The 47,065-nt window shown below is 51.9% G+C and carries 47 protein-coding genes; 21 read left to right on the forward strand and 26 right to left on the reverse strand.

Annotated elements, in window-relative coordinates:
- Window positions 1-401: 401 nt before the first annotated feature.
- Window positions 402-1,688 (reverse strand): glycosyltransferase family 4 protein, encoded by a 1,287-nt coding sequence (locus GEI7105_RS0107340; RefSeq protein WP_017659822.1) that lies wholly within the window; start codon window positions 1,686-1,688, stop codon window positions 402-404.
- Window positions 1,689-1,716: 28 nt separating this feature from the next.
- Between GEI7105_RS0107340 and GEI7105_RS38315 the strand changes: the two genes are divergently transcribed.
- Both GEI7105_RS38315 and GEI7105_RS0107350 read left to right on the forward strand, forming a co-directional pair.
- Complete coding sequence (locus GEI7105_RS38315; protein ID WP_158413179.1) at window positions 1,717-1,866, forward strand: hypothetical protein; 150 nt, start codon at window positions 1,717-1,719, stop codon at window positions 1,864-1,866.
- 180 nt (window positions 1,867-2,046) lie between these two features.
- Window positions 2,047-2,496: an MgtC/SapB family protein gene (locus GEI7105_RS0107350; protein ID WP_017659824.1), complete on the forward strand. Its 450-nt coding sequence runs from the start codon at window positions 2,047-2,049 to the stop codon at window positions 2,494-2,496.
- Between the two features lie 668 nt (window positions 2,497-3,164).
- Here the strand turns inward: GEI7105_RS0107350 and GEI7105_RS0107355 are convergent.
- Together GEI7105_RS0107355 and GEI7105_RS29540 are read right to left on the reverse strand one after the other, a co-directional pair.
- Window positions 3,165-3,749, reverse strand: coding sequence for a thioredoxin family protein (locus tag GEI7105_RS0107355; protein WP_017659825.1), 585 nt, complete (start codon window positions 3,747-3,749; stop codon window positions 3,165-3,167).
- Window positions 3,750-3,802: 53 nt separating this feature from the next.
- Complete coding sequence (locus GEI7105_RS29540) at window positions 3,803-4,105, reverse strand: hypothetical protein (RefSeq protein WP_017659826.1); 303 nt, start codon at window positions 4,103-4,105, stop codon at window positions 3,803-3,805.
- A 208-nt stretch (window positions 4,106-4,313) separates the two neighbouring features.
- Here GEI7105_RS29540 and GEI7105_RS0107365 point away from each other — a divergent pair, with 208 nt between their 5' ends.
- Window positions 4,314-5,435 (forward strand): ATP-dependent 6-phosphofructokinase, encoded by a 1,122-nt coding sequence (locus GEI7105_RS0107365; RefSeq protein ID WP_017659827.1) that lies wholly within the window; start codon window positions 4,314-4,316, stop codon window positions 5,433-5,435.
- Window positions 5,436-5,588: 153 nt separating this feature from the next.
- Window positions 5,589-7,016: a pyruvate kinase gene (gene pyk, locus GEI7105_RS0107370; protein ID WP_026097492.1), complete on the forward strand. Its 1,428-nt coding sequence runs from the start codon at window positions 5,589-5,591 to the stop codon at window positions 7,014-7,016.
- Between the two features lie 88 nt (window positions 7,017-7,104).
- Here pyk and GEI7105_RS0107375 read toward each other — a convergent pair whose 3' ends face one another.
- The 5 genes from GEI7105_RS0107375 to GEI7105_RS0107405 form a co-directional block, all read right to left on the reverse strand.
- The gene (locus tag GEI7105_RS0107375) at window positions 7,105-9,126 is read right to left on the reverse strand and encodes a pentapeptide repeat-containing protein (protein WP_017659829.1); all 2,022 of its coding nucleotides are present in this window, start codon (window positions 9,124-9,126) and stop codon (window positions 7,105-7,107) included.
- A 529-nt stretch (window positions 9,127-9,655) separates the two neighbouring features.
- Window positions 9,656-10,282, reverse strand: a complete 627-nt coding sequence (locus tag GEI7105_RS0107390) for a macro domain-containing protein (RefSeq protein WP_017659832.1) — start codon at window positions 10,280-10,282, stop codon at window positions 9,656-9,658.
- A gap of 80 nt (window positions 10,283-10,362) precedes the next feature.
- Complete coding sequence (locus GEI7105_RS38320; RefSeq protein ID WP_158413180.1) at window positions 10,363-10,680, reverse strand: hypothetical protein; 318 nt, start codon at window positions 10,678-10,680, stop codon at window positions 10,363-10,365.
- Between the two features lie 131 nt (window positions 10,681-10,811).
- On the reverse strand, window positions 10,812-12,200 hold the full coding sequence (locus GEI7105_RS0107400; RefSeq protein WP_017659834.1) for a UDP-glucose dehydrogenase family protein: 1,389 nt from the start codon (window positions 12,198-12,200) through the stop codon (window positions 10,812-10,814).
- Between the two features lie 147 nt (window positions 12,201-12,347).
- Window positions 12,348-13,283: a UDP-glucuronic acid decarboxylase family protein gene (locus GEI7105_RS0107405; RefSeq protein WP_026097493.1), complete on the reverse strand. Its 936-nt coding sequence runs from the start codon at window positions 13,281-13,283 to the stop codon at window positions 12,348-12,350.
- A gap of 166 nt (window positions 13,284-13,449) precedes the next feature.
- Here GEI7105_RS0107405 and GEI7105_RS0107410 point away from each other — a divergent pair, with 166 nt between their 5' ends.
- Window positions 13,450-13,905, forward strand: coding sequence for a Fur family transcriptional regulator (locus tag GEI7105_RS0107410; protein WP_026097494.1), 456 nt, complete (start codon window positions 13,450-13,452; stop codon window positions 13,903-13,905).
- A gap of 129 nt (window positions 13,906-14,034) precedes the next feature.
- Here the strand turns inward: GEI7105_RS0107410 and ruvC are convergent, their stop codons facing one another.
- The 3 genes from ruvC to GEI7105_RS0107425 all read right to left on the reverse strand — a co-directional run bounded on the left by ruvC (window position 14,035) and on the right by GEI7105_RS0107425 (window position 16,621).
- Window positions 14,035-14,526 carry a crossover junction endodeoxyribonuclease RuvC gene (gene ruvC / locus GEI7105_RS0107415; RefSeq protein ID WP_017659837.1) on the reverse strand — a complete coding sequence of 164 codons (492 nt, stop codon included), beginning with the start codon at window positions 14,524-14,526 and terminating at the stop codon, window positions 14,035-14,037.
- A 10-nt stretch (window positions 14,527-14,536) separates the two neighbouring features.
- Window positions 14,537-15,634, reverse strand: a complete 1,098-nt coding sequence (gene bchI, locus GEI7105_RS0107420) for a magnesium chelatase ATPase subunit I (protein WP_017659838.1) — start codon at window positions 15,632-15,634, stop codon at window positions 14,537-14,539.
- Window positions 15,635-15,799: 165 nt separating this feature from the next.
- Window positions 15,800-16,621 (reverse strand): LmeA family phospholipid-binding protein, encoded by an 822-nt coding sequence (locus GEI7105_RS0107425; protein ID WP_342662816.1) that lies wholly within the window; start codon window positions 16,619-16,621, stop codon window positions 15,800-15,802.
- Between the two features lie 605 nt (window positions 16,622-17,226).
- Here GEI7105_RS0107425 and GEI7105_RS29545 point away from each other — a divergent pair.
- On the forward strand, window positions 17,227-17,943 hold the full coding sequence (locus GEI7105_RS29545; protein WP_017659841.1) for a PEP-CTERM sorting domain-containing protein: 717 nt from the start codon (window positions 17,227-17,229) through the stop codon (window positions 17,941-17,943).
- On the opposite strand, the gene GEI7105_RS0107440 is transcribed toward GEI7105_RS29545, so the two are convergent.
- The 6 genes from GEI7105_RS0107440 to ffh all read right to left on the reverse strand — a co-directional run bounded on the left by GEI7105_RS0107440 (window position 17,940) and on the right by ffh (window position 23,905).
- Window positions 17,940-18,122: a hypothetical protein gene (locus GEI7105_RS0107440; protein ID WP_017659842.1), complete on the reverse strand. Its 183-nt coding sequence runs from the start codon at window positions 18,120-18,122 to the stop codon at window positions 17,940-17,942. The genes GEI7105_RS29545 and GEI7105_RS0107440 overlap by 4 nt on opposite strands.
- 615 nt (window positions 18,123-18,737) lie before the next feature.
- On the reverse strand, window positions 18,738-19,274 hold the full coding sequence (locus GEI7105_RS0107445; RefSeq protein WP_017659843.1) for a YqeG family HAD IIIA-type phosphatase: 537 nt from the start codon (window positions 19,272-19,274) through the stop codon (window positions 18,738-18,740).
- A 51-nt stretch (window positions 19,275-19,325) separates the two neighbouring features.
- Entirely contained in the window at window positions 19,326-20,378 is a 1,053-nt protein-coding gene (mltG, locus tag GEI7105_RS0107450) for an endolytic transglycosylase MltG (protein WP_035492811.1), read from the reverse strand.
- 40 nt (window positions 20,379-20,418) lie between these two features.
- Window positions 20,419-21,000 carry a DUF3727 domain-containing protein gene (locus GEI7105_RS0107455; RefSeq protein WP_017659845.1) on the reverse strand — a complete coding sequence of 194 codons (582 nt, stop codon included), beginning with the start codon at window positions 20,998-21,000 and terminating at the stop codon, window positions 20,419-20,421.
- Window positions 21,001-21,302: 302 nt separating this feature from the next.
- Window positions 21,303-22,301 (reverse strand): zinc-dependent alcohol dehydrogenase family protein, encoded by a 999-nt coding sequence (locus tag GEI7105_RS0107465; RefSeq protein ID WP_026097495.1) that lies wholly within the window; start codon window positions 22,299-22,301, stop codon window positions 21,303-21,305.
- A gap of 140 nt (window positions 22,302-22,441) precedes the next feature.
- Window positions 22,442-23,905, reverse strand: a complete 1,464-nt coding sequence (gene ffh / locus GEI7105_RS0107470; protein WP_017659848.1) for a signal recognition particle protein — start codon at window positions 23,903-23,905, stop codon at window positions 22,442-22,444.
- 207 nt (window positions 23,906-24,112) lie between these two features.
- Between ffh and GEI7105_RS0107475 the strand changes: the two genes are divergently transcribed.
- Both GEI7105_RS0107475 and GEI7105_RS29550 read left to right on the forward strand, forming a co-directional pair.
- Entirely contained in the window at window positions 24,113-24,337 is a 225-nt protein-coding gene (locus tag GEI7105_RS0107475; RefSeq protein WP_017659849.1) for a ssl0294 family protein, read from the forward strand.
- A gap of 121 nt (window positions 24,338-24,458) precedes the next feature.
- Complete coding sequence (locus GEI7105_RS29550; RefSeq protein ID WP_017659850.1) at window positions 24,459-25,433, forward strand: TAXI family TRAP transporter solute-binding subunit; 975 nt, start codon at window positions 24,459-24,461, stop codon at window positions 25,431-25,433.
- A gap of 194 nt (window positions 25,434-25,627) precedes the next feature.
- Here the strand turns inward: GEI7105_RS29550 and GEI7105_RS0107485 are convergent, their stop codons facing one another.
- Together GEI7105_RS0107485 and GEI7105_RS0107495 are read right to left on the reverse strand one after the other, a co-directional pair.
- The gene (locus GEI7105_RS0107485) at window positions 25,628-26,350 is read right to left on the reverse strand and encodes a hypothetical protein (protein ID WP_144053706.1); all 723 of its coding nucleotides are present in this window, start codon (window positions 26,348-26,350) and stop codon (window positions 25,628-25,630) included.
- Window positions 26,351-26,591: 241 nt separating this feature from the next.
- On the reverse strand, window positions 26,592-28,307 hold the full coding sequence (locus GEI7105_RS0107495; protein WP_017659853.1) for a peptide ABC transporter substrate-binding protein: 1,716 nt from the start codon (window positions 28,305-28,307) through the stop codon (window positions 26,592-26,594).
- A gap of 219 nt (window positions 28,308-28,526) precedes the next feature.
- Between GEI7105_RS0107495 and GEI7105_RS0107500 the strand changes: the two genes are divergently transcribed.
- The 4 genes from GEI7105_RS0107500 to rsmG all read left to right on the forward strand — a co-directional run bounded on the left by GEI7105_RS0107500 (window position 28,527) and on the right by rsmG (window position 33,183).
- Entirely contained in the window at window positions 28,527-28,910 is a 384-nt protein-coding gene (locus GEI7105_RS0107500) for a DUF6464 family protein (RefSeq protein ID WP_017659854.1), read from the forward strand.
- A gap of 214 nt (window positions 28,911-29,124) precedes the next feature.
- Window positions 29,125-31,686 carry a mannose-1-phosphate guanyltransferase gene (locus GEI7105_RS0107505; protein WP_017659855.1) on the forward strand — a complete coding sequence of 854 codons (2,562 nt, stop codon included), beginning with the start codon at window positions 29,125-29,127 and terminating at the stop codon, window positions 31,684-31,686.
- A 243-nt stretch (window positions 31,687-31,929) separates the two neighbouring features.
- Window positions 31,930-32,415 carry a single-stranded DNA-binding protein gene (locus GEI7105_RS0107510; RefSeq protein WP_026097496.1) on the forward strand — a complete coding sequence of 162 codons (486 nt, stop codon included), beginning with the start codon at window positions 31,930-31,932 and terminating at the stop codon, window positions 32,413-32,415.
- A gap of 9 nt (window positions 32,416-32,424) precedes the next feature.
- Window positions 32,425-33,183 (forward strand): 16S rRNA (guanine(527)-N(7))-methyltransferase RsmG, encoded by a 759-nt coding sequence (gene rsmG, locus GEI7105_RS0107515; RefSeq protein WP_017659857.1) that lies wholly within the window; start codon window positions 32,425-32,427, stop codon window positions 33,181-33,183.
- A gap of 132 nt (window positions 33,184-33,315) precedes the next feature.
- Here rsmG and GEI7105_RS0107520 read toward each other — a convergent pair whose 3' ends face one another.
- Both GEI7105_RS0107520 and GEI7105_RS38325 read right to left on the reverse strand, forming a co-directional pair.
- Complete coding sequence (locus GEI7105_RS0107520; protein WP_017659858.1) at window positions 33,316-33,558, reverse strand: hypothetical protein; 243 nt, start codon at window positions 33,556-33,558, stop codon at window positions 33,316-33,318.
- A 130-nt stretch (window positions 33,559-33,688) separates the two neighbouring features.
- Complete coding sequence (locus GEI7105_RS38325; protein WP_017659859.1) at window positions 33,689-33,847, reverse strand: hypothetical protein; 159 nt, start codon at window positions 33,845-33,847, stop codon at window positions 33,689-33,691.
- A gap of 26 nt (window positions 33,848-33,873) precedes the next feature.
- On the opposite strand from GEI7105_RS38325, the gene pds reads away from it, so the two are divergent.
- The 7 genes from pds to GEI7105_RS0107560 all read left to right on the forward strand — a co-directional run bounded on the left by pds (window position 33,874) and on the right by GEI7105_RS0107560 (window position 41,115).
- The gene (gene pds, locus GEI7105_RS0107530; RefSeq protein ID WP_017659860.1) at window positions 33,874-35,322 is read left to right on the forward strand and encodes a 15-cis-phytoene desaturase; all 1,449 of its coding nucleotides are present in this window, start codon (window positions 33,874-33,876) and stop codon (window positions 35,320-35,322) included.
- Entirely contained in the window at window positions 35,306-36,235 is a 930-nt protein-coding gene (gene crtB, locus GEI7105_RS0107535) for a 15-cis-phytoene synthase CrtB (protein WP_017659861.1), read from the forward strand. The genes pds and crtB overlap by 17 nt, the downstream gene beginning before the upstream one ends.
- Entirely contained in the window at window positions 36,211-37,632 is a 1,422-nt protein-coding gene (locus tag GEI7105_RS0107540; protein WP_158413181.1) for a tetratricopeptide repeat protein, read from the forward strand. The genes crtB and GEI7105_RS0107540 overlap by 25 nt, the downstream gene beginning before the upstream one ends.
- A 405-nt stretch (window positions 37,633-38,037) precedes the next feature.
- Complete coding sequence (locus tag GEI7105_RS0107545; protein WP_017659863.1) at window positions 38,038-38,637, forward strand: DUF1517 domain-containing protein; 600 nt, start codon at window positions 38,038-38,040, stop codon at window positions 38,635-38,637.
- 220 nt (window positions 38,638-38,857) lie between these two features.
- The gene (locus GEI7105_RS0107550; RefSeq protein WP_017659864.1) at window positions 38,858-39,697 is read left to right on the forward strand and encodes a hypothetical protein; all 840 of its coding nucleotides are present in this window, start codon (window positions 38,858-38,860) and stop codon (window positions 39,695-39,697) included.
- Between the two features lie 186 nt (window positions 39,698-39,883).
- On the forward strand, window positions 39,884-40,513 hold the full coding sequence (recR, locus tag GEI7105_RS0107555; protein WP_071591984.1) for a recombination mediator RecR: 630 nt from the start codon (window positions 39,884-39,886) through the stop codon (window positions 40,511-40,513).
- Window positions 40,514-40,623: 110 nt separating this feature from the next.
- The gene (locus tag GEI7105_RS0107560) at window positions 40,624-41,115 is read left to right on the forward strand and encodes a molybdenum cofactor biosynthesis protein MoaE (protein ID WP_017659866.1); all 492 of its coding nucleotides are present in this window, start codon (window positions 40,624-40,626) and stop codon (window positions 41,113-41,115) included.
- A gap of 86 nt (window positions 41,116-41,201) precedes the next feature.
- Here GEI7105_RS0107560 and GEI7105_RS0107565 read toward each other — a convergent pair whose 3' ends face one another.
- Together GEI7105_RS0107565 and GEI7105_RS0107570 are read right to left on the reverse strand one after the other, a co-directional pair.
- Window positions 41,202-41,498: a hypothetical protein gene (locus GEI7105_RS0107565; protein WP_017659867.1), complete on the reverse strand. Its 297-nt coding sequence runs from the start codon at window positions 41,496-41,498 to the stop codon at window positions 41,202-41,204.
- 167 nt (window positions 41,499-41,665) lie between these two features.
- Window positions 41,666-42,955 carry a tetratricopeptide repeat protein gene (locus tag GEI7105_RS0107570; RefSeq protein WP_202804387.1) on the reverse strand — a complete coding sequence of 430 codons (1,290 nt, stop codon included), beginning with the start codon at window positions 42,953-42,955 and terminating at the stop codon, window positions 41,666-41,668.
- Window positions 42,956-43,078: 123 nt separating this feature from the next.
- On the opposite strand from GEI7105_RS0107570, the gene GEI7105_RS0107575 reads away from it, so the two are divergent.
- Window positions 43,079-43,567, forward strand: a complete 489-nt coding sequence (locus tag GEI7105_RS0107575) for a pentapeptide repeat-containing protein (RefSeq protein WP_017659869.1) — start codon at window positions 43,079-43,081, stop codon at window positions 43,565-43,567.
- A 29-nt stretch (window positions 43,568-43,596) separates the two neighbouring features.
- On the opposite strand, the gene GEI7105_RS0107580 is transcribed toward GEI7105_RS0107575, so the two are convergent.
- The 3 genes from GEI7105_RS0107580 to hemL form a co-directional block, all read right to left on the reverse strand.
- Window positions 43,597-43,809 carry a hypothetical protein gene (locus GEI7105_RS0107580; protein WP_017659870.1) on the reverse strand — a complete coding sequence of 71 codons (213 nt, stop codon included), beginning with the start codon at window positions 43,807-43,809 and terminating at the stop codon, window positions 43,597-43,599.
- Window positions 43,810-43,944: 135 nt separating this feature from the next.
- Complete coding sequence (locus GEI7105_RS0107585) at window positions 43,945-44,304, reverse strand: rhodanese-like domain-containing protein (protein ID WP_017659871.1); 360 nt, start codon at window positions 44,302-44,304, stop codon at window positions 43,945-43,947.
- Window positions 44,305-44,577: 273 nt separating this feature from the next.
- Window positions 44,578-45,876, reverse strand: coding sequence for a glutamate-1-semialdehyde 2,1-aminomutase (gene hemL / locus GEI7105_RS0107590; protein ID WP_017659872.1), 1,299 nt, complete (start codon window positions 45,874-45,876; stop codon window positions 44,578-44,580).
- 195 nt (window positions 45,877-46,071) lie between these two features.
- On the opposite strand from hemL, the gene GEI7105_RS0107595 reads away from it, so the two are divergent.
- The gene (locus tag GEI7105_RS0107595; protein WP_017659873.1) at window positions 46,072-46,971 is read left to right on the forward strand and encodes a hypothetical protein; all 900 of its coding nucleotides are present in this window, start codon (window positions 46,072-46,074) and stop codon (window positions 46,969-46,971) included.
- Window positions 46,972-47,065: the final 94 nt, after the last annotated feature.

The following is a 47,065-nucleotide window of genomic DNA, read 5'->3' on the forward strand; positions in this document are numbered from 1 at the left end:
TGCTTCTCATTGAGATGGATGCGCAGAAAATCTTGGTAGAATGTCGGTAGCATTTTTTTGTTGGGGTGGCCGCAAAACGCCACCCTCTTTTTTGGGACTCCTCTATTCTCTCAAACAATTGTCCCGTCTGGCTTCCGTCTACCTTGTCACCCTCTCAGCTTTATCGGACGCCGAGCGATTGAGAGCGACTAAAATGCGATCGAAACTCATAAAAATCTCCTTTGTTTGATGTTGTAAACGTTAAGATTTCTCCTTATCTCCTCATCTCCTCATCTCCTTATCGGTCGGTTGGGGGCGGTGCGTGACGCGGTAAAACTACTTTGGTCGGACTTCGACTACAGGGGGCGCCCGCGTCACGGCACCCTACGGCTTCTCTCCCCCCCCTCTCTCTTGCTCCCTTGCTACCTTGCGGCGGAACTGCTGGCGAAGAAGTCACGATAGAGCGTTTTGAGTTGGGCTTGATAGACGCCATCGATCTGTTTGGCGACGCTGTCCCAACTGAAACGATCTTCGACTCGCTGGCGTCCGGCGTCTCCGAGACGATCGCGCCATTGGGGATCGTCTAAAATTCGCGCGATCGCTCGAGCAAAACCTTCTACGTCTTTCGGGGGAACCAGCAAGCCGGTTTCTTCGGAAACCACTGTAAACTTCAATCCCCCGACGTTACTCGCAACGACGGGAGTGCGGCTGGCCATGGCTTCGATGGGAACTAAGCCGAAGGGTTCGTAATGACTCGGAACGACGCAAACGTCGGCGGCGGCGAAGTATTTTGGGAGTTCGGTTCGATTCAACTGTCCGGTAAAGGTGGTGCGATCGCTCAGGTTTAACTCGTTGACGATGGCCTCGATGCGTTCCCGTTCGTCGCCGTCTTTGTGGCCGGGACGACTTCCCCCAACGATGGCGAGGCGGACGGAAAAGCGATCGCGCACTTGGGAATCGGCGACGGCTCGAACCAGGGTTTCGATTCCTTTGCGGGGGTCGAAGCGTCCGACGTACAATACAAATTTTTCGTCGGGGGCTAATTTTAAGAGCTGTCTGGCGGTTTGGCGATCGATCGTACCGAAACGGTCGATATCGGTACCGCAGGGAACGATATCGATCTCTCCTTTTTCTGAAACGTATTCTCTGAGATCCGATCGCTCTTGCGGACTCGTCGAAATTACGCGATCGGATTGCTCTAAACAGTCTTTTTCAATTTGTAAGCGAGTTTTGGCAATATCGGGAATCGATTCGACTGTATCGTACTTGACATAACCGAGGGAATGATATGTGTGAACCCAAGAAATCGGGCGGTGTTTGCGAAGTTCGCGACCGACCCAACCGGAAAGCCAGTAATTTGTATGAACTAACGGATGTAGCGTGTCGTCCGTTCGGGGAACTTGTAAAAATGCTTGTAAAAATTCTGGCAAACACTCGAACAGTTCTTGTCGGTTGACAAAGCGTTCGGGCCCTGCGGTGAGGCGAATCGTCCGACAGCCTGGGTTGTGATGGACGACTGATTCTTGGTTCGGATCGGTTTTGCGGGTAAACATATCGACTTGCCAACCTAATCGCGCTAACCCTTCTCCGATACGGCTTACGTAAACGTTTTGACCGCCTGCTTCTTCTTTACCGATCGCGATCGCCGGATCGCCGTGAACGGAGACAAGCGAAATATGACCGCGAGGTTTCTCAGGGGTGTAACTCATACAGCAAATCCCTTAACTACTCCTACAGATGACGCTATTTCCATCGTCCTCTATCTTTAAAGGCGATCGCATCTATCGTTCGATGGAAATTTCAGATTTGGAGGAACGATGTCTCTGTTGCGATCGCCTTTTAATCTCGCGATTGCAAGGGCGATTTGGCTCGATTCACAAAAGTTAAGGTAAGTTTAAGGATGTTAATTAAATCCGCGAAAACTCCTTCTAGACTTGCGATCGACCGTCTCCTTCGTTGCGATCGATACTCGTTTTTCAAGTCCGGCGCATTTCTCTTCGCCAAAACGCCAAGTTTGTAAGCGCATTTTTGCCACAATGGACGTAGCTGAATTCAATCGATAAACCATTGACCAGTTATGCCCTCGCTCCTGTCGACGAATTACAAATCATCGCTCGTTTGGCTTTAACCCTTACCATTGGCGCAATTATTGGTATCGAACGAGAAGCGAAACGCAAAGCCGCAGGATTGCGAACCAATATGCTCGTGTCGTTCGGTTCGGCGTTAATTGTCCTCGTTCCCATTCAACTCGGTATCGCGCAAGAAAACCCCGAAGCCTTCATGCGAGCGGTTTCTGGTGTGGTTTCTGGCGTCGGCTTTATTGGAGCGGGAACGATTTTGCAAAATCCTAAAATTCGTGGTTTGACCTCTGCTGCTGCTATTTGGATGTCGGCTGCGTTGGGAATTATTGTCGGAAGTGGCTTGTTAGGACTTGGATTTACGTGTTCTCTCGTGACCTGGGTTGTCTTACGAATGTTGGGAAAACTTGAAAAACGATGGTCGAAGTTAAAAAATTAAGGGTCTTCGGAGTTTGTGGTTATAAATGTATAGCATGATACAAAAAATTGAAGATTCGAGAGCCAAAACCCTTGAAATCTCGTGAAGTTAGTTTTTCTGTCACCCTAAACTCCGAAGAGCCAAAATTAAATGCGATAAATTGTCGATCTTTTTAAAAAGATCGATTTATTTTTTATATGGCAATCCCAAATGAATCGTCAAAAATTAAAACACCAGAAAAAAGCCTGATTCCCTGTTCCCTATTCGCGATTTTATTAAACAACTGATTTAGGGTTGCTATATTACTAATCTTTTTTAAAACTCAAAGGGGTTTGAGGTGCAGAACAACATCAAACGAGACTGCATATCTCGTGCTTTTTGTCAATACTCTGTTTTTAACAGTTTTCTGCACCCCTAAACCAAAGATTCAGGTTCAAGTTGGGTCGTTCGACGGGTGCATCTCAACTTTTGCAAAAACATCAGTTTGGGGTGGCAAAATTCCCGATTAGCACTTCAGGCATAAGATCCCCGGCATCTCCAAGATGCCGGGGATCTGGAAATTGAGTGCGCCCAATTCGATGAATTTACATTTTTGAGATGCACCCCGTTCGACGAGCCTCGCATGGAATAAAAACCGATTCCGATCGAGGTTTGAACTTAGCCGATCCTCGAGCCAACCGACGGGCTAATTAAGACTTGAAATAGTCAGGTTCGTTCCCCGGTTTCCATTTAATGTTGCAGCCGACACTGGGTTTACGATCGCTCTCGAGGGGGCGATCGCTCAAAACCGCTTCGATCGCCGCCCGCAAATCCTTCCCGTTCACGGGTTTGTCGTTTCCGGGGCGGCTGTCGTCAAGTTGTCCGGCGTAAAACAGTTGGCGATCGCCGTCGAACAAGAAAAAGTCCGGCGTACAAGCGGCGGTATAAGCTTTCGCCACTTCCTGAGTTTCGTCGTAACACACGGGAAAGTTAAACCCGCACTCTTGCGCCATCGCTTTCAAATTTTCTGGAGAATCGTCCGGGTAGTTTTCCACATCGTTGGAACTAACGGCCACGATTCCCAATCCGCGATCGCCATAGTCTCGACCAATATTAGCCAGTTCGCCGCGAACGTGCTTGACGAACGGACAGTGTTCGCACAGAAAAATGACGAGTAACGCTTTTTTATCTGAAAAAGTATCGAGAGAAATCGTGTTTCCTGAGACCATATCCGGTAGCGAAAACGAAGGAGCAGACACCCCGAGATCCAACATTGTCGAAGGCGTGAGAACCATAACAAAACTCCGTCAAACATAAGGTACACGCTTTCTCAGGTTAAAAAACGTTGCTAGTAATTGCAAACGTAGTTCAACATATTTTGCGTGGCTTCGCTTTGGGGCGTGTAGGTTCCATACCCTTCGGCGTACCACTGATTGCTACTGCAATAGGCGATCGCGTCGATAACCTCATTGCCGATGCTGTAGGTAAAGTACAAGTTACCGTCGAACCAGCCAATACTGTCGCGATCGACCGCCACCACTTCCCCCGTCGAGGCAGTCCCCATGCGAATCCAGTACGCAGCGAAAGCGGGAGAGGCCGCGACGACCGTAGAAACTGCTGCCATCGCCGCTAAAATTCGATGACGTGTCATGCCAAAAATCTCCTTTAAACCCGGCACCTGTTAACTTTCATTGTGGAATACCCCTCTACCGAAAAACGTAAAGTTGCAACGAAACGTTACGGCAATGCCAAGCACGCGGGAGGAATTCAAAATAAAACCCAAAAAATGACACATCCCCCACAGACCCCAGTTAGAGTAAAGGCAAATATCGGATCGTCTACCGACAACAGCCAAGCCAATGACAAAAACCCACCAGCGAATCGGAATTCTCACCAGTGGCGGCGACTGTCCCGGGCTAAACGCGGCGATCCGAGCCGTAGTCAGCCACGCGACGCTGACCTTTGGCTGGGAAGTTCTCGGAATTCCCTACGCAACTCAAGGATTGCTCGATCGCAAAGCGGTCGCCCTCACGGTACACGGCCTCGATATGCGAGGCATCGATCCGCTGTTGAGTACCGGGGGAACCATTCTCGGGTCGATCAACCGAGGGCCGACAGAAGCTCGCGCGGACGAGATTATCGAGGGGTATCGCGCCTTAGATCTCGACGCTTTGATCGGAATTGGCGGTGACGGGAGTTTGGCGATTTTATCTCAACTGGCTCGCAAAGGCGGTTGGAACTTCGTCGGCATTCCCAAAACCATCGATAACGACGTGGCCGTCACCGAACGGTCGATCGGCTTCGATACCGCAGTAAACACCCTCGTTGATGCTCTCCACAAACTCAGTTATACCGCCGCCAGTCACGATCGCGTGATGGTCGTCGAAACAATGGGACGGGATTCGGGACATTTGGCCTTACACGCCGGAATCGCAGGCGGTGCTGACGTGATTCTCATTCCCGAAATTCCCTACACCATCGGCGGCGTTCGCAAAAAACTCGACGAACTGCGCGATCGCTGGGGACATCGATTCGCGATCGTCGTCGTGGCCGAAGGCGCAAAAACCCTATCGGGCGAATCTCGGGCTTACACCGACGCCCAAGGAGAAATCCGCTTGCGCGGGATCGGCAACTACATCGCCGACGAAATCTGCCGTTACACGAAAAACACGATCGAAGCTCGCGTTACCGTCCTCGGCCACGTCCAGCGGGGTGGAACGCCATCGGCGTTCGATCGCGTTCTGGCCTCTGCTTTGGGCAAAGCTGCCGTCGATCTCGTCGCTGACGAACGCTTCGGTCAGGTGGTGGTTTGGAAAAACGGGGAAGTCGCCGACGTATCGATCGCCGAAGTCTGCGCCCAAAGTCCTACCTACGTCGATCCCCAAAGTTGTCTCGTCAAAACAGCCCGAGGATTGGGAATTTATATGGGAGAACTCAACACGACTGCGATTGCGCCGTTAGTCGGTTCGATCGCCCGCTGAGACTGACGCCATCTCACACAAACAACAGGAAATATAGAGCGCGGTGGATGTTGTCCGCCCTACACGACAATTTTGCTCGATCGTTCCCCAACTGTAACGAGAACGTAATTAGGGCAACCCCCTCGACACGATAAATCAGCTTTTAGGTGTTTTATGCGACGCACCAAAATTATCTGCACGGTCGGTCCGGCAACTTGTTCGCCGACAATGCTCGAATCTCTTGCGGCGGCAGGTATGAACGTCGCCCGCCTCAATTTCTCTCACGGCAGTCACGAATTTCACGCTCAAACGATCGATACCATTCAACGCCTGCGGGTCGATCTCAATATGCCCGTGGCCGTGTTGCAAGACCTCTGCGGTCCGAAAATTCGCTTGGGATCGTTACCGCCAGAAGGATTAGAAGTCCAAGCCGGCCAGGAAGTTACGTTTGTCGCCACGGAATCGGGCGATAATATTCACGAAATTCCCCTTCCCGTACCGATGGTGTTTGCCATCGTCCGTAAGGGAGAACCGCTGTTGATTAACGACGGACGGGTCAAGTTCGTCGTCACCGGACGCACGGCCGATACCATTCGCGCCCAAGCGACCATCGGCGGCGTTTTGCTGTCCCGTAAAGGGGTGAACTTACCGCAAACTCACTTACCGATGACGTCGGTAACGGAGAAAGATTTGCTCGATTTGCGCTTTGGCTTGAAACACAATGTCGATTGGGTAGCGGTGTCTTTCGTGCGATCGGTTCTCGATATCGAACCGGTTCAACGGACGATCGAGGCCGCTGGGGCAAAAACTCGCGTCATCGCCAAAATCGAGAAACGGGAGGCGATCGACGATTTCGATAACATTCTTGCAGCCGCCGACGGCATTCTCATCGCGCGGGGAGACATGGGGGTCGAACTCCCCATGCACGAAGTACCGTTGATTCAAAAGGACATTATTCGACGCTGTAACGAGGCGGGAAAACCGGTGATTACGGCGACGCAGATGTTGGAGTCGATGATCGACGCCCCCGATCCCACTCGGGCTGAGGCGACGGACGTGGCGAACTCGATTCTCGACGGAACCGACGCGATCATGCTTTCTGGAGAAACGGCGGTGGGTCACTATCCCATCGAAGCGGTGAAGGTGATGCGGGATATTGCCTTGGAAACGGAGCAGGTTTTGCCGCGATCGAAGTATCCGAAAGCGGGTCAACCTGGCGATCTCAGCGTGACGGAGTCGGTGGCGGCATCGGTCTGTCGCATTGCCACGGAAGTCGATGCGAAGGCGATCTTCTGTAATACTTCGTCTGGGGGAACGGCGCGATCGATCTCGAAATACCGCCCCTATCCGCCGATTATTGCCTTTACGCCGGAAGAGTCCACCCAGTACCAGCTTTCGTTATCCTGGGGCGTTCAACCCTGCTTGATTCCCACGGTTCACAGTTCTGACGAGATGATGGTGACGGTGGTGAATACCTCCGTGGAACGGGGTTTGGTGGAAAAAGGCGACAAGGTGGTGATTACTTCGGGGGTTCCGATTGGGATGCCGGGAAGCACCAGTTTGATTAAGGTTCACACCATCGGACAGGCGATCGTGGCGTAAGGCTTTTCTGGGGGCGATCGCAGTGGGGTTATGAACGGACAACGCTGGCCACACTGCGATCGCCATTCGAGAGCCAAACCTAAAAATTTTAGCTGTCACTTGATTCAGTCCGAATCACAATCCAATCTCCATTCCGAGTTTGTCCGACAAAGTACATATGCAGCCATACAACCCCAACCCGATACAGCCTTAAATGACTTAAGTTTTTCATCACAAAGTCATTGGGTTCGATGGTGATATAGCCTGTCTTTCTGAAGACATATTCAACGTTATGGGTTGAAATGGCTCGAGTTGTATCGAGAAGATTATGAATCAGCGAACTTCGTTTTTCGGAAATTTCCCAAACAAAACTTTCTGAGTTGGGTTGTAAAAACTCAATATTTGAAATTGCATTTTTTAAAATCAAAATTAGCTCTTTGTTTTGAGGCTTAGAAAGAGTCATATCTTCCTCTCTAAAAATGGGGTTAGAGTGGTACAACCAATAGGTGTCGGCCCAGTATGACATTTTTCGAGCTATCCCTAAATAATCACCGGATGGAGTATTGCCAATAATAAAATGGCAATTTTCACGGTGACTTTCTAGTAAAAAAACCTTGAGATTGGTCAGGTAAATATCCAGGCGATCGAGCAAAATTCGGAAATACTCAATTTCTGCTTGTAGCTTGGAGTCATAGTAAACAGTAGGAGATAACACTTCAAAATCGATGTTATCAAGGTAAGCCCATCGAAATTCAGCGATTGGAATTTCTTGCATGTGTTGACAAGCCTTGAGTAATCCTTCAAGTGTAAAATCTCCTCGAAGGCGAGTTTCCCACAAAAAAACTTCGTAAGGATCTGACGAGCAACTTTCATGATATAAATCCTTGCAAGATTCTTGGATTTGTTCGAGCAGTTCATAACTTGGATTGTTGTATGCTTGGCAAAACCCAGCTAGAAATTCAGGTGGATTAATCGCATCCACCCACTTCGCCCCCAACAATTTTGCATGAGTGAAATCGACGTTCTTTAAATTTGTCTGAGTGAGATCGGCATTTTCCAGATTTGCACCTAAAAAACAAGTTTTTTCGAGATTGGATTGACTTAAATTTGTCCGAGATAGATCGGCTTTCTTAAATTGCGCTTCGGTGAGATTAGCCCCTTCTAAATTGACGCCACTCAAATTGGCATGGTTAAAATTTGCTCCAATCAGACAAACATTTTGAAAGTTCACACTTCTCAAATCAAGCCAAACAAAATCCATATGATTGAGATTCGCGCCCTTCAAATCAGCAGTTTTTAAAAGCTCGATGTTTGCTCCCTGATGGACGATTTTCCAAATCGTTTTGATTTTAGAATCTAGAGCGATCGCTCCTTCAAGTTGAGTGTCGCGAAGATTGGCATGGGTAAAATTTACTTTGTCAAGATTGGCATTTTGGAAATCTACCCCTTGAAGATTTGCCCCTGTAAAATTGGCATTGGTGAGGTTTGCCCCGTTGAGATTGGCTCCCACCATTTCTAGCTGGGAAAAGTCTCGATCTCGTAAATCCAAGTTGCTTAAATTGGCATAACTGAGATTGGCACGACAATCGTTGGAGAGATGAAAGATTGCTGCTTTGAGATTAGAGTTTTTAAAATTTGCCCAGATAAAGCTTCCCAAAAACTGAGTTTCAACACAATTTGCATCGGTGAAATCGAGATGAGTGTTGCTGTGATCGCATCGCCCCAGCTTTGCATTTATTAAATTTGCTCCGACAAACTTCGTTTGATTCAATTCTTTCGGTTCGAGACAAGCATCGGTTAAATCGGCTCGACTAAAATCCGCTAGATTGACTTTGCCATCAATATAAATATTTCTAAGATTCGCATAGCAAAAGTGCGCACTCTCTAAATTGACATCGCTCAAAATGGCATTTTCAAGCGTAGCATGACTAAAATTTGTATGGCTCAAATTTATCTCTTGTCCCTGCCAGCCATATAGTTCGGCTTCACTGAAATTTGCACCCCGAAAGTCAGCCCCGCTCAGATCGATTTGACATTTTGTCCCATCAAGTTTGGCGCCACTTAAATCGATTCCTGAGAAGTTTCTTTTTCCAGCTTTGTAGCGTTCGAGTAGTTTTTGAATCTCCTGCATCTTTCGATTTTGTTAATAAGAGTTAGGGAGCATCCCGTTTTGGAAGATACATGGCAATTGATTGTTGAAAATCGTTTCAAGACGTAGGTGAATTTGTCTCTGTGAGAGGCAAGCCAGTATTCTCAATAGTAGCTGCTTATCTATAATTGCCGAAATGGGATGCTCCCTAAGAGTTACCTCGAGATCTTCAGAGTTTAACCCAATTGATTTGGCTCTTCCGAACTTGGCGTGCAGAAAAAAGCGCTGTAACCCTGGTAATGAATTTCACAATTTCAACCCCTTTTGATTGACTTTGGCTGAAAGTGCGACTCAGCATGACGTTCAGCGATTTCTTACATAGTAAGTTCGGAAGAGCCATTGATTTTTCCTAGTGTTGCCTTTTTCGATTTTAACAAAAATCGAATTTTATAAATCGGTCAAAATAAAAATTTTAGCTTTTTTATATCCGATCGCAGCACGCCACAAGGCGATCGAATCTTCACTGTAACGGGAACTCAAAACGAGAGTGGGCATTTTCGATCGCACTCTTTTAATCTAAACTAACCTTAACATCTCCACCGGCTCCGATCGCTTTTTGTCTTAACGAAGCATACGGCCAGTTTATCGACTCAGGTGGATAGAGAAAATTTTTATAGGCGAGAGCCATTTGTTGGGCGGCGCGATCGCACGACATTTTTCCGGTAGCCGTTCCCAAACCCGGACAGGCGATCGTTTGTATTTTACATTCTTCTCGTTGGTTATGTCGCTTAACGGCGACGAGCATCGCCCACATTGCCACATAAACATTGTCCGTTTGAGAGATAGACATAGGAACCCGCATCGTTGGCGTGTGAGCCAGAAAAGGATGGTTATAATGACCGGTTTCAACAATTAAAGAGGTTCCCACTGGTTGCTCGCCACAATACTCGTCGATAATCCGTTGTTGCACGCGAGCCATCAATTCTAAACCGAAATAGCGAACGATCGCCAGATCGACCCCACCATCCATCAAACCGAAGGAATTCCCCGCACTCACCATACAATCGTAATCGGTTAACTCTTCAAAATAGCCGTTGACAATTGACACGGCGGAGAATTTTTTTAACTTCCCTTGCCAAGCCTCGCAAAGCTCTGGCTTCGGATCGACTAAGATAAGTTTGAGATCGGTGGGTTTCATGACGATCTTGAAAATGGAGATCGGAATATTTTCAGTTTAGCGATCGCGATCGCTCTCCGTCACCTAGCCACAGGTCGTTGTTACATCAGCCACTCGATCGCTGGACTTTCTCGTGAGGTGAAAGCGATCTCCTTAGTATCTGTCAGTAGGTAATATCGGTCATTTTCTCGATCGAATCCGATCGCTCCATCAATAAAATCGTCATCTTCTAGTTCTTGAATGTTGCATTCGTACTCCGTAACGTCAGAAATACATATCTTTAGTATCGGTTTCCAAGACTCTGGAGCATCGTAGAAAACGCTCTCGAAAAGTTTTTTGTGATCGTCATAGACAATGCGATCGATATATACAGAACAGTGACAAAGATAAGTTTTGATTAGCTCGATTCTTTGACTCATAACAAGCATTTAAATTTGAAAGAAAAATCGATTAGCGTATGTTATCAATAATAAAAACCCCAGTCTTACTCTAAAAAACTGGGGCGATCGACATATTCTATAAAATAGAAAAAAGAAGTGTCAGAGCGCGTTTAACGACCCACGCCCACGTAACGGAAGCCGAGAGATTCCAACTTCTCGCGATCGAGGAAATTACGACCGTCCACCATAATTGGCGTGTTCATCGCCTTGGCCATCTTGGCATAATCCAAAGAGAGAAACTGTTTCCAATCCGTCACCAACACCAAAGCATCACAGCCTTCAGCCAGGCGTTCGGTGTCCGTTTCCACGTACACCCCAGACAATCCCGAACTTAGCCCCGACTGAGACACGATGGGGTCGTAAGCCTTCACCTTCGCACCCAAACGGTTGAGATTTTCAATCAACAACAGAGACGGCGCGTCGCGCATATCGTCCGTGTCGGGTTTAAACGTCAGTCCCAACAAGCCGACGGTTTTTCCTTTGAGGATTTTCAGCTCGTGTTGGAGCTTTTCGAGAGCGATGAGGCGTTGGCGTTTGTTGACTTCCACCGCCGCTTTGAGCAGTTGCGCGTCGTAACCGTAATCGTCCGAGGTGTGAACCAACGCCGAGACATCTTTCGGGAAACAAGAACCGCCCCAACCGATCCCCGCTTGCAAGAACTTCGTCCCGATGCGAGAGTCGAGGCCGATGCCTTTGGCCACCTGAGTCACGTCAGCACCGACGCGATCGCAGATATTCGCCACTTCGTTAATAAAGCTAATCTTCGTGGCTAAGAACGAGTTGGCGGCGTACTTAATCATCTCCGCCGAACACAAATCCGTCACCACCACCGGCACCGGAGGCAACTCTTTCTCCTCCGCCAACTCCCGTTTGACGATCGGTTCGTAAAGCTCCTTCATCATCTCGATCGCGCGGCTGCTGTTGCTGCCGAGAACGATGCGATCGGGGTTGAAGGTATCGTACACCGCCGATCCTTCCCGTAGAAATTCCGGGTTGCTGACGACATCGAACTCCGCGTTAATTTGTTCGACGAGTTCTTCTCCAGAAGTTCCCGCACTCACTAGGGATTTTTCCCGTTCGGCGATACCGTCGAGAACGATCGATCGCACCCAGTCCCCCGAACCGATCGGAACTGTAGACTTGTTGACGATGACCTTGTAACCCTCTTTCAGATGTGCGCCGATCCCTCGGGCTACCGCTTCGACGTACCGAGTGTCGCTTTCCCCAGTCGGGAGTGGCGGCGTTCCCACTGCGATAAAGAGAATGTCACCGTGATTGACGCCTGCTTCTAAATCTGTGGTGAATTCGATGTGTCCCGATTCGATGCAAGACGCCATAATTTCCGACAGTCCCGGCTCGTAAATCGGCGACCGCCCGGCTTTCATCGTTTTAACTTTCTCTTCGTTGTTATCGACGCAAATCACGTTGTGGCCGATGCGAGCCAAGCAAGCTCCAGTCACCAAACCGACGTATCCCGTACCGATGACACAAACGCGCATATCAATTCGTCCTCAGATAGTAAAGTACTCCTCAACAGGTGGGGTTGGGAGGCTTTCGTACACTAGCTTAATCGCAAAATCTTTCAATCCCCACCTTCGGTGCTGCGGTCGATACACCCGGAAAAACGCCTGTCGATTAGAATCGGGTTATTTAGCTGCCAGACGTTGGCGAAAATCTTCGATCGTTCGCTTCAATCCATCTTCTAAAGCGACTTTCGGCGTCCAACCCAGCCACTCTTTGGCTCGGGTAATGTCCGGTTGTCGCTGTTTGGGGTCGTCCTGCGGAAGCGGCGCAAACTGAATCTCGACATCGGGATTGACGAGTTTCTGAATCGTCTGCGCCAGTTCCAAGATCGTGTATTCGTCGGGATTTCCGATATTCACTGGCCCGATATGTTCCTCGTTTTCCATCAGCCGCATCATCCCGTCGATAAGGTCGCTGGCGTAGCAAAAACTGCGGGTTTGGGAACCGTCGCCGTACACGGTCAGGGGAATTCCTCGCAGAGCTTGGACGATGAAGTTACTCACGACTCGTCCGTCGTGTTCTTGCATTCGGGGGCCGTAGGTGTTGAAAATGCGGATGACGCGCACGTCTACGTTATTTTGGCGATGGTAGTCGAAAGTTAAGGTTTCGGCGATTCGCTTTCCTTCGTCGTAACAGGCACGAATCCCGATGGGGTTGACGTTCCCCCGATAGTCTTCGGTTTGGGGGTGGACGGTGGGATCGCCGTAGACTTCTGAGGTCGAGGCCAGCAAGAACCTGGCTTTGACTCGTTTTGCCAGTCCCAACATATTGAGCGTTCCGAGAACGCTCGTTTTGACGGTTTTAACGGGGTTGTATTGGTAGTGAACGGGAGAGGCCGGACAAGCGAGGTGGTAGATGCGATCGACTTCGAGTCGGATGGGTTCGGTGATGTCGTGGCGAACGACCTCGAAGTAAGGCGAATCCATCCACTTTAGAATGTTGCGCTTGTGGCCGGTGAAGAAGTTATCCAGACAAATGACCTCGTGGCCTTGTTCCATCAGGCGATCGATGAGGTGGGAGCCTAGAAACCCAGCACCGCCTGTAACTAGTATTCTCATCGCCGAAATTCTCGCTAAAACCTGACATCCAAGGTATCCTGCGATCGCTCAACTGTCCAGATTTATGAACTCGTTCTGAAAATTCTCAACTAAAGAAGTTAATTGACAACAACGATTGTTGGTGTGTATCCTAGAAAGCAGATAGAGGCTTTTGTTATCTGGCATTATGTCTGTTTACTCCACAGCCTCTCTGAAATCTGAGCTAAACGAACGTGGGTGGCGCATGACGCCCCAACGAGAAACGATTCTCAAAACGTTTCAGCATTTGCCGAAAGGCGAACACTTGAGCGCGGAAGATTTGTACGAACTCTTACAGCAAGACGGACAGCGCATCAGCCTGTCAACGGTTTACCGCACGCTCAAACTCATGGCTCGGATGGGTATCCTCAGAGAGCTAGAACTTGGCGAAGACCACAAACATTACGAACTCAACCAACCTTATCCTTACCACCATCACCATCTGATTTGTGTCAAGTGCAATAAAACGATCGAGTTTAAAAGCGATGCCGTCTTAAAAATCGGTACGAAAACCGCTCAAAAAGAAGGGTATCATCTCCTCGACTGTCAACTGACGATCCACGCGGTCTGTCCGGCCTGTCAGCGAGCGTTAGCGCCGTATTAGAGAGGGGGAGATTGGGAGTCAATTGGTAGGGTGCGTGACGCGGCTGAAAAATGTAGGCGTTGTCAGGTCAATGTGGTGTTACCGCGTCACGCACCGCCTCGCATCCGGTCATCCCCGAACCCTCGATCGTCAACGCTGAAACCAGGCGGCGATCGCCACGGCTAAAGCGTCGGCGGCGTCGTCGGGTTTGGGTACGGTTTCGAGGGACAGTTCCCGCGCGACAGCTTCTTGAACGTCGGTTTTCGAGGCGTTCCCGTATCCCGTTAAGGCTTGTTTGACTTGGGCGGGGGTGAGTTCGACGATCGGCAAGTCGTACTGGGCTAATACGAGTAACACGATCCCCCGAGCTTGTGCGACGAGGATCGTGTTTCCCATGCGGTAGAAAAAGAGTTTTTCAACCGCGACGAAATCGGGTTCAAACCGATCGACCAAGGCGTGGAGGTCGTCGTAAATCGTTTGTAAACGCTGTCCGAGCGCTTGTTTGGGCGGCGTTTGTATAATGCCAAAATCGATAGGTTCGAGGCGATCGCACTTGTCGATACATTCGATCGCCCCGAACCCCAATCGCGCCAATCCCGGATCGAGACCGAGAATGCGTTGGCAGTTTTTGGAACGACTCATACTGTCGGGTTTAGGCGTCCTCGTCAGGGGGTTCGACCCCGAAAACGTCAGCGAAGACTTTTTGCACCTTGTATCCCGAATCGATCGTCTCGAGGGGATCTTTCCGCAAGCGGTGTCGCAGACAGAGGGTCACGACGCGCTGAATGTCGTCTACAGTAACGTTATCTCGCCCCTCAAAGGCGGCTAACGCTCGCGCCGCGCGGTTGGTGACGATATCGCCTCGCAAGCCGTCTACGTCGAGTTCGGCGCACACTTGGGAAATTTGGACGCGCAAGTCGTACTCGACTTCTACCGACGACAGCAGTTCCTGAGCTTTGACGAGTCGTTCTTGAAGTTCCTGCTGTTCGGCTTGGTGTCGTTCTAAATAACCTTGAGGATCGCGATCGAACGCCGATCGCTCTTCGACGATTTTCACCCGCAAAGTGGGATCTTTCACGGTGCGAATTTCAGCGTGCATCCCGAAGCGATCGAGCAGTTGCGGCCGCAATTCTCCTTCTTCGGGGTTCCCCGAACCCACTAACACGAAGTTAGCCGGGTGACGAATCGAAATCCCTTCCCGTTCGACGGTATTCCAACCTGACGCGGCTGAATCGAGCAGTACGTCTACCAGGTGGTCGTCGAGCAGGTTCACTTCGTCCACGTACAGGATGCCTCGGTTGGCTTTAGCCAGCAAACCCGGCTCGAAGGCTTTCACCCCTTCAGACAAGGCTTTTTCAATATCGATGGTGCCGCAAACCCGGTCTTCTGTAGCGCCGAGGGGTAAGTCTACCATCGTCACTTTTTTCTTTGCGATGGGCAGAGTTTCGCCCCGGCTGAGGCGATCGCGAACGTCGTCGCTCATCAGTTCGGGGTTGCTCGGATCGCTGTCGAAGGGATCGTCGGCGACTACGTCCATTTCTGGGAGCAAATCCGCCAACGCCCGAATCGTCGTCGATTTTCCCGTTCCGCGATCGCCCATAATCATGACCCCGCCCACTTTGGGGTCGATGACGTTGAGCAACAGGGCGAGTTTCATTTCTTCTTGTCCGACGATAGCCGTAAAGGGAAATACGGCGCGGCGACGGGGAAGGGTCGGGACAGTTGGGCTGGCTTCGGCAGTTACAGTCATGCGATTTTAGAACGTTTGCGATTAATAAGATTAAGGGATTTTATGGGCGAATAAAAAAACGACCGTTCCCCATTGTACCGCCCTCGATCGCGAACTCTCGAACAGAACTCGCCGATTCGGGACGGTTGAGAAGGCCGTCTTTTTCTGAGATGGCTTGAGAGAAAGTTAGCCGCTTCTGGGGAAGTGGCTGATTTGCGCGTAACCGCTAAACAATAAGGTTTTGCCCTTGGTTTCGAGGCGGTTGAGGCGAAGCATTACCCCGTCGAGATCGAAGCGATCGAGATCGACCATGTCGTTGAGGCTGGTGAGGAGAGCGCGACTGAGGGCTTCGGAATCCTCCCGCAGTGATTCGGGAACCTCTGCGGCGAGAAATTCTGCCTCGGTGAAGACGATGCGACGCCGACGCTCGATTTGGATAGTGGTGCGTAGGGCGATTGGAATTTCGTCGCGATCGGGGATTTTCGCGATCGCCTGAAGTTGAATGCGGTTGTTGGCGTGAAGTTCGATGGATACGTTAGAAAACGAGACGGGGTTTCCACCCGAAATCGATTCGAGACCCGGTAGGTTCAGGTCTTGGAGACGCCGCGTGACGAGATCGGCATGGAACGATTCGTTAATACCGTCTTCTGTCAACACGACTTGGGCGATCGCCTGAGTCGGTTGTTTGAGATTCAGTTGTCCTTTGAGGACGGAACTGAAATCGATGGCGACGGTGTCGGTTTCAAAGGACATTTCCCGCACGGGGAAACGTTTGCGGATGACGAGGCCGCGACCGCTCATTTTAAAGCTGTCGATCGCTCCCTGGAGCAGTTTGCTCGAGGGCGAACAGCGAATCTGGACGTCAACCGACTCACTTTTGGTGAACAGGTGCGCGATCGACCGACTGGCAACTGTGTTGAGCATTTGCTCGCCCCAGTCGGTTCCCGCAGACGCTGTATTTCCCGTAAAGCTCCCAAACATAGAGACCGATGCGCGTCGGCATTCCAAAAGACAGATGACTTCCTTCTTTGTAACAAAATATGAAGCCACGTGCAAACTCCGCCTGAGAAGACTGGGGTGGTTTTTCGGTGCGGCCGCCGCTCGTACGGGGCGAAATGCCCGATCTAACAGATTTCAGTGATGTTACTGACCTTCGACGAATTGCGATCGCTAATCTTACTCACTCGATCTCGACGAATTGTCCGGGTTTTCAATCGAAAATTCAGTATATTTTCTGTCGCGATCGCATTTTCGATTCGTTTTATAAGTAAAAACTTTGAGGCTTGGCGTATCGTTCACATAAGCTTTACACAAAATTTATCGAATCCTCGCACACAAGTCGGAAAATACTGACTAGAATCTACATATACGACGCGACGAAATCGGTTATCTGCTTACGAAGAGCTACGGATTGTGAGGAGATCTTAAGCTAAAAACGCGCAGTAAAAACTCCTAACAGTCTTAATATTAAATCTGGGTGTCATCGAAAGAAGTTTGAAGTTCAAACTTCGCGTTCAAAAGCGCGATCGCTCTGTAGACACCGATCGCGTTCGCAAAACTACCAAAGATAACGTTCGACAAATTCAACCACTAGACTCCTGGAGAATCCATCTATGCAGTTCAAAAACATAACGACCTACGCAGCTCCTTTACTGGGTGCGACCTTAGCATTTTCGAGCGCGATCGCACCGGCTGAAGCGGGAAGTTTAATTGCGGGAGAAAAATTCGGAACGGACGGAATCTTCTTCAAAGAAGACACGACTGTCACGTTTGAATTCAATCAAACTTACGGAAAATTCAAGTCCGCACTGAAAATCTTTGAGGTGAGTGACTTGGGTAACGCGCTCACAACGCTATTTGAAGAAACGAAAGCCTACGACGCCGCCCCCAACCACATTGTTGGAAACTCCGAAGGTTGGCTCGGAACCTGTGGGGAATCGGTTTTGACCTGTACGGCCAGCTTTACCTTCTTAGCCAATACCGAATATACCCTCGGTTTGGATAGCGGTTCGGCAGGTACCGTCTACTCGACGTCGTCCTTCAACGGCGGTACGCAACGAACGGTCTTCGGATCTCACGGTTCCATCGACAGCGACGACGAAACGATGTTTGGTGATGCTGGACTCTTCACCTCGATCGATCCCTTTGGTAGCCCCGTCAAACTCGGTTTCGACGATGCCGGAAACGGCGACGATATGGACTATCAAGATATGACGCTGTTCGCTCAAGCTCGACGCGAGACTGCTTCGGTTCCCGAACCGTCCGTGACGCTCGGATTGCTCGCCGTCGTAGCCGGATTGCAATTGCGCCGCCGCCGTCACACCCCCTAACCAACGCTAAACCACACAGTTCGGCGAAACGATTCGGAGACGATGCAACCTGTCGAACTTGCCAGCCACGTCTTTTCGTCGAACTTCAACTTGCACTCGCCCCAGGCTGTCAGAGCGTTGAACTCCCTCTTCGACACCCGACGTTCGACGTGACTCGAAATGCGACCCAACACTTTCATCGAGACTCGAGCGTTTGACAAACTGCGCGTACACTTCTCCGACGAGGTCACATTACCTCGAAGTCGGAGAAGTTTTTTTCGATGAAGTGCGTAATACGGAATCCGAATCTCAACGCTTCGACTTCGCTCGCTTCGACTCCGCTCGGGCTCAAATACTGGTTTTGACCGACCTGACAAGTCTCTTTATTCCCCCAACCCCCCTTTGAAAGGGGGGCTAAGGGGGGGCTAAGGGGGTAAGGGGGGATGTGGTGAAGACTTCTTGAAACCTAGCTTATCGGAAAAGGATGGAGTATAAGTCCTAACAGAAATAGAGCGCTGTTTGTCTTTGCAGCTCAAACAACACTCTATTTCCATGTTTTTATTGGGGTTTTATTATGAGTCAGGGTCTTTATAGATTCGACCCCGTTAAACATTCAGGATCTTTATTTAATCGATCCCGTTTACGATCGAGGGTCTTTATCGAGCTGACCCTCTTTGAATCTCTCTATAGAATGCCAGATCGTGAAATTGATTTTCGTATTCCTAATAATTTCTTTATATTTCAAAAATTTGCGATTACTGTACTTATGTAAAATTTTATAAATCGCTCGACAACTAAACTCGATAACTAAATAATTAACTATCGCTCGATCGGCGATCGGGAGTTAAAGATGCCCCGAGAATCTGCGAGATCCACACTTCAAACGATCGCACGGGAGAGCGGCGCACGGCTTCCCCAGCATCCACCATCGGCTCGACGAGGATCGTAAACAATCCCATACGATTTCCCGCGAGAACATCTGTAAACAGGCGATCGCCCACCATCCCCACCTGCGCCACCGGCAAATCCATAGCCGAGACAGCCCGCCAGAGCTTACGGCGAAAAGGTTTGGCGGCGAAGTGAATGTATGGCAATTCCAACGATTTCGCAATTCCGCCGATGCGAGTTTCGCTAGCATTGTTGCTCACGAGCCAAAGCTGAGAGACTTCGCGCAATTCGGCGATGCGATCGTGTAACGCTTGCGAGGCGCGAGGGCGACCGATCGGAACGAGGGTTTCGTCCACATCGAGGACGAGTCCTTTTAAATCGTGTTTTTCTAGAAGTTCCGGCGTCAAGTCCAAAACAGATCCACCGAGAACTAAATCTGGCTGTAACAGTTTGCCCCAAGACATGATCGGTAATGTTGGTGAAAACCCTGTGATATGCAGGGAGAAGCAGCGGAGTTATTGAGTCGAGAGTTCTCGTTCCACGCGATCGATGGCGGCTTCGTGTTCGGCCAGCGTCCGACTGAACAGATGGGTTCCATCGTATCGCGCCACGAAATACAAATATTCTGTCTCTTCCGGGTCGAGGGTCGCCGCCAGACTGGCCTGACCGGGACTGGCGATGGGCGTTGGCGGCAAGCCCGAATTGAGATAGGTGTTATAAGGAGAATCGACAGCCACTTGAGTTAAAGTCAGCGGGCGATCGACCGTTTGTTGGATACCGAGGGCGTATTCCACCGTTGGGTCGGCTTCTAACTTCATGCCGCGATCGAGCCGTTCCACAAACACTCCGGCGATCGTTCGTCGTTCTTCCGAAACCACCGCTTCTCGTTCGACAATCGAACTGAGCGTCACCCACTCTCGCAGCGTCAACGCCAACGGTGGGTTTTCCGCAGCCTCGTACAAGGGTAGGGCGACCGCCTCGAACTGCGATAGCATCTGTGTCACCACAGCTTCGGGAGTCGTCCCTCGACTCGAAAGCTGATACGTATCGGGAAAGAGAAATCCTTCGAGGTGGGGGAGGTCGGCGGGTAACCAGGGAAAGCGATCGCGGGGAATTTCCGTCGTCGCCTCTAAAAACGCCCGGGCCGAAAAAAATTCCCGTTCCTCGAAGTAAGCCGCCATATTTTGGCGAGACCAGCCTTCGGGAATCGTAAAGCTTTCCTCGACCACCTGGCCGTTCCAGATGCGATCGGCAATATCTGTCATCGGTTCTCCCGGTGACAGCCGATAGACTCCCGCCTGGAACCCTCCTGACGGTTCCTGCCAGCGCAACCAGCGGGCCCGGAGGTTCCAAGCCGACGCCGATCGCACGATGCCTAACTCTTCTAAATCCCGTCCGATCTGTCCGGCGGGAGTTCCTGCGGGAATTTCGAGTTGCACCGGAGCGGCATCCTCTTCAGAAGTCACTGGTGCGTTCGCCCAACTCCACCAAGACCAACCTTGCCATCCCCCAACTGCCAGGGCAGCGGGAATCGCTAGATAGAACGCGCCTGTCCAAATCCGTTTCACGATGGCTGTGTTAATCTCGAAGGTTTCAATAGAATCTGACTCAATCGAGTCCTTCAAAAAGGCGTTCGGCAATCCGGCTTTCTAGAGAAGGCAGAATTGGCTCGATTTTGGCAAACTCTTCTTGCGTCAGCAGTTGTGGCTGAGATGACTCGTCGAGTCGCACCAACACTAACATCGGGTCGAGAGGAACGTAAATCGAATATTCCTGTTCTTTGTGGTAGAAATTGGCCAGCCACATGAGTTCTTCGGCGTCGGGATCGTCGTCGCCTTCTTCATCTAACTCGTCCTCGAGTTCGTCGAGTTCGGGCAGTTCGCCAACTAGGGTGAGCGTGAGTGCCGTTCGCTGTAAGAGTAAGTCGTGTTCGGCGAGAACGGCTTTTGCCGTGTCGAAAATTTCGTCGAGTTCTTCCTCTGAAACGAGAACGGCTTCTTCTTCGTCTTCATCTTCGCCATACCACGCCACGATATCGACCGGCGTATTGACGGGCAGTAAAACGGCATAATTTTGCCCTCGGACATCGAATTGATGTTCGACGTAACAGGGCAGCGAGCGTCCCACCTCATCGGTCACGATCGAGATCGTGGTGGAAAAGCGCCCGTTTTTATGGGGGAGCTGAGTCATATCTTCGGTAAATCTCGGGTCGTATCGTCGAAACGCAAACCCGGCAAAAGGGGTCGATCTTGTTCCCTTACGATAACACGGCAAGGGGGCAAGGGAGAGGGGGAGAGGAGAAGAGGGGGAGAGGAGAAGAGGGGGAGAGGAGAAGAGGGGGAGAGGAGAAGAGGGGGAGAGGAGAAGAGGGGGAGAGGAGAAGAGGGGGAGAGGGGGAGAAACTGTTAACTTAACTACCTCACTGTTCACTGTTCGCTGTTCACTGCTCACTGTAAAAGGGGAGAGGGGGAGAACTTTACCTCATCTCGTCATCACCCGATGAGGAGGGCGATTTTTCCAGTGGTGGAACCGGCTTCGATCGCAGCGTGGGCGGCGGCGGCTTCGGCGAGGGGATAGGTTCGGGTTAGCTGAATTTTTAACTGGCCGCGATCGATGAGCCGGGCGCACTGCTGTAAAATTTTCGCTTGTTCGGCTCGTTCGTCTTTTAAATCCATCAACATCGGCGTTAGCATCAACTCTAAACCGATGCGAAGGTTGCGTTGACGGGCGGTTTTTAAATTTCCGTCGTCGCTCGGTTGCAGCAGCGTCACGATGTCGCCGTAGACCTTCACCGCTTTGCAGCTTTTATAAAAGGTGTCTTTCCCCACCGTGTCGAAGGCCACGTCTACCCCTTCGCCGTTGGTGGCTTCGATCGCCGCTTCGACGAAATCTCGCTCTTTGTACAAAATTGGCAAATCTGCACCCAATTGCTTGACAAAATTCGCTTTTTGTGCATCGCTAATTGTCGTCAAAACGCGAGTCCCTTGGAGTTTGGCCAACTGAACCGCCACGTGGCCGACACCTCCCGCCCCAGCGTGAACCAAAACCGTTTGTCCGGCTTGGATGCGGGCGCGATCGTAGAGGGCTTCCCAGGCGGTAATCAGGACGAGGGGGGCGGCGGCGGCTTCCTCGAAACTGAGGGTTTGCGGTTTCAATGCCAGACAGTGCTGTTCGACAACAGCGTATTCGGCGTAATTGCCGCGAGGGCCGCCCAAGCCACCGTTACAAAAATACACCTCGTCGCCGACGTGGAAGCGTTCGGCTTTTGACCCCGTGGCTTCGACAATTCCCGCCCCGTCACAACCGAGAATTGCAGGGGACAAGTCGGGGTAAAACGTCCCCCGCTGACGAACTTTCGTATCGATGGGGTTGACCCCAGCCGCTTTCAGACGGACTAAAACGTCTGTCGGCGATCGCAGTTCCGGTTTCGCTACATCTTGAAGTTGTAGAACCTCGGGCGCACCCGCCGCTGTCATCACTACTGCTTTCATCGACATTTCACCCAACTCTTCACATCACCAATACACAGGCGAGAATTCCGTGCGACGAACTGTCTCCCCCTCTCCCTTGCTCCCCCTCTCCCCCTCCAAAAACCGATCTCGTTTGGCTGAAATTCAAAACCTTGTCGGGTTTACAAATCCCCAAATCCTTTTTTCTTCTTCTGTTTTTTCTTCTTCTTCTTCCCGCCGGGGCTGGGATAGCCGCGAAAACCGGAGCGAGGTTGGCCGCCGCCGCCGAACATTCCGCCGAAGGGGTTCATTCCGCCCATTCCGCCCATTCCGCCCATTCCGGGGAAACCTTGTCCCATCTGCTGCATGAGCGATCGCATTTTTTGGAAGTCGCTGACGAGTTGGCGCACGTCCGTTTCTTCGTATCCCGCACCTGTGGCGATGCGGCGGCGACGACTGGGGGAACTGGCCAAGAGATCGGGATTGCTGCGTTCCTCAGCCGTCATCGAATTAATCATCGATTCGGCGCGTTTGAGTTGCGTTTCCCCCTTTTGCAGGTCTTCATCAGAAAGCTTGTTTCCCATACCGGGAATCAGCTTCATGACCCCCGCCAGAGACCCCATATTTTTCATCAAGCGGGTTTGCTTGAGGAAGTCCGAAAAGTCGAACTTGGCCGAAAGGATTTTCTCCTGCATTTTCTCGGCGTCGGCCAAATCCACCTCTTCGGCGGCTTTTTCGACGAGGGTGAGAACGTCTCCCATCCCCAAGATGCGCGACGCCATGCGATCGGGGTAAAACGGCTGTAAGGCTTCGACCTTTTCCCCCATCCCCACGAATTTAATCGGCGCACCGGAAATTCGCCGCACCGAGAGAGCCGCACCGCCTCGGGTGTCGCCGTCGAGTTTGGTGAGGATCGCCCCGCTAATACCGATTTCTTCGTGGAAGGTGAGCGTCAGGGTGGCGGCTTCTTGACCCGTCATGGCGTCTACCACCAGCAGCGTATCGTGAGGCTGGATGGTTTCTTTGATTTTCGCCAATTCCGCCATCATGTCGCGATCGATTTGCAGGCGTCCGGCGGTATCGACGATAACGGTATCGATGTTTTCTTCTTTGGCTTTTTCGACCCCCAGACGGGCGATTTCTACGGGGTCGGTATCGGTTCCCATCTCGAACACGGGAACGTCGATTTGTTGGCCGAGGGTTTTTAACTGGTCGATCGCGGCGGGGCGATAGACGTCTGTGGCCACCAGAAGGCTCGATCGATTCTGTTTCCGCAGGTGCAGGGCGAGTTTGGCCGAGGCGGTGGTTTTACCCGTTCCCTGCAACCCCGCCATGAGGACGATGGTGGGGGCGGTGTCTGCGTGGGCGAGGGGAACGTTGCTTTCCCCCATTACCGACACCAGTTCGTCGTTGACGATTTTGATAAATTGCTGGTCGGGGCGCACGCCAGAGATGACTTCGGCGCCGAGGGCTTTGGTTTCAACTTCGCGGATGAAGTCTTTGACCACTTGTAGGTTGACGTCCGCGTTGAGGAGGGCGCGACGAACCTCTTTGAGGGCGTCTTGAATGTTCGATTCCGAGATCTTGTCTTGACCTCGAAGTTTTTTCCAGGCTTCTTCTAAGCGATCGGCGAGTGCGTCAAACATGAATGCAGGGGTTGGCAGAACGTGACTGAGTGGAGGTGCAAACGTGGAGGTGCAACGTTTTAGGGATCTGTTTGCAACTCTCCATTAATTCAGGATACAACGATCGCCCCGTTCCGTTTCCAGTCGATGGCACAGACGAGGCGTTCCGCGTTAGGATTCGATCGTTCCCGAAGCAAACCCTAACTCAAACGCCGAAACGGAAAACCTATGTTTTTCGACGAACTTCAACCCTTTGTCAAAGAATTCGCATCCGAACCGATCGCCTTTCTCGGCGGTTTCGTCTCGGGTGTCCTGCGCCTCGATTTATCTGAGGAGCCAGTAAAAAGCTGGCTTGGCGATACGATGGTGTCGTCTGATGCGTCCTCGTCGGATTCTAACGGAGACGACAATAACGGTAGCAGCAGCGGCCCGCAGTCGATTACGATCGAGTAATTACATGAGGGGAACGGTTCGATCGTTCCCCTTTTTACATTAATTTTTAGCGAAAAACACTGGGAAAACACCACAGAGGCACGAAGAACACGGAGCGCGTGCGGAGGAAACGAAGGTGGGGATGAAAGGGGTTATGGCGGCGGCGATCGCAGTCTCGGCGACATTAGGGTTAGTGGGGTGCGAGTCGGCGTCTCCTCCCGAGACGATAACGCTGACGGAAACGATCGCGATCGCGGCCGGGGATACAAAGGGTAATTACTATCAAGCGGCGATCGACCTCCGAGACCTGTTACGAGAGCAGGGGTACGCGTTCGAGATTCGCGAAACCACTGGATCGATCGCCAACCTCGAAGCGGTGGGAACGGGAGAAGCGGATTTGGGGTTTTCCCAGTTAGACACCCGCCTCTATTTGGAACAGTTCGGCGACGAGTCGCAACGGGAGTCTTTAGACAATACGCAACTGTTTGCTCCCGTGAGTAACGAGGTGCTGCATTTAATGGTTCGTCGGGATTCTGGAATCGAGGAAGCGGCGGATCTGGCGGGAAAACGAGTGGCGATCGGTCCGCCGAATTCGGGAACGTTCGTGACGGCGTTCGTGTTTTATACCCTATACGGTCTCGATCCCGAAACCGAACCGAACTTGCAACGCTTGGATATCGAAACAGCTGTCGAGGGTGTTTTGGCGGGGGAGTTGGACGCCGCGTTTTTTACCTCTGCGTTGGGGTCGCCGTTGCTGATGGAGCTTTCGGCGGAAGCAGGGGAAGAGATTCGGTTGTTGGCGTTGTCGGAGCGATCGCGCCTCGAAGGATTGGAGGGAATTTACCAGTCGATGACGATTCCGGCGAATACTTATCCTTGGCAATCTGAAGCTGTTCCGACGTTTTCGACGTTTTCCTTTATCGTGGTCGATCGCAACTTGGAATCTCAGCAAGTTTATCGGTTAGCTGAAGCGATTTACGGCAAGGCGGAGGCGTTACAAGACAAACATTCGTTTTGGCGTCTGTTGGGTTTGGAAGAGGCAACGCGAGATATTACTATTTCTGATTTAGATTATCATGAAGGCGTCAAAGAATTTGTCGCCGATTCTTCTGAATGAGTTTTTAATTCTTATTGGGAAGTGCGATCGTGACACGAATTACACTTAAGCGATCGTCAGCTAGACGACAGATCGTTGATTCAGGTTGAAGGAAAACCGATTTATGAAACGATTCTCGAGAAACGACGTTAGATGGCATGATGTCTCACTAAAATTTAAATTTGAAACTAGACTTGTATTTCTCGAGCAACAATTCACTCAGAAATGACATAATAAATCCAACCTTTCAAGATGGATATTGCAAGAATTTTTCCGAATAATTGCGAAACAAAAAATCGCTTAGCTATATCTTTTCCCAATACTTTTTCTATTTTTTTCACAAAAAGCCTTTTGTCCGTGTCTTGATGATATTCCATTCCATTCAACCATTTTTGTATAGTTTTTTCATCAAATAAAGGTATTTTTTCATATTCATTATTTGAGGCTGGGAAACCCAGACGCATTCCCAAATATTTATTTGGATCTCGATCGATATCATTGCCTAAGTTAATAATTGATATCTGACCATATTTTCGATAATATCCTTCCATATATAACTTTTGAAGCTTCTTGAGTTCTGAGCATAGCAAATTATCTTTGTTTGCTCTTTTTCCAAAAATATTTTTTGTGTTGTCAAAAGATGCTCGCTCCCTGTGAAGCAAGAACGGTCTTAATAAATGCAGTAATTCAGGAATATCTCGTAATTCAAAGTCAGAAAAATTAAACTCTAGCTGAGTATTAACAGAATAGTGGAATCCTTTAAAGATTGGAAAACCATTTTCGATCAGACGTGCTTCTTGAAGGCGAGTATAATTTTCATTGTATAGCCGCATAATCGCGATCTCACGATCGTCAAATTTAAGATCGGTAATCCGTTTGACAATATCTTTATAGTCAGGTGAATTCATGATAGCTCTACATAGGGCTTGCTGAATCAACGTGAAATGTATATATGGCAAGGGTTTTAGGACTTTTTTTGAAAAAAAGTGCAAGGTTTTTGAGTGTTTCGATCTGAAAACCTTGCATTTTCGTCAGCGATCGCCGATTAAATGGGGAAGCTAGAGTCCGAAACAACCATTGGGCAAGCTGTACGGCATCAGAATTCGCTCTGGAGAATTTTTCAGCAAGCCCTACATAGAATTTTCGCATTGTATGTATTCAAAATCTGGTAGATCGCTCTCAATTAAACACTTTCCGCCATTCGGCAATGTTCCAGGTGGCGCGATCCCAAGGCGTCGGATCGACCCCTTCTAATTGTAAACTAACTCCCACCACGTCGGCGCGATGGACGATCGGCATGACAACCGAATCTCGAACTAACAAATCGTTCATTTGCAGGAATAAGGCTTGGCGTTTTTCGGGATCGAGTTCTGTTTGCGCTCGATCCCAAAGTGCGTCGTATTCGGAATTGCAATATCGCGAGAAATTTTGCCCCGACCAGTTATTTTCGGGAGTTGCAATTTCGTCGCAGGTGTAAGTTTTCATATAAATAGCTGGGTCGGGATTGGAGTTCCCCGTAGAAAACATTTGTAAGTCGGCATAAAAGCGTTGAAGTGTATCGACACTCGACGGATCGCCAGAAAATAAAATGCTGGAATCAATGCTTTTGAGTTCCACGCCGACGCCGATCGCATTCAGATTCTGTTTGACAATTTCTTGAGTTTTCTGACGAACTGGTGTAACGGAGGTTTGAAAAACCACTTGCATTTCAACGCCGTTTTTATCGCGAATTTCATTGTTATTGCTATCTATCCACCCCGCCTCGTCGAGAAGTTCGGCGGCTTTCTCGAGATTGAATTCGTAACTCGTGTTGGGCGAAACGTATTGAGGGGGAGTAAAGAGGAAATTGGCGAGGGGTTTTCCAGCTTTTCCGTATAGTTGAGTGGCGATCGCCTCGCGATCGATCGCTAAGTCAAAGGCTTGTCGAACCGTTTCGTCAGTGAAAAACGGGTGGGGAAATTCCAAAGTCGCCCGATCGCCGTTTTCGTTAGCGCGATCGGGGTCAGTATAGTTGAATTCAATGCGCTCCCCCAAAACCCCGAAACTGGCGATCGCCTTACCAGTTCCCCCAGCTTCCAACTGTTCCAAAACCTGGGGTTCGACTTGTAAATTATCGGCAAAATCCGCATCTCCCGTTTGCAACACCGCTCTCGCCGCCGAAGTCGCGTCGCCGCCGCCTTTGAGTTCGATGCGTTGGAAACTGAGGCTCTCCGCGTCCCGGTAGTGGGGATTGGGTTCGTACACCACCACGTCACCGGGTTTAAACTCCACCACCCGATAGGGGCCGGTGCCGACAGGCATTAAATTAGCAGGGGCTTCCCGAGCGTTCGCGCCGCTGTAGTCCTCAAACACGTGTTTTGGCAAAATGACGCCCGACGCGCCCACAAAAGGCAAAGACCAGGCGGGATTGGGACGTTTGAAATTAACCCGTACCGTCGTCTCGTCGATCGCTTCCACACTGGCGATCGCCTGGTACACCCCCAAATTCGTCGCGCCCACCTCGGGATTGCTGAGGTAATTGTAAGTAAACACCACGTCCTCAGCCGTGAAGGGCGTTCCGTCCGACCATTTCACATCGGGATCGAGCGTCCACGTCACCGAAGTTCCATCAGAGGCGACACCGCCGTTTTCCAAACTGGGAATTTCCGCCGCCAGGAGAGGAACCATCTGTCCCTCTGCGTCGTACGTCGCCAAAGGCTCGAGGGTCACGCGGCTGGCTTCCCAATCCTTAAATCCCGTCGAGAGGTGGGGATTGAGAATCGTCGGGGCTTGCCACGACAGCATTCGTAACACTTCAGGATTGCGTTCGGCGACAGGGGACTCTCCCGTACATCCCGACAACAGCGACAGGCTCAGAGCAGAGGCGACGAACAGACGGCGAACGGGAAACGACATAAGCAGTATCGTAGACAACGGCGATCGCACCCCAAAACGGGGAATATCTGGCAGAATACCCTAACGCCGGACTGAGCGTTTCCGCAAGCACTCGGTCAAAAATTCTCGACACCGTTCCTGAAAAGACATCGAAGCGATCGCGCCCCGAGGCAGTGCGCCCCAACAGATGCGTTACCTTGAAATTGGTAGAAAAGTGTAAACCGAACGACAGGAGGGCCTATGGAGCCAGACTCTTTACCAACCGAGGTGATTTTAACGAAGTCGGCGAAATCCCTGGGAAAAGTCTATCTCGACTGGACGCCACAACCCGGTCACTATCTCGATTTCGACGGTCAGACCTACACCGTACTCGAACGCCGACACCGTTACCATCTCAAATCCGGTCGCTATCGCCTCAACACGATCGCCCTCTACGTGCAGAAGGCCGACCGTCCCCAAGAAATGAGTCTAGTTAACGGTCGTTGGGTTATCGGCGACGCATCCTGTCAGTACAACGCGCGATCGGAGTTAGTTCGCTGCGCCGTCAATCCCGAAGGTCCCTGCCATCCCTGCAAATATTTTACGCCGATCGACGATCGGCACACCAAAACTCGCCAACCGTGAGAACCGTTTTCCCTTCTCCGTCAGATCTCCTTTGTCTCCCCGTGCTGTAAACTCTCCCCTTCCGCCCCCTACAATAAACAACGTGGACGAGTCGAGAGACATTCTGCGATTCCAGGCTTTATTGAGTCTGTAATCTCAAACCTGTAATACCTTTTTAGTAGAAATAGCAACACATAATCACATTAGTACGACAAACGACATCAAAGGAGCGCTTATGCGAGCAGTGTTAATGGCTGGAGGATCGGGGACGCGACTGAGACCCCTGACCTGCGATCTCCCCAAACCGATGGTACCGGTACTCAACCGTCCCATCGCCGAACATATCCTCAATCTCCTCAAGCGCCACGGAATCACTGAAGTCATCGCGACAGTTCACTATCTCCCCGACGTCATGCGGGACTACTTCCAAGACGGAAAAGACTTCGGCGTTCAAATGACCTACGCCGTCGAAGAAGAACAACCTCTCGGTACCGCCGGTTGCGTCAAAAACGTCGAAGACCTCCTCGAAGATACCTTTCTCGTCATTAGCGGCGACGGTATCACAGATTTCGACCTGAGTGCGGCGATCGATTTCCACCGTCAAAAAGGCTCGAAAGCCACCCTCATCCTCAAACACATTCCCAACCCCATCGAATTCGGGGTAATCATTACCGACGAAAACCAGCGCATCGTTCGCTTCCTCGAAAAACCCTCCGCCTCGGAAATTTTCTCTGATACCGTCAACACCGGGACTTACATCCTCGAACCGGAAGTTCTCAAATACCTCCCTGCCAACCAAGAAGCCGACTTCTCTAAAGAGTTGTTCCCGCTGCTGTTGGAAAAAGGCGAACCCATGTACGGCTACATCGCCGATGGCTACTGGTGCGATGTCGGCCACCTCGAAGCCTATCGCGAGGCGCAATACGACGTCCTGCGGGGCAAAGTCGAGACGGATTTTCCCTACCCAGAACGCGAACCTGGAATTTGGATCGGACAAAATACCTATATCGACGACACGGTTAAACTCGAAGCCCCCGTTCTCATCGGCGATAACTGCCGCATCGGGGCGCGAACTCAAATCGAAGCGGGAACGGTTATCGGCGATAACGTCACCATCGGTAGCGATGCCGATCTCAAACGTCCGATTATCTGGAACGGCGCGATTATCGGCGACGAGGTTCACCTGCGAGCTTGTACGATCTGCCGGGGAACCCGAGTCGATCGCCGGGCCCACGTTCTCGAAGGGGCGGTGGTCGGTCCGCTGTCAACGGTGGGAGAAGAAGCCCAAATCAGCCCCAGCGTGCGGGTCTGGCCGAGCAAAAAAATCGAGTCCGGTGCAATTTTGAACATTAATTTGATTTGGGGACAAACGGCACGGCGCAGCCTATTCGGACAGCGCGGCGTCAGCGGTCTGGCGAATATCGACATTACGCCAGAATTTGCCGTGAAATTGGGAGCGGCTTACGGTTCGACGCTCAAACAGGGCGCTCAAGTGGTCTTTTCCCGCGACCAACGCAGTATTTCGCGCATGGTGTCGCGATCGCTCATCGCGGGCATTATGTCGGTGGGGGTCAACGTGCAAAACTTGGAAGCGACGGCCATTCCCATTTCGCGAGCGTTCGCCCGAGCGTCTACAGCAGAAGAAACCCCTCGTTTGAACATCGACGGGGGCCTTCACGTGCGGGTTCACCCGGAACGAGCCGATTCGATTCTCATCGAATTTTTCGATGTCAACGGCATCAACATCACGAAAGCCCAAGAGAAAAAAATCGAAGGGGCTTATTTTAAAGAAGACCTGCGACGGGCGCAGATTTCCGAAATCGGTCAGATGAACTATCCGAGTCAGGTGTTGGAAATGTACAGCACCGGCTTTGAGAAACTCATCGACGTCGAGGCGGTGCGTCACGGTGGCGCGAAAGTGGTCATCGATTACGCCTACGCGGTATCGGGGGCGATTTTGCCGCGACTGTTGGCGAAGTTCGGATGCGATGCGGTCGTCCTCAACGCCAGCTTGAATCAGTTGGCACTGTCGGCGGAGGAACGGGAAGGACTGCTCACGCAACTGGGTCAGGTGGTCGAAGCACTGCGGGCGAATTTCGGCGCGCAAGTGTCGGCCAACGGCGAACTGTTCGTTTTGATCGACGAGTCGGGGATTCCCATTCGTGGCGAACAACTGACGGCGTTTATGGTCAATACGATTTTGACGGCCAACCCGCGCGGAACGGTGGTGGTGCCGGTTCACGCCTCGAGTGCGGTCGAACAAATCGCCCGACGTCACGACGGTCAGGTCATTCGCACGAAGGCCAACCCCACGGCGTTGATGGAAGCGTGCCACGCCAACCCCAACGTGGTGTTAGGCGGAAGTGGAGAGATGGGCTTCATTTTCCCGCAGTTACACCCAGGGTTCGATGCGATGTTCTCCATCGCGAAGTTAATCGAGATGGAAACGCTGCAAGGACGACCGTTAGGACAGATTTGTGCGGAGTTGCCTCGGGTGTATCACCGCTGTCAGACGATTCGCTGTCCTTGGACGGTCAAGGGGGCGCTGATGCGGCATATGGTGGAAACTCACCCGAGCGATCGCATTCAACTCGTCGATGGGGTGAAGGTGTGCGAACCTCAGTCGGACAATTGGGTGTTGGTGTTGCCCGATGCTGGGGAACCGGTGGTTCACATTTTCGCCAACGGAGAAGACCGCGATTGGGTCGATGAAAGTTTGCGGGATTACCGCACGCGAATCCAACACTTCGTCGAACAGCATCAAGGCGGTCAGAATCTCTCGGAAACCCTCGTTTGATGAGAGGGGAGTTTCGGAACGAACCGGGTTTCGTCTGGGTTCGTTCCGACTGCTACAATACCGATAGTTTGAAAAGAGTCGTACGAAAAAATCTCGGGGTGGTGGGGCGATCGCGAACCTGCTGCGGCGATCGCTCTTGCGAGTTGAAGAAAGAAAGCGTTAAGCTAAGCGACTGCCCCGGAAGCGACTTTGCGTCCGACCCGCGTGTGAATTCACGACCAAAGTTACCGACATTCGTTTGAAATGAATAGCTGCATTTTAATGGCGGAAATCGTCCAAGACCCGCAACTGCGCTACACGAGCGACGCCCAAATTCCAGTTGCCGAGACGATCGTTCAGTTCGACCCCGTACGCGAGGGAGATCCGCCGGCCACACTGAAAGTCGTCGCATGGCGCAAACTGGCTGAAGCCTTGAATCAAAACTACCATCGCGGCGATCGCATCGTCATCGAGGGACGTCTGAATATGGTGACGGTCGATCGCCCCGAGGGGTTTAAGGAAAAACGCGCCGAACTGACCGCCCAACGCATTCATACGATCGCGGCGGCGGCAGGAGGTCATCAAGCGGCTCCCGCTGCGGCACAACCGCAACCGACGCCCGCTCCCACGCCGATGGCATCGACGCCTCCCCCGCAACCGGCCGCGCAACCGGCCGCGCAACCGACGACCCCGACGACACCGACGACACCGTCGGCGGACGAACCGTTAGTTGACGACATCCCGTTTTAGGCGATCGCGATGGAGTCAGACTCGTTTCTATCCCCTCGACGGGCGATCGCTACCCCTGTCTTACCGGAGTTGTCCCCACTTTGGCAGGCGACGCTGGGAGCGGCCGCCCCGACACCCGAAGTCCGAGATCGCTTTCAACTGCTTTACGAGGGTATCCTGGCGGGCAACCGACAACTGAACCTGACGCGCATTACTGACCCCGAGGCGTTTTGGGAAAAACACCTTTGGGATTCGTTGCGGGGTATCGCAGCGATCCTGAACGCACCCGCCTCGGAGTTGCCGACTCCGTGCCGCATTGTCGATATCGGTACGGGGGCGGGATTCCCCGGTTTGCCGATCGCCCTAGCACGCCCGGATTGGCAGGTAACGCTCGTCGATTCGACTCAGAAAAAAGTTCGGTTTTTGAACGCGTTAATCGACGACTTGGCGATCGCCAACGGGACGGCGATCGCCGGACGCGCTGAAAAACTCGGTCGAATTCCTCCCTATCGCGGTGCCTACGACTGGGCGACGGTGCGAGCGGTCGGAACGCCGTCTGCTTGCGCCCGCTACGTTTTCCCGTGGCTGAAACCCGGCGGACAGGCGGTGCTGTACCGAGGTCGCTGGACGGAGGAAGACCGGGACGACCTACAGGCGACGTTACAGGAGTTAGGGGGCGCGATCGCGACGGTAGATGCTTTCGAGACGCCGATTTCCCATGCCGTGCGTCACAGCGTTTACCTACAACGCTTTTACAGTCACCAGTCACCAGTCACCAGTCACCAGTGAAGACAGGGAACGGGGAACAGGGAATCGGGAACAGGGAACAGGGAACAGGGAACAGGGAATCGGGAACAGGGAACAGTTAATAGTTTTCCCCCTCTCCCCCTCTCCCCTTCTCCCCCTCTCCCCCTCTCCCCTTTAGGGGCGATCGCGAAGTTCGTCGAGGGCTTCGATCAGTAAGACGCTCATGTGCTGGGCGGCGGCGCGAATTTTTTGGTAGTCCTGCACTCGCTGTTCTGGGGAACGTTGAGTGTCTGTTTCGAGGACTTTCACCAATTTTAAAATTCGATCGATCTCGCTGCGAAATTCTGGATACACCCGCGTCAAAAAGCGAGCGTCAAAGGTTTCTGGGGACGGTTGAGATTCAGAAGACCGTGACATCAAAGCTTGTCTCATTGGAGGTTCGATAGAAGGTTTCGTTACTGTCCATGATGGGTCGAACCCCCGAAAAAATCAGCGATCGCACTGCTACTGTCTCGGTGATACTGCTGAGGTTTCGCGGTGTGAGGTATCAGTCGATCGCGGCGATCGCACGGGGGGCGGTAGCGCGATCGAACTCACACCGCCGCGCCATTTCTCGCCGGGAGCGATCGGCAATTTCACGGACGGAACGTCGCCGCTCGATGATTTGTAACAGATTGCAACGTATAATGAGAGACGGGAAAACCATTATCGAAGTGAGGGTAGTAACGTTACATGCGAGTCGCGATCGCCGGAGCCGGTTTAGCGGGACTGTCTTGTGCAAAGTACCTAGCCGATTTAGGACACACGCCGATCGTCCTAGAACGCCGCGACGTATTGGGGGGTAAAGTCGCCGCCTGGAAAGACGAAGACGGTGACTGGTACGAAACGGGGCTGCATATTTTCTTCGGAGCCTATCCGAATATGTTGCAGCTCTTTAAGGAACTCGGAATTGAAGATCGCTTGCAGTGGAAAGAACACACCATGATCTTCAACCAGCCCGAAAAACCGGGAACCTATTCGCGATTTGATTTTCCCGACGTTCCCGCACCAGTCAACGGCATTATCGCAATTTTGCGAAATAACGATATGCTGACTTGGGAAGAAAAAATCCGATTCGGACTGGGTTTAATCCCCGCTATTTTAAAAGGGCAAGACTACGTTGAAGAGATGGATAAATATTCCTTCTCGGAGTGGTTGAAGCGGCAAAACGTCCCCGAACGAGTCGAAAAAGAAGTATTTATCGCCATGTCAAAGGCACTAAATTTTATCGATCCTGATGAAATTTCTGCCACGATTATTTTGACGGCGCTAAACCGTTTTTTACAAGAAAAGAACGGATCGAAAATGGCGTTTCTCGACGGTTCCCCCACCGAGCGCCTCTGTCAGCCGTTGGTGGATTACATCACCGAACGAGGCGGAGAAGTTCGCCTCAACGCCCCCCTCAAAGAAATTCAACTCAACGAAGACGGAACGGTGAAACAGTTCCTCTTGCGGGGACTGAACGGACAACCGGACGAAGCCTTCCCAGCGGATCTGTACGTTTCCGCAATGCCCGTCGATCCGTTGAAAGTCATGTTGCCGCAACCCTGGCGTCAACTGCCCCACTTCCAGAAGTTGGAAGGTTTAGAAGGGGTTCCGGTGATTAACCTGCACCTGTGGTTCGATCGCAAACTGACCGACATCGATCACCTGCTGTTCTCGCGATCGCCCTTGCTGAGCGTGTACGCCGACATGAGCAACACCTGCAAGGAATACGCCAACCCCGATCGCTCCATGCTGGAACTGGTGTTAGCCCCGGCTCAAGATTGGATTTCCAAATCTGACGAAGAAATTATCGCCGCGACGATGGAGGAACTCAAACAACTGTTCCCCCAACACTTCACCGGAGACCACCCGGCTAAACTGCTGAAATCCCACGTCGTGAAGACGCCGCGATCGGTGTACAAAGCGATCCCCGGTCGCCAACAGTACCGTCCTTCTCAACGGACGCCCATCGCGAACTTCTATCTGTCTGGGGATTATACGATGCAAAAATACCTCGGCAGTATGGAAGGTGCTGTGCTTTCTGGTAAGCTGACAGCGCAGGCGATCGACGCCGACGTAAAATCCCGTAATTCTGACGGGGCAACTGCTGCGAAAAAAACGACTGTTGAGCCTGCTACGAATGCTGCAACTGCCTAAATCCCCGCCCAAGGTCAACATGCGCGTGTCACTTGAGGAGGCTTACGAACAATGCCGCCAGATTACCGCTAAGTATTCCAAAACCTTTTATTTGGGTACGCGGCTGATGTCCGAAGCCAAACAGCGAGCGATCTGGGCGATCTATGTGTGGTGTCGCCGCACCGACGAACTCGTAGACGGTCCTGAAGCCCGTCATACGACGCCGGAAACCCTCGACGAGTGGGAATCTCGTTTGGAGTCTCTGTTTTCGGGTCGGGCGATGGACGATTTTGACGTGGCCTTGGTCGATACGCTAGAACGGTTTCCCCTGGAAATCGAACCGTTTCGCGACATGATCGAAGGTCAGCGAATGGATTTGTATCGCAATCGCTATCAGACTTTTGAGGAATTAAAGCTGTACTGTTACCGCGTGGCGGGAACGGTCGGTTTGATGTCGGAAGCGGTGATGGGTGTCGATCCGGCGTTGCAAACGGCACCTTGGATCTTAGAAGAGGGCGTGCGCCCTACAGAAGAAGCCGTCGCTCTCGGCATCGCCAACCAACTGACGAATATTTTGCGAGACGTGGGGGAAGACACCCGACGCGGACGCATTTATTTGCCGTTGGACGAGTTGGCGTTGTTCGACTATACCGAAGCAGATCTGTTTGACGGGGTCGTCGACGATCGCTGGCGGGCGTTGATGAAGTTTCAAATTCAACGGGCCCGCAAGTACTACGCCACCGCCGAACGCGGTATTGCAGCCCTCAGCCCCGATGCCCGCTGGCCGGTGTGGGCGGCAACGATTCTCTATAGTAAGATTCTCGACGCGATCGAACGCAACGGCTACGATGTGTTTCGCCAACGGGCTTACGTTCCGGGATGGCGCAAGGCGATGTGTTTGCCCGTGGCTTGGATTCGCGCTCAGGCGATGTAAGGCGATCGCGACGATCGCCGCCAACCCCAAGCTATACTTGGGCTATCGCCAAACCAAGAGACACCGGGAGCGAGACAGAAATGGTTCGAGGACGGTTGCCGTGGGTGAGTGTGGGGCTGGGGTGGATAACAGCCTTCTATGGGTTGCAGTCCGTCCAGGCTGTGCCGTCGGTTTCCCAACCACTTCGATTCGCTCAGGGTTACGGCAGCGAGGGGTATTACCTGCAAGAAGGACTGCGTTTGCTAGAAGAACGGCGGTTCGTGGAAGCGGAAGAGGCGTTTCAACAAGCGTTGCGCCTCGATCCGTCGAATTATGAAGCCTATAACAATTTGGGGCGAGCGTTGCAGGGACAAGGCGATCCTGAGTCGGCGATCGTGGCTTACGGGTTGGCGTTGGATATTCGTTCCAACTACGCCGAAGCTTACAACAATATGGGGGTGGCGCATCGATCGCTCGGACGCATTGGCGAGGCGATCGATGCCTACGAACGGGCGATTCGTCTCGATAGTACCCTCGGGGCTGCGTATTACAACATCGGCTTGATTCTCTACGACGAAGGCAATTTTACTGAGGCTTTGGACTACTTCCAGCAAGCGGTCAGCGTCGCACCGCTGCTCGATCGCGCTCATTACTATCGCGGCGAGACATTGTTGAGACTCGATCGCGTCCCCGAGGCGATTTTAGCGCTACAAACGGCAGTGGAGGTCAATTCAGAACTTAACGAGGCTTATGGGCTACTCGGAGAGGCGTTAATGCGGGCTGGACGCACCCGCGAGGCACTGGTGGTATTGGAAGAAGCGATCGAACGCACCAGCGATCGCGCCTCTGCCTTTTATTATCGCGGGGTAGGACGGCTCAAAATGGGACGTTACCAGGTGGCGTTATCTGACTTCGAGCGGGCGATCGCCCTCGATCCCGATTATGCTGAAGCGTATCGCGGGTTGGGCGATGCGTATTTGGCGTTAGATGAAGTGTCCGAGGCGGCGAGAGCTTACCAGCAGGCGATCGATCGGTTTGTAGAAGCGCGATCGCTCTCTTCGCGAGAGATGGCGTTGGCGTACTACGGCTTGGGTAACGTCTACGCCGAAAACGGCAAGTTTCCCGAAGCGATGGCCGCGTTTCAAAACGCCCTGCGCGTCGATTCGACGTTTGGCTTAGCCCACGCGAGAATGGGGGATTTGCTCGCCGAACGGGGAGAATATTACACGGCGAACATCTCTTACGAAGCGGCGTTGACGTTGAATCCAGATTCGGCAGAGATTTACAATCGTTTGGGCGAGTTGCTGTACGAACAGGGATTTTTCGATCGCGCGATCGAGGCGTGGCGTACCGCCGTGGAACTCGATCCGAACTACGGCGAAGCGCTGGTGAATTTAGGAAATGCTTTGGGAAACTGAAGAGCGTCTGTTGTTACTTTATAAAAGATTGCTAAAATTTGACTCAGCAAATATTTTTTAACTGTATAAAAAAAATTAAAAGTTTAAAATTACCCTCTAGAATTAGACTCAAGTAATTGAGGATAAATAGATCGAACAAAGACAAGTGTTCGATCTAAGTTGGCTGGCATTGTGTTTGTCAATGCTCTCATTCTATCCCGATCGATCGAGCTGCTGACATCATCGTCATTTTCTACAGACACACCCCATATGCTTTTACCGCAAGTCACGCGATCGCTGTACCTGACGTCTGAGGTAACTCGGCGAGGACTTTGACATCTTCTCTTCTGCCCTTTCGGGATATCATACAAAGATGGTTGTCGGCTCGACATAACGCTCGATCTCAAGGGAGGACGTAGAGACAATATGAGTAGTTTGAGCGATCGCTGGAACCGACTGACGGGGAAAACTCGCTTCGTCGTCTGTCGGATTATGCTACATCTGACGGGAACGGAGGTGAATCCACTGCTGGGGGTTCTCAACCGCGTCGGACAATCTGCGATCGAATCAGAAGGCGATTTAGAAGTCCTCGGAGACGGACTCGTCGAAATCTGCCAACATCTTTTACAACTCGAACCCTACTGGAAAGCCGCCGCTAACGAAGGCGATGTCATCTGGGAAGAAGGAGAAGCCGCAGACTACGTCAACGAACTGTTTACGGATTCAGCACAACGCTATCTCTCACAACCCGCTTTCGGCGATGAAGACGAAGACGAAACACTGGTTCTACCCACCACAGAAAACGTTGTGGTGATGTTAACGGTAGCTGGAGAGGGGGAAATTTCCGATCTCGAAACCGATCTCGCAGATATCGAAGCATTGCGATACGGACTCAAGGCGTTAATTAACTTACACTATCAAAACAAACTTCACGCGATTCAAGTTCACTTTTCTCCAGCTCGGTTCGGTGACGAACTTACCTCAGAACAGGTGTTAGAAAACTTTCCTGAATTGATTCCGCTTTAACAGTCACCCGTCACCAGATCGGTAGGGTGTGTGACGCGGCTAGAAAATTTGGTCGAAGTCAGGCTAATGTTGTCTTACCGCGTCACGCACCGCCCCCACCGATCGCAGACAAGGGTGTGTGACGCGGCCGGAAAATGTGGACGAAATCCGGTTAATGATGTTATTGCGTCACCCATCGACAAGACACAACGCTAATGACAGATTGAATAGGTTGAAAGAGATGTTGAAAAAACTTTTTGCTGGATTTTTGTGTTTGACCCTGGTTTGGATGATGTGGGGGGAAGTGGTTCCGTCGAACTCGAACCATTTCGCTTCAACTGCGATCGCCGCTTCGTTTGAAAACGGCCAGTATCCCGTTCAACAAGCTGAATATAACGACGCCAACGGCGAATATACGTTGATGTTGTTGAATACCCCACGGGGGCGATCGCCGATGTACGCGACGACAGATTTACAAATGATGCCGCTGACAGAGGAAGAAGTCGAAGCGGGTCAGCGATCGTATTTGCAACTCGACAACGGACAAGCGGTGTTGCATTTGGCGCAGGATTTCCGCATCGGCTACGTTCACAACGTTACGGAAACTCAAACCAATCCCCAAACGGGACAGACGGAAACGGTGGTGGTGCGTCGCGAATCGAGCTTCTGGACGCCGTTTGCGGGGGCTTTAGCGGGTCAGGTGGTGGCGAATATGCTGTTTTCACCGACCTACTACGTTCCTCCCATGTACCAACCCGGTGGCGTGATGACAGGATACGGCGGTTACGGAAACACCTACAGCCAAGCGGTGAACCACTACCAACAGAAACATAACGAACCGCCAGCAGCGGTGAAGAACCGCCAGCAGTTGCGGACGACGGGAAGTCTGCGGAATTCCTCGAATCAGAAAGCTAACCGACGCCGGACGCGCACGTTGAATCGATCGACCGGTTCGGGATTCGGTTCGAGTAAACTTAGTGGCGAATCGAATCGATCGACCACCCGTAAACGGACGACGGGTTTCGGTAGCGGTCGTTCGAGAACGCGATCTCGGGGTGGTTTTGGTCGCCGCCACCGTTAACTTGCGGTTCTGATTCAGAGATTTAAAGGGTCTTCTGGGTTTGTGATGATAACTGTATCCTAGGCTACATAAAATTCAAGCTACAATCGCTGAAACCCTTGGTATCACGTTATCTAGACACAAAAAATCACCGTATATCCCGAAGACCCCAATAAGCCGCCCCCAAAGTCAGACTGCTGTATTTTAATAAAAAACGTTCTCTCAGTTTCTCGGAGGTGTACCGTTTATACTCGTCCCCTCGCTCGTTTGATCGAGCAGTTTCAGAAACTCCCCGGTGTGGGGCCAAAAACGGCTCAACGTCTCGCCCTGCACGTTCTCAAGCGTCCCGAAGAAGAAGTTCGCGCCCTCGCCACTGCCCTCCTCGACGCTAAAAAACAAGTGGGACTCTGTCAGGTGTGTTTTCACCTGTCGGCCGAATCCATCTGCGACATCTGCCGTAACCCGAACCGCGACGACAGTACCATCTGTGTTGTGGCCGATTCTCGGGACGTCATCGCCTTAGAAAAAACCCGAGAATATCGCGGTAAATATCACGTTCTCGGAGGAACGATTTCGCCGATGGAAGGGATAGGTCCCGAACAACTCCACATTCAAGCCTTAGTTCAACGGGTCAGTCGCGGCGAAATCAAAGAAGCGATCTTGGCGATTAACCCCAGCGTCGAAGGGGAAACGACGACGATGTACGTCGGACAACTCCTCAAACCCTTTACGCGAGTGACGCGCATCGCCTTCGGATTGCCGATGGGGGGCGATTTGGAATACGCCGACGAAATTACCCTCGCCCGCGCCCTAGAAGGACGACGAGATTTGGATTAAGAATTTGGTAGGGTGTGTTGCGGTGGTGACAAACGTGCAGGCTAACCCCTGAATTCTGCTTCCACCGCAACGCACCCATCCTAAAAGAAGACGTTCGATCGCCATTTCCCATGAATTCCAACGCTACCGTTTCCCTCACCACTCCCCCCCAAGACTACGACGGGGATAGTTTTGCTGTAACTCTGGCGCCGCTGTCACTAGACACCGCGTACTCTCTGGCAGACGATCCCGGAAACGGGGCGGTGGTGGTGATGAGTGGAACCGTGCGCGACAACACCGAGGGACGCGCCGTCGAGTGCTTAGAATACCAAGCCTACGAGCCGATGGCCTTACAGGTGTTTCGCCAAATCGCCACCGAGATTCGCCGACAGTGGCCGGACGTGCGCCGCGTCGTCGTTCACCATCGGACGGGACGGTTGCGCGTCGGCGAAATTAGCGTGTTGGTGGCGGTGGGTTGTCCTCACCGCAGCGAAGCCTTTGAAGCCTGTCGCTACGCCATCGATACGCTGAAACACAACGCGCCCATTTGGAAAAAAGAACGTTGGGCCGACGGCTCGAGTACCTGGGTCAGTATCGGAGCGTGCGATCGCGCCGATTGTTGAAGGAAAACTCGGCACGAAAAAAGGGACTGTCGAGTCCCTTCTTCCTCTTCTCATCCTTTTATGCTAATCGATTTGCAAACAATTGGCTATCTCGAGGGGGCGATCGCCGTCGGTGCGCTCGTCAAAGCCGGTGTCGTCCAGGGTTCGATCGGATTGTTATCTTTTTGAACCGGCGTGCCGTAAGCCACCTCGATCGTCACCGCGACTAGCACCCCTGTCAACACGATCGCTGTCAGTAGACCACCCGATTCTGACTCTTCAACGCGATCGCGCGATAAGTCTTTAGAAAAGTTACAGTTCAAACAAGTCCAACGAGATTCGCTCTGTTGGACGATGGTATGTCGTCCGCAGCGCGGGCATTCCGGTATGCTTTTGCTTTCCATGACCTTAACCCTTCGGCAGTATCGGCAAGATGCCCCTCTGTTTGGTTTTTATTGTGAAGGCCACGCCGACGACCTCAAACCGTCGGATGACAGTTCTAGAATTGACTCCCGAAGGCGATCGCACTGAGGAAAAGCAACGACACTGTAAAGATGCCAGAACGGCATCCCTAACGATCTTCCATACCGCGCTCTCGTTCGATGTCGTAGACGATCTTTTCGATGTACCAATTTTCCGAACGATTGGGATAATACAGTTTCGCTCGAGCGATGAGACGTTCGGCAATTTCCCACTGTCCCCCCACCAACATCAACAACCGCTGGCGCAGGTGGTCTTCAGGAACGTTCGCCGCCGTCGAAGCCGACTTCGGAACTCCCCCTTGCAGTTGGTTGAGTTTCTCGAGGGTGGTGTGGTAGTTGTCCCAATCCTCTTGTTGGCAGAATTTCGAGGCGGCCGTTTGATAGTCTTCGATCGCCTTGCGCGTTTCCTCTAACCGCACGTACGCAGTCGCTCGATTGAGATACGCTGGGGCGGCGTCGCCATCGATCTCGATCGCCCGGTCGTAATCTTGAATGGCGCGACTGTACTCTCCCGCATCGCGAAAGCTGTTCCCTCGGGCGACGTAGGCTAGAGCGTCGTCGGGGGTTAGTTCCAAGGCGCGATCGAAGTCCGCCATCGCCCCAGCGCGATCGCCGAGTTGAAATCGGGCTTTACCGCGATTGCGATAGGCGAAAGCATCGTCGGGATTCAGGCTTAAGGCGCGGTTGAAATCTTGGATGGCGTCTTTCGTCTTCCCGAGTTTCACGTAGAGGATACCGCGACAGCAGTACGCGCGGGCGTCGTTTTCGTCGGCTTGCAATGCCCAATTGAGGTCTTGCAGCACGCTGCGGGTGTCTCCCTTCTGCACGCGATCGAGGAGTTCTTTGTAATAGTCCCCCACTGAGGGAATCGGCGACAACGTTGGCGTTTCAGCGTCTTTGGCGGGTTGGGGCGGTTGCAGTTCCCGCACGCGATCGAGACAGCGCTGACAGTTTTCCTTATCCTTGAGATCGAGATAGAGTTGCGCCGCCCGTTTGAAGCTTTCGATCGCCCCCCGACGGTCGGCTAGTTTGCTACAAATCCTGCCCCGCAACTGATGCGTTGCGGCGTGGCTGTCGTCGAGTTCGAGAGCGCGATCGACGTCCGCTAGCGCACCGGGAAAGTTTTTCAACGCCAACCGCACGATCGCCCGTCCGTACCAGGCACTTCGCAGCGTCGGATCGAGGTCGAGGGCGCGAGTGTAGTCAGAAATGGCATCGTGCGATCGTCCCGCCTCGAAATACGCCCGTCCCCGGCGATCGTAAGCCAGCGCAAAAGTCGGATCGCCATTGAGGGCGGTCGTCAACGCAGCGATCGCACTGACGTAATCCCCTTCTCGGATACATTGCACTCCGCGATCGAACCACTCCTGTTCCATCATCGAAAAACCCCAATCAACCTACCAACATTGTATTTTTTGCGCCCTCGTGCCGTCAGGTCGAGCGGTCGGTTGCGCGATCGAGTACCCTAGAGAGCGTCAGACTTGGAGAAACGCACGATCGCAATGTTGCAATTTTTCGCGGCCGTTTGGCTGAGCTTGAACCTGTGGACGGGAATGCCGATGGCGCAAGCCGTATTGTATCCTCCCGCCCTGTCTTACAGCGAAGCCGAGTTGGTCGATCGCGACTTCTCCGAACAGCAACTGGCCTCGGCAGAATTTGCCGGATGCACCATGCGAGGGGTTAAATTCAACCGCGCCGACTTACGGGGAGCGATTTTCAGTGTCTCGTGGATGACCGATGTAGACTTTCGCGGGGCAGATTTAAGTAACGCGATGCTCGACCAAGTTACCTTTGTCGATACCGACCTACGCAACGCGCAGTTAACCGATACGATTTTACTGCGATCGACTTTTGAGAACGTGCAGATCGACGGTGCCGATTTCACCGGTGCGATTTTAGATGGCGCTCAAGTCAAACAACTCTGTCGCCGCGCTGAAGGCATCAATCCCACCACGGGCATCGCCACCCGAGATTCTCTCTACTGTCCGTGAGTATTGCACTGGCCGGGAAGGAGGCGTCGCTAGCGACTGAGTTTGAGCGGCGTGACGGGAACGTCTTCCCACGAGTCCACGGTTCGCAAGCGTGCCACCCAACCTTCGGCTTTTTGGCGGTCGTCGAGGTTTTCTTGAAAGGATTTGAGGCAATCTCGCGCTTGTTCTTCGTTGCAACTGGCGATGCAAGCGTGAACCATTCCAGTGGGATCGAGTTGTTCGCAGACCCAAACGGATGTCATCAGCGTGTTTCCCGTATTGTGTACGTTTTCATTTTAAGGAATCGAGACGGTGGTTCCTCCACGAAAAAACCCCAACTGGTTGAAAGTTGAGGGGCTTGAATTAAGAAAATTGCAGAAATGCCGTTCGGCGATCGCCTAACCGACGATGGCAGAGGTCGATTCGATGGGAAATCCGTTCGCTTGCCAACCGGCGAGTCCACCTGCGAGTTCGGCAACGTTTTGATATCCGGCCTCGCGAAGCATCGATGCAGCCTCGGCCGTTTCGTCGTCCGTCGCACCGTAGATGTAGATGTCTCGCATCAGTTCGAGGTTGGCTGAGGCGCGATCGACCAGTTCGGCTTTAGTTAGGGAAATTGCCCCTTGGATGTGGCAGGCGTTAAACGTAGTGCGATCGCGCACGTCGATAATCGTCAGCGCCGGTTCGCCCCAATCGAGGCGGCTTTTTAAATCGTGGGCGCTGGATTTGCTTTTCAAGCTTGCAGGAATAGGAATCATAGGAGCGATGAATTGAATGGGTTGAAACGATGTAGACCTTATAGCTCCCAATGTAACGACTTTTTTAAAAAATGCAAATTTTTGTTTAGAAAGTATTGACGAATACATTTAGATGTATTATGTATTTTTTGCTAAAAATGGGCTGATTTGAGCGTTCTTTGAGAATTAAGCCTCTATACAAAACGGCACTCGCGCTTGAAATGCTGAGTGCCGTTTTTTTGTTGAAATTGACGGGCGTTCGATCCCGTTGTCATGGTGAGTTGACGCGATCGCCTATAGTGCAGACAGCACCTCGCGAGCCGCCGTCACGGTGCGATCGATATCTTCATCCGTGTGAGCTAAAGACGTAAATCCAGCTTCAAATTGCGACGGTGCCAGATAGATACCGCGCTCTAACATTCCACGATGGAATTTACCGAATTTCGCTAAATCTGAAGTTTTGGCGTCGTCGTAATTGTGAACGGGGCCTTCTGTGAAGAACATTCCGAACATAGCGCTGAGAGACCCGCCGCAAACCGTATGACCGGTCTCTCGTGCCGCTTGCAGCAATCCTTCCGACAGCTTTTTCGTCATCGCGTCGAGCTGTTCGTAGGTTCCCGGCTTTTGCAGCAACTCCAGCGTCGCGATCCCCGCCGTCATCGCCAAAGGATTTCCCGAAAGAGTTCCCGCTTGGTACATCGGCCCGGCCGGTGCCACCATCGACATGATATCGGCCCGTCCGCCGTAAGCCCCCACCGGCAGCCCGCCGCCGATGATTTTACCCAGAGTGCTTAAGTCCGGGGTCACGCCGAATTTTTCTTGAGCGCCGCCGTAGGAAATGCGGAATCCGGTCATCACTTCGTCGAAGACCAACAACGCACCGTATTCTTGGGTCAGTTCCCGCAAGCCTTCGAGGAATCCCGCATCGGGAAGAATGAAACCGGAGTTCCCCACCACCGGTTCGAGGATGACTCCCGCGATCTCTTCGGGATTTTCTTCAAACAGGGCTTTGACCGCTTCGAGGTCGTTGTAGGGGGCGGTCAGGGTGTTGCTGGTGGCAGTTTTGGGAACGCCGGGAGAGTCGGGAAGTCCCAAAGTGGCAACGCCAGAACCCGCTTTGACCAGGAACATATCGGCGTGGCCGTGGTAGCATCCCTCGAATTTGATGACTTTTTCCCGTCCGGTGAAAGCACGCATCAAGCGCAACACGGCCATGCAGGCTTCGGTACCGGAGTTGACGAACCGCACCATCTCGATGCTGGGTACGGCATCGATTACCATTTCGGCCAGGACGTTTTCTAGGTAGCAAGGGGCGCCGAAACTGGTCCCTTTATCGAGGGCGTCGTGTAACGCGCCGATGACATCGGGATGGGCGTGTCCGCAGATAGCCGGTCCCCAAGTGCCGACGTAATCGATGTATTGGTTGCCGTCTACATCCCAAGCGTAAGCTCCTCGGACGCGATCGAACACGACGGGCTGACCGCCCACGGATTTGAACGCGCGAACTGGGGAGCTAACGCCACCGGGCATGAGCTTTTGAGCGGCGGCAAAGATTTCTTCCGATTTGCTGGTTTTTAGGGTCGTAGAAACCAAAGTACGCTCCTTATCTATGCTTTACAATCTTGACGGTTGCGATCGCGTTTTGTTTAACTCAGAACTACTATCTTAGTCGAAATGTTACGTCGGTTCGTCGCGGTTGGGTGTTTACAAAATGTAAACCTCCCGTCGGAGCGGATTTGACGTTTCGCAGGGGATGAGTATTTGTGCGGTGAGTTTCCCGATACGTCGATGCGCGTTTTGTTGACGATTCCTCATTTTTTCAAGGCGAGCGATTCTGAAGAACATGGTTCTCTGGGGCGAGATCCTCAACCGCGTCTCGAGGCGTTGACGGCTTGTCTGCGATCGCTCCACGCCACGTTCGGCTTGTCTCAGGCGTACTACCACCACGACGAAGACGGCGATCGCTTGGTGCGACAACCGGCCAACGAAACAACGCGAGTGCATCTGGACGTGGCAATTTGTACCACGGGATCGTTTCACTTACTCGATCGCTTGCCTGTCGATCGTCGATATTACCACCACAAATCGTTCCACATCGACAATCCGAAGTTTTTAGGAGCGGGATGTCATCTGCTCTTAAAACAAAATCGCGATCGTTACGATTATTACGGTTATTTAGAAGACGATTTGGTTCTGCGCGATCCCTACTTTTTCAATAAGCTCGAGTGGTTTAACCAACAGGTTGGCGACGAGGCGGTATTGCAGCCAAATCGATTTGAACTTTCGTCTGAAGGGGCGATCGAGAAAGTTTATGTCGATGCAGATTTTGAAAGTATTTTGCCTCTTCGCAAGGACGACGTTCATAATTTTACTGAAAATACAGAAATTATCGGTCGGTTTCTCGGGAGTCCGATTCGCATCGTCCGGGCGCGAAATCCCCATTCTGGATGTTTTTTTCTCAACCGAAGACAGTTGGCATCTTGGACAGACAGCTCCAGTTTTATGACGTTCGATCGCCAGTTTATCGGGCCGCTCGAAACTTGCGCTACCGGAAAACTCATGGAACAGTTTCGGATATATAAGCCAGATTTCAAAAATGCCAACTTTTTAGAAATTCAACATTTTCAGCCTTGGTTTATCCGGAATTGGGGAGAGTCTGTGAGATTTACCTACAAATTACTGGAATAGCTTTTGGGTCGTTCTGCACTCTCATGATACGGAATCTGTTCCCGATCGGCTCGGTTTCAAGAAGTCTTCACCACATCCCCCCTTCGCCCCCTAT

Origin of the sequence: Baaleninema simplex PCC 7105, assembly GCF_000332355.1 — a bacterium.
Taxonomy (GTDB): Bacteria; Cyanobacteriota; Cyanobacteriia; order Cyanobacteriales; family Geitlerinemataceae; genus Baaleninema; species Baaleninema simplex.

What these genes read in the sequence shown, in the direction of transcription:
- GEI7105_RS0107340 (WP_017659822.1), bottom strand. Translation starts at nt 1,688, where the DNA reads ATGAGTTACACCCCTGAGAAACCTCGCGGTCATATTTCGCTTGTCTCC.
- GEI7105_RS38315 (WP_158413179.1), top strand. Translation starts at nt 1,717, where the DNA reads ATGACGCTATTTCCATCGTCCTCTATCTTTAAAGGCGATCGCATCTAT.
- GEI7105_RS0107355 (WP_017659825.1), bottom strand. Translation starts at nt 3,749, where the DNA reads ATGGTTCTCACGCCTTCGACAATGTTGGATCTCGGGGTGTCTGCTCCT.
- GEI7105_RS29540 (WP_017659826.1), bottom strand. Translation starts at nt 4,105, where the DNA reads ATGACACGTCATCGAATTTTAGCGGCGATGGCAGCAGTTTCTACGGTC.
- GEI7105_RS0107365 (WP_017659827.1), top strand. Translation starts at nt 4,314, where the DNA reads ATGACAAAAACCCACCAGCGAATCGGAATTCTCACCAGTGGCGGCGAC.
- pyk (WP_026097492.1), top strand. Translation starts at nt 5,589, where the DNA reads ATGCGACGCACCAAAATTATCTGCACGGTCGGTCCGGCAACTTGTTCG.
- GEI7105_RS0107375 (WP_017659829.1), bottom strand. Translation starts at nt 9,126, where the DNA reads ATGCAGGAGATTCAAAAACTACTCGAACGCTACAAAGCTGGAAAAAGA.
- GEI7105_RS0107390 (WP_017659832.1), bottom strand. Translation starts at nt 10,282, where the DNA reads ATGAAACCCACCGATCTCAAACTTATCTTAGTCGATCCGAAGCCAGAG.
- GEI7105_RS38320 (WP_158413180.1), bottom strand. Translation starts at nt 10,680, where the DNA reads ATGAGTCAAAGAATCGAGCTAATCAAAACTTATCTTTGTCACTGTTCT.
- GEI7105_RS0107400 (WP_017659834.1), bottom strand. Translation starts at nt 12,200, where the DNA reads ATGCGCGTTTGTGTCATCGGTACGGGATACGTCGGTTTGGTGACTGGA.
- GEI7105_RS0107405 (WP_026097493.1), bottom strand. Translation starts at nt 13,283, where the DNA reads ATGAGAATACTAGTTACAGGCGGTGCTGGGTTTCTAGGCTCCCACCTC.
- GEI7105_RS0107410 (WP_026097494.1), top strand. Translation starts at nt 13,450, where the DNA reads ATGTCTGTTTACTCCACAGCCTCTCTGAAATCTGAGCTAAACGAACGT.
- ruvC (WP_017659837.1), bottom strand. Translation starts at nt 14,526, where the DNA reads ATGAGTCGTTCCAAAAACTGCCAACGCATTCTCGGTCTCGATCCGGGA.
- bchI (WP_017659838.1), bottom strand. Translation starts at nt 15,634, where the DNA reads ATGACTGTAACTGCCGAAGCCAGCCCAACTGTCCCGACCCTTCCCCGT.
- GEI7105_RS29545 (WP_017659841.1), top strand. Translation starts at nt 17,227, where the DNA reads ATGCAGTTCAAAAACATAACGACCTACGCAGCTCCTTTACTGGGTGCG.
- GEI7105_RS0107440 (WP_017659842.1), bottom strand. Translation starts at nt 18,122, where the DNA reads ATGAAAGTGTTGGGTCGCATTTCGAGTCACGTCGAACGTCGGGTGTCG.
- GEI7105_RS0107445 (WP_017659843.1), bottom strand. Translation starts at nt 19,274, where the DNA reads ATGTCTTGGGGCAAACTGTTACAGCCAGATTTAGTTCTCGGTGGATCT.
- GEI7105_RS0107455 (WP_017659845.1), bottom strand. Translation starts at nt 21,000, where the DNA reads ATGACTCAGCTCCCCCATAAAAACGGGCGCTTTTCCACCACGATCTCG.
- GEI7105_RS0107465 (WP_026097495.1), bottom strand. Translation starts at nt 22,301, where the DNA reads ATGAAAGCAGTAGTGATGACAGCGGCGGGTGCGCCCGAGGTTCTACAA.
- ffh (WP_017659848.1), bottom strand. Translation starts at nt 23,905, where the DNA reads ATGTTTGACGCACTCGCCGATCGCTTAGAAGAAGCCTGGAAAAAACTT.
- GEI7105_RS0107475 (WP_017659849.1), top strand. Translation starts at nt 24,113, where the DNA reads ATGTTTTTCGACGAACTTCAACCCTTTGTCAAAGAATTCGCATCCGAA.
- GEI7105_RS29550 (WP_017659850.1), top strand. Translation starts at nt 24,459, where the DNA reads ATGAAAGGGGTTATGGCGGCGGCGATCGCAGTCTCGGCGACATTAGGG.
- GEI7105_RS0107495 (WP_017659853.1), bottom strand. Translation starts at nt 28,307, where the DNA reads ATGTCGTTTCCCGTTCGCCGTCTGTTCGTCGCCTCTGCTCTGAGCCTG.
- GEI7105_RS0107500 (WP_017659854.1), top strand. Translation starts at nt 28,527, where the DNA reads ATGGAGCCAGACTCTTTACCAACCGAGGTGATTTTAACGAAGTCGGCG.
- GEI7105_RS0107505 (WP_017659855.1), top strand. Translation starts at nt 29,125, where the DNA reads ATGCGAGCAGTGTTAATGGCTGGAGGATCGGGGACGCGACTGAGACCC.
- GEI7105_RS0107510 (WP_026097496.1), top strand. Translation starts at nt 31,930, where the DNA reads ATGAATAGCTGCATTTTAATGGCGGAAATCGTCCAAGACCCGCAACTG.
- rsmG (WP_017659857.1), top strand. Translation starts at nt 32,425, where the DNA reads ATGGAGTCAGACTCGTTTCTATCCCCTCGACGGGCGATCGCTACCCCT.
- GEI7105_RS0107520 (WP_017659858.1), bottom strand. Translation starts at nt 33,558, where the DNA reads ATGTCACGGTCTTCTGAATCTCAACCGTCCCCAGAAACCTTTGACGCT.
- GEI7105_RS38325 (WP_017659859.1), bottom strand. Translation starts at nt 33,847, where the DNA reads ATGGTTTTCCCGTCTCTCATTATACGTTGCAATCTGTTACAAATCATC.
- pds (WP_017659860.1), top strand. Translation starts at nt 33,874, where the DNA reads ATGCGAGTCGCGATCGCCGGAGCCGGTTTAGCGGGACTGTCTTGTGCA.
- crtB (WP_017659861.1), top strand. Translation starts at nt 35,306, where the DNA reads ATGCTGCAACTGCCTAAATCCCCGCCCAAGGTCAACATGCGCGTGTCA.
- GEI7105_RS0107545 (WP_017659863.1), top strand. Translation starts at nt 38,038, where the DNA reads ATGAGTAGTTTGAGCGATCGCTGGAACCGACTGACGGGGAAAACTCGC.
- GEI7105_RS0107550 (WP_017659864.1), top strand. Translation starts at nt 38,858, where the DNA reads ATGTTGAAAAAACTTTTTGCTGGATTTTTGTGTTTGACCCTGGTTTGG.
- GEI7105_RS0107560 (WP_017659866.1), top strand. Translation starts at nt 40,624, where the DNA reads ATGAATTCCAACGCTACCGTTTCCCTCACCACTCCCCCCCAAGACTAC.
- GEI7105_RS0107565 (WP_017659867.1), bottom strand. Translation starts at nt 41,498, where the DNA reads ATGGAAAGCAAAAGCATACCGGAATGCCCGCGCTGCGGACGACATACC.
- GEI7105_RS0107570 (WP_202804387.1), bottom strand. Translation starts at nt 42,955, where the DNA reads ATGATGGAACAGGAGTGGTTCGATCGCGGAGTGCAATGTATCCGAGAA.
- GEI7105_RS0107575 (WP_017659869.1), top strand. Translation starts at nt 43,079, where the DNA reads ATGTTGCAATTTTTCGCGGCCGTTTGGCTGAGCTTGAACCTGTGGACG.
- GEI7105_RS0107580 (WP_017659870.1), bottom strand. Translation starts at nt 43,809, where the DNA reads ATGACATCCGTTTGGGTCTGCGAACAACTCGATCCCACTGGAATGGTT.
- GEI7105_RS0107585 (WP_017659871.1), bottom strand. Translation starts at nt 44,304, where the DNA reads ATGATTCCTATTCCTGCAAGCTTGAAAAGCAAATCCAGCGCCCACGAT.
- GEI7105_RS0107595 (WP_017659873.1), top strand. Translation starts at nt 46,072, where the DNA reads ATGCGCGTTTTGTTGACGATTCCTCATTTTTTCAAGGCGAGCGATTCT.